Annotated in this window: 56 protein-coding genes and 1 tRNA gene (2 of these 57 only partly in view); 28 read left to right on the top strand and 29 right to left on the bottom strand. The window is 68.7% G+C overall.

Annotated elements, in window-relative coordinates; genetic code table 11:
• The 5 genes from MLE43_RS01500 to MLE43_RS01480 form a co-directional block, all read right to left on the bottom strand.
• A protein-coding gene (locus MLE43_RS01500; protein WP_243301017.1) for an acyl-CoA dehydrogenase family protein crosses the window boundary here: on the bottom strand, window positions 1-505 show its start. It extends 686 nt beyond the left edge of the window; only the first 505 of its 1,191 coding nucleotides appear in the window; its start codon is at window positions 503-505; the stop codon falls past the left edge of the window.
• A 167-nt stretch (window positions 506-672) separates the two neighbouring features.
• On the bottom strand, window positions 673-1,272 hold the full coding sequence (locus MLE43_RS01495) for a thymidine kinase (RefSeq protein WP_243301013.1): 600 nt from the start codon (window positions 1,270-1,272) through the stop codon (window positions 673-675).
• 9 nt (window positions 1,273-1,281) lie between these two features.
• Entirely contained in the window at window positions 1,282-2,442 is a 1,161-nt protein-coding gene (locus MLE43_RS01490; protein ID WP_243301012.1) for a DUF4388 domain-containing protein, read from the bottom strand.
• A 1-nt stretch (window position 2,443) separates the two neighbouring features.
• Window positions 2,444-4,312, bottom strand: coding sequence for a tetratricopeptide repeat protein (locus MLE43_RS01485; RefSeq protein ID WP_243301011.1), 1,869 nt, complete (start codon window positions 4,310-4,312; stop codon window positions 2,444-2,446).
• 11 nt (window positions 4,313-4,323) lie between these two features.
• A complete protein-coding gene (locus MLE43_RS01480; protein ID WP_275975984.1) occupies window positions 4,324-4,611 on the bottom strand; it encodes a DUF1844 domain-containing protein in 288 nt (95 codons plus the stop codon).
• 186 nt (window positions 4,612-4,797) lie between these two features.
• On the opposite strand from MLE43_RS01480, the gene MLE43_RS01475 reads away from it, so the two are divergent.
• Window positions 4,798-5,820, top strand: coding sequence for a carboxypeptidase-like regulatory domain-containing protein (locus MLE43_RS01475; RefSeq protein ID WP_243301010.1), 1,023 nt, complete (start codon window positions 4,798-4,800; stop codon window positions 5,818-5,820).
• Between the two features lie 65 nt (window positions 5,821-5,885).
• On the opposite strand, the gene MLE43_RS01470 is transcribed toward MLE43_RS01475, so the two are convergent.
• The 6 genes from MLE43_RS01470 to MLE43_RS01445 all read right to left on the bottom strand — a co-directional run bounded on the left by MLE43_RS01470 (window position 5,886) and on the right by MLE43_RS01445 (window position 10,380).
• Entirely contained in the window at window positions 5,886-6,662 is a 777-nt protein-coding gene (locus MLE43_RS01470; RefSeq protein WP_243301009.1) for an exodeoxyribonuclease III, read from the bottom strand.
• Between the two features lie 10 nt (window positions 6,663-6,672).
• Window positions 6,673-7,014, bottom strand: coding sequence for an arsenate reductase family protein (locus MLE43_RS01465; protein WP_243301008.1), 342 nt, complete (start codon window positions 7,012-7,014; stop codon window positions 6,673-6,675).
• Entirely contained in the window at window positions 7,011-7,352 is a 342-nt protein-coding gene (locus MLE43_RS01460) for a hypothetical protein (protein WP_243301007.1), read from the bottom strand. The genes MLE43_RS01465 and MLE43_RS01460 overlap by 4 nt, the downstream gene beginning before the upstream one ends.
• Entirely contained in the window at window positions 7,349-9,250 is a 1,902-nt protein-coding gene (gene metG, locus MLE43_RS01455; RefSeq protein ID WP_243301006.1) for a methionine--tRNA ligase, read from the bottom strand. Before metG ends, MLE43_RS01460 begins: the two co-directional genes overlap by 4 nt.
• Before the next feature lie 21 nt (window positions 9,251-9,271).
• Window positions 9,272-9,847 carry a DNA-3-methyladenine glycosylase I gene (locus MLE43_RS01450; RefSeq protein ID WP_243301004.1) on the bottom strand — a complete coding sequence of 192 codons (576 nt, stop codon included), beginning with the start codon at window positions 9,845-9,847 and terminating at the stop codon, window positions 9,272-9,274.
• Window positions 9,848-9,912: 65 nt separating this feature from the next.
• Window positions 9,913-10,380 (bottom strand): peptidylprolyl isomerase, encoded by a 468-nt coding sequence (locus tag MLE43_RS01445; protein WP_243301002.1) that lies wholly within the window; start codon window positions 10,378-10,380, stop codon window positions 9,913-9,915.
• A 129-nt stretch (window positions 10,381-10,509) separates the two neighbouring features.
• On the opposite strand from MLE43_RS01445, the gene MLE43_RS01440 reads away from it, so the two are divergent.
• From MLE43_RS01440 to MLE43_RS01430, 3 genes are read left to right on the top strand one after another with little or no spacing between them, the layout of a single operon-like run.
• Window positions 10,510-10,935 (top strand): hypothetical protein, encoded by a 426-nt coding sequence (locus tag MLE43_RS01440; protein ID WP_243301000.1) that lies wholly within the window; start codon window positions 10,510-10,512, stop codon window positions 10,933-10,935.
• A gap of 2 nt (window positions 10,936-10,937) precedes the next feature.
• Window positions 10,938-11,231: a 2Fe-2S iron-sulfur cluster-binding protein gene (locus MLE43_RS01435; protein WP_243300999.1), complete on the top strand. Its 294-nt coding sequence runs from the start codon at window positions 10,938-10,940 to the stop codon at window positions 11,229-11,231.
• Window positions 11,228-12,217: an alpha/beta hydrolase gene (locus MLE43_RS01430; protein WP_243300994.1), complete on the top strand. Its 990-nt coding sequence runs from the start codon at window positions 11,228-11,230 to the stop codon at window positions 12,215-12,217. The genes MLE43_RS01435 and MLE43_RS01430 overlap by 4 nt, the downstream gene beginning before the upstream one ends.
• Before the next feature lie 13 nt (window positions 12,218-12,230).
• Here the strand turns inward: MLE43_RS01430 and MLE43_RS01425 are convergent, their stop codons facing one another.
• The 3 genes from MLE43_RS01425 to MLE43_RS01415 all read right to left on the bottom strand — a co-directional run bounded on the left by MLE43_RS01425 (window position 12,231) and on the right by MLE43_RS01415 (window position 14,916).
• Entirely contained in the window at window positions 12,231-12,968 is a 738-nt protein-coding gene (locus MLE43_RS01425; protein WP_243300993.1) for a CsgG/HfaB family protein, read from the bottom strand.
• 30 nt (window positions 12,969-12,998) lie between these two features.
• Window positions 12,999-13,295, bottom strand: coding sequence for an HU family DNA-binding protein (locus tag MLE43_RS01420; RefSeq protein ID WP_026853675.1), 297 nt, complete (start codon window positions 13,293-13,295; stop codon window positions 12,999-13,001).
• 148 nt (window positions 13,296-13,443) lie between these two features.
• On the bottom strand, window positions 13,444-14,916 hold the full coding sequence (locus MLE43_RS01415) for a leucyl aminopeptidase (RefSeq protein WP_243300991.1): 1,473 nt from the start codon (window positions 14,914-14,916) through the stop codon (window positions 13,444-13,446).
• Window positions 14,917-15,073: 157 nt separating this feature from the next.
• On the opposite strand from MLE43_RS01415, the gene MLE43_RS01410 reads away from it, so the two are divergent.
• Window positions 15,074-16,363 carry a chorismate-binding protein gene (locus tag MLE43_RS01410; RefSeq protein WP_243300989.1) on the top strand — a complete coding sequence of 430 codons (1,290 nt, stop codon included), beginning with the start codon at window positions 15,074-15,076 and terminating at the stop codon, window positions 16,361-16,363.
• A gap of 11 nt (window positions 16,364-16,374) precedes the next feature.
• Here the strand turns inward: MLE43_RS01410 and MLE43_RS01405 are convergent, their stop codons facing one another.
• The 8 genes from MLE43_RS01405 to MLE43_RS01370 are packed head-to-tail and all read right to left on the bottom strand — an operon-like array spanning window position 16,375 to window position 23,366.
• Entirely contained in the window at window positions 16,375-16,881 is a 507-nt protein-coding gene (locus MLE43_RS01405; RefSeq protein ID WP_243300988.1) for an HNH endonuclease, read from the bottom strand.
• Window positions 16,882-16,935: 54 nt separating this feature from the next.
• Window positions 16,936-18,234: a DNA recombination protein RmuC gene (locus tag MLE43_RS01400; RefSeq protein ID WP_243300987.1), complete on the bottom strand. Its 1,299-nt coding sequence runs from the start codon at window positions 18,232-18,234 to the stop codon at window positions 16,936-16,938.
• 6 nt (window positions 18,235-18,240) lie between these two features.
• On the bottom strand, window positions 18,241-18,675 hold the full coding sequence (tsaE, locus tag MLE43_RS01395) for a tRNA (adenosine(37)-N6)-threonylcarbamoyltransferase complex ATPase subunit type 1 TsaE (RefSeq protein WP_243300984.1): 435 nt from the start codon (window positions 18,673-18,675) through the stop codon (window positions 18,241-18,243).
• Window positions 18,668-20,062, bottom strand: coding sequence for an NAD(P)H-hydrate dehydratase (locus MLE43_RS01390; RefSeq protein ID WP_243300982.1), 1,395 nt, complete (start codon window positions 20,060-20,062; stop codon window positions 18,668-18,670). The genes tsaE and MLE43_RS01390 overlap by 8 nt, the downstream gene beginning before the upstream one ends.
• A 9-nt stretch (window positions 20,063-20,071) precedes the next feature.
• Complete coding sequence (purN, locus tag MLE43_RS01385) at window positions 20,072-20,653, bottom strand: phosphoribosylglycinamide formyltransferase (protein ID WP_243300981.1); 582 nt, start codon at window positions 20,651-20,653, stop codon at window positions 20,072-20,074.
• A complete protein-coding gene (gene pta, locus MLE43_RS01380) occupies window positions 20,650-21,654 on the bottom strand; it encodes a phosphate acetyltransferase (protein ID WP_243300980.1) in 1,005 nt (334 codons plus the stop codon). The genes purN and pta overlap by 4 nt, the downstream gene beginning before the upstream one ends.
• The gene (locus MLE43_RS01375; RefSeq protein WP_243300979.1) at window positions 21,651-22,013 is read right to left on the bottom strand and encodes a hypothetical protein; all 363 of its coding nucleotides are present in this window, start codon (window positions 22,011-22,013) and stop codon (window positions 21,651-21,653) included. Before MLE43_RS01375 ends, pta begins: the two co-directional genes overlap by 4 nt.
• A gap of 21 nt (window positions 22,014-22,034) precedes the next feature.
• Window positions 22,035-23,366: an aldehyde dehydrogenase family protein gene (locus MLE43_RS01370; RefSeq protein ID WP_243300978.1), complete on the bottom strand. Its 1,332-nt coding sequence runs from the start codon at window positions 23,364-23,366 to the stop codon at window positions 22,035-22,037.
• 149 nt (window positions 23,367-23,515) lie between these two features.
• Between MLE43_RS01370 and MLE43_RS01365 the strand changes: the two genes are divergently transcribed.
• Window positions 23,516-23,701 (top strand): hypothetical protein, encoded by a 186-nt coding sequence (locus MLE43_RS01365; RefSeq protein WP_243300977.1) that lies wholly within the window; start codon window positions 23,516-23,518, stop codon window positions 23,699-23,701.
• A gap of 3 nt (window positions 23,702-23,704) precedes the next feature.
• Here MLE43_RS01365 and MLE43_RS01360 read toward each other — a convergent pair whose 3' ends face one another.
• Entirely contained in the window at window positions 23,705-25,018 is a 1,314-nt protein-coding gene (locus tag MLE43_RS01360; RefSeq protein ID WP_243300975.1) for an MgtC/SapB family protein, read from the bottom strand.
• A gap of 29 nt (window positions 25,019-25,047) precedes the next feature.
• The gene (locus MLE43_RS01355; protein WP_243300973.1) at window positions 25,048-25,521 is read right to left on the bottom strand and encodes a hypothetical protein; all 474 of its coding nucleotides are present in this window, start codon (window positions 25,519-25,521) and stop codon (window positions 25,048-25,050) included.
• Window positions 25,522-25,601: 80 nt separating this feature from the next.
• Between MLE43_RS01355 and bshC the strand changes: the two genes are divergently transcribed.
• The 7 genes from bshC to ftsW are packed head-to-tail and all read left to right on the top strand — an operon-like array spanning window position 25,602 to window position 33,716.
• Entirely contained in the window at window positions 25,602-26,777 is a 1,176-nt protein-coding gene (gene bshC, locus MLE43_RS01350) for a bacillithiol biosynthesis protein BshC (RefSeq protein ID WP_243300971.1), read from the top strand.
• Window positions 26,774-27,493, top strand: coding sequence for a bacillithiol biosynthesis deacetylase BshB1 (gene bshB1, locus MLE43_RS01345; protein ID WP_243300969.1), 720 nt, complete (start codon window positions 26,774-26,776; stop codon window positions 27,491-27,493). Before bshC ends, bshB1 begins: the two co-directional genes overlap by 4 nt.
• Window positions 27,490-28,509 carry a tRNA lysidine(34) synthetase TilS gene (gene tilS, locus MLE43_RS01340; protein ID WP_243300967.1) on the top strand — a complete coding sequence of 340 codons (1,020 nt, stop codon included), beginning with the start codon at window positions 27,490-27,492 and terminating at the stop codon, window positions 28,507-28,509. Before bshB1 ends, tilS begins: the two co-directional genes overlap by 4 nt.
• Before the next feature lie 4 nt (window positions 28,510-28,513).
• A complete protein-coding gene (ftsH, locus tag MLE43_RS01335) occupies window positions 28,514-30,445 on the top strand; it encodes an ATP-dependent zinc metalloprotease FtsH (protein ID WP_420843147.1) in 1,932 nt (643 codons plus the stop codon).
• A complete protein-coding gene (gene folP / locus MLE43_RS01330; protein ID WP_243300966.1) occupies window positions 30,442-31,260 on the top strand; it encodes a dihydropteroate synthase in 819 nt (272 codons plus the stop codon). Before ftsH ends, folP begins: the two co-directional genes overlap by 4 nt.
• A gap of 9 nt (window positions 31,261-31,269) precedes the next feature.
• Complete coding sequence (locus tag MLE43_RS01325) at window positions 31,270-32,589, top strand: phosphohexomutase domain-containing protein (RefSeq protein ID WP_243300965.1); 1,320 nt, start codon at window positions 31,270-31,272, stop codon at window positions 32,587-32,589.
• Window positions 32,590-32,597: 8 nt separating this feature from the next.
• Entirely contained in the window at window positions 32,598-33,716 is a 1,119-nt protein-coding gene (gene ftsW, locus MLE43_RS01320) for a putative lipid II flippase FtsW (protein ID WP_243300964.1), read from the top strand.
• Here ftsW and MLE43_RS01315 read toward each other — a convergent pair.
• Window positions 33,708-34,748: a TIGR03936 family radical SAM-associated protein gene (locus MLE43_RS01315; protein ID WP_243300957.1), complete on the bottom strand. Its 1,041-nt coding sequence runs from the start codon at window positions 34,746-34,748 to the stop codon at window positions 33,708-33,710. The genes ftsW and MLE43_RS01315 overlap by 9 nt on opposite strands.
• Window positions 34,749-35,134: 386 nt before the next feature.
• Here MLE43_RS01315 and MLE43_RS01310 point away from each other — a divergent pair, with 386 nt between their 5' ends.
• Window positions 35,135-35,845 (top strand): lipopolysaccharide kinase InaA family protein, encoded by a 711-nt coding sequence (locus MLE43_RS01310; protein WP_243300953.1) that lies wholly within the window; start codon window positions 35,135-35,137, stop codon window positions 35,843-35,845.
• Here MLE43_RS01310 and MLE43_RS01305 read toward each other — a convergent pair.
• A complete protein-coding gene (locus MLE43_RS01305) occupies window positions 35,820-36,398 on the bottom strand; it encodes a peptidylprolyl isomerase (RefSeq protein ID WP_243300952.1) in 579 nt (192 codons plus the stop codon). The genes MLE43_RS01310 and MLE43_RS01305 overlap by 26 nt on opposite strands.
• Window positions 36,399-36,537: 139 nt before the next feature.
• Here MLE43_RS01305 and MLE43_RS01300 point away from each other — a divergent pair, with 139 nt between their 5' ends.
• The 6 genes from MLE43_RS01300 to MLE43_RS01275 all read left to right on the top strand — a co-directional run bounded on the left by MLE43_RS01300 (window position 36,538) and on the right by MLE43_RS01275 (window position 43,372).
• Window positions 36,538-36,999, top strand: coding sequence for a (2Fe-2S)-binding protein (locus MLE43_RS01300; RefSeq protein ID WP_243300951.1), 462 nt, complete (start codon window positions 36,538-36,540; stop codon window positions 36,997-36,999).
• Window positions 36,996-39,143, top strand: a complete 2,148-nt coding sequence (locus MLE43_RS01295; RefSeq protein WP_243300949.1) for a xanthine dehydrogenase family protein molybdopterin-binding subunit — start codon at window positions 36,996-36,998, stop codon at window positions 39,141-39,143. The genes MLE43_RS01300 and MLE43_RS01295 overlap by 4 nt, the downstream gene beginning before the upstream one ends.
• 72 nt (window positions 39,144-39,215) lie before the next feature.
• The gene (locus MLE43_RS01290; RefSeq protein WP_243300946.1) at window positions 39,216-39,689 is read left to right on the top strand and encodes a (2Fe-2S)-binding protein; all 474 of its coding nucleotides are present in this window, start codon (window positions 39,216-39,218) and stop codon (window positions 39,687-39,689) included.
• On the top strand, window positions 39,686-41,836 hold the full coding sequence (locus tag MLE43_RS01285) for a xanthine dehydrogenase family protein molybdopterin-binding subunit (RefSeq protein ID WP_243300945.1): 2,151 nt from the start codon (window positions 39,686-39,688) through the stop codon (window positions 41,834-41,836). The genes MLE43_RS01290 and MLE43_RS01285 overlap by 4 nt, the downstream gene beginning before the upstream one ends.
• Before the next feature lie 7 nt (window positions 41,837-41,843).
• Window positions 41,844-42,821 carry an XdhC family protein gene (locus MLE43_RS01280; protein WP_243300943.1) on the top strand — a complete coding sequence of 326 codons (978 nt, stop codon included), beginning with the start codon at window positions 41,844-41,846 and terminating at the stop codon, window positions 42,819-42,821.
• Entirely contained in the window at window positions 42,818-43,372 is a 555-nt protein-coding gene (locus tag MLE43_RS01275; protein WP_243300942.1) for a nucleotidyltransferase family protein, read from the top strand. Before MLE43_RS01280 ends, MLE43_RS01275 begins: the two co-directional genes overlap by 4 nt.
• Before the next feature lie 71 nt (window positions 43,373-43,443).
• Here the strand turns inward: MLE43_RS01275 and MLE43_RS01270 are convergent, their stop codons facing one another.
• Window positions 43,444-43,842 (bottom strand): winged helix-turn-helix transcriptional regulator, encoded by a 399-nt coding sequence (locus MLE43_RS01270; RefSeq protein WP_243300941.1) that lies wholly within the window; start codon window positions 43,840-43,842, stop codon window positions 43,444-43,446.
• 105 nt (window positions 43,843-43,947) lie between these two features.
• Here MLE43_RS01270 and MLE43_RS01265 point away from each other — a divergent pair, with 105 nt between their 5' ends.
• The 8 genes from MLE43_RS01265 (at window position 43,948) to MLE43_RS01230 (ending at window position 52,403) form a co-directional block, all read left to right on the top strand.
• On the top strand, window positions 43,948-44,499 hold the full coding sequence (locus tag MLE43_RS01265) for a flavodoxin family protein (protein ID WP_243300940.1): 552 nt from the start codon (window positions 43,948-43,950) through the stop codon (window positions 44,497-44,499).
• 75 nt (window positions 44,500-44,574) lie between these two features.
• Entirely contained in the window at window positions 44,575-44,895 is a 321-nt protein-coding gene (trxA, locus tag MLE43_RS01260; protein ID WP_243300937.1) for a thioredoxin, read from the top strand.
• Between the two features lie 32 nt (window positions 44,896-44,927).
• Complete coding sequence (locus MLE43_RS01255) at window positions 44,928-45,578, top strand: NAD(P)H-dependent oxidoreductase (RefSeq protein WP_243300935.1); 651 nt, start codon at window positions 44,928-44,930, stop codon at window positions 45,576-45,578.
• A 31-nt stretch (window positions 45,579-45,609) separates the two neighbouring features.
• Window positions 45,610-46,599 carry an aldo/keto reductase gene (locus MLE43_RS01250; protein ID WP_243300933.1) on the top strand — a complete coding sequence of 330 codons (990 nt, stop codon included), beginning with the start codon at window positions 45,610-45,612 and terminating at the stop codon, window positions 46,597-46,599.
• A gap of 23 nt (window positions 46,600-46,622) precedes the next feature.
• Window positions 46,623-47,483 (top strand): MBL fold metallo-hydrolase, encoded by an 861-nt coding sequence (locus tag MLE43_RS01245; protein ID WP_243300931.1) that lies wholly within the window; start codon window positions 46,623-46,625, stop codon window positions 47,481-47,483.
• 51 nt (window positions 47,484-47,534) lie between these two features.
• A complete protein-coding gene (gene hutU / locus MLE43_RS01240; protein WP_243300929.1) occupies window positions 47,535-49,199 on the top strand; it encodes a urocanate hydratase in 1,665 nt (554 codons plus the stop codon).
• A gap of 65 nt (window positions 49,200-49,264) precedes the next feature.
• A complete protein-coding gene (locus MLE43_RS01235) occupies window positions 49,265-51,985 on the top strand; it encodes a WD40/YVTN/BNR-like repeat-containing protein (protein ID WP_243300928.1) in 2,721 nt (906 codons plus the stop codon).
• Window positions 51,986-52,004: 19 nt separating this feature from the next.
• The gene (locus MLE43_RS01230) at window positions 52,005-52,403 is read left to right on the top strand and encodes a YchJ family protein (protein ID WP_243300927.1); all 399 of its coding nucleotides are present in this window, start codon (window positions 52,005-52,007) and stop codon (window positions 52,401-52,403) included.
• Window positions 52,404-52,851: 448 nt separating this feature from the next.
• Here the strand turns inward: MLE43_RS01230 and MLE43_RS01225 are convergent.
• Together MLE43_RS01225 and MLE43_RS01220 are read right to left on the bottom strand one after the other, a co-directional pair.
• A tRNA-Thr gene (locus MLE43_RS01225) sits at window positions 52,852-52,927 on the bottom strand.
• A gap of 40 nt (window positions 52,928-52,967) precedes the next feature.
• Window positions 52,968-54,794: the 3' portion of a prolyl oligopeptidase family serine peptidase gene (locus MLE43_RS01220; protein WP_243300926.1), read on the bottom strand. Its footprint extends 315 nt past the window's final position; the window shows 1,827 of its 2,142 coding nt (coding positions 316-2,142); its start codon lies beyond the right edge, outside the window; the stop codon is at window positions 52,968-52,970.

Below are 54,794 nucleotides of genomic sequence, written 5' to 3'. Positions count from 1 at the left end.
CGTTGATGCGCCACTTGCCGCCGGGTTCGCGCACGGCCTTCGTGAGCATGCCGCCGGGGTTGGAACCGAAATCAGGCTCGGTGAGGCCGAAGCAGCCGATCTTCTCGCCTGCGGCCAGCTTGGGCAGCCAGTATTTCTTCTGCTCTTCGCTACCGTACGCGTAGATGGGCCACATCACGAGGCTGCCCTGCACGGAGGCGAAGGAACGCAGGCCAGAGTCGCCGCGCTCGAGTTCGTACATCAGCAGGCCGTAGGCGACGTTGGACACGCCCATGCAGCCATATTCCTCGGGCAGCGAAGGGCCGTAGAAGCCCAACTCGCCCATCTTGGGGATGAGGTGCTTGGGGAAGGTCTGGTCCTGGGCGTGCTTCTCGATGATGGGCAGCACCTCGGCATTGACGAACTTCCGCGCGGTCTCGCGGATCATCCGCTCTTCCTCGGTGAGCAGGCCCTCGAAGCCCATGTAGTCGGTGATGTGGGTGAAGGTGGCGTAGGCGCCGGCCATGGGGGATCTCCTGGTGTGCCCTGAAGCCTCGGGCGGTGGGGCTGAACGGCGCTGCAGCAGCGCGCCGGGGCCAGTCTACCGCCGCCCCGGAACCGGTCCGGAGTCACATTCCGCCCCACACCCGCCAATGGATGTCATGTCGGGAATCGGCTTGACGAAGTGGAAAATCAGGAGCCCTGGGCGGGGTCCTCCAGCAGCCGTCCCCCTGTGGCGTGGGGGGTCTCGTGGCAGTGGCGGCAGCGGGCCTCGTAGGCTTCCGCAGCCCCCACCAGCACCTGGCCGCCGGTCTGCACCATGCGCTGGGTGCGCCCGGCCAGCGCGCCGCACACCATGCAGATGGCCTGGAGCTTGGTGACGTATTCGGCCTTGGCCAGCAGGATGGGCATGATGCCGAAGGGCTCGCCGTTGGAGTCCTGGTCGAGCCCGCCCGCGATGACGCGAACGCCACGATCCGCCAGGTCCTCGATGATCGGGATGAGGCCCTCGTCCATGAACTGCACCTCGTCCAGGGCCACCACCTGGGCCTCCGGGTCCAGGTGCCGGGCGAGCTCCACGCTGTCCTTCACCGGGATGGCGTCATGCTTGCGCTGACTGTGGCTGGCGATGGCGGACACATCATAGCGGTCGTCCAGGGCCGGCTTGAAGACCTGGACCTTCTGCCGGGCGATGATGGCCCGCTTGATGCGCCGGATGAGCTCCTCCGACTTGCCGGAGAACATGGGGCCGCAGATCACCTCCAGGGAACCCTGGCGCTGGTGCACGAACATCGGGAATCCTTATCGCTTGGGCCGAAGAGGCGGTTCGGGGGCCTTGGCTGGAACCATGGGATCGGGGAGGGCAGCCAGATCGGGAACCGGGTTCTTCCCGTCCAGGAAGCCCCCAAGCCGCTTCGCCAACGCCACGCCCCCATCTTTCGGAGCGGCCATCCGCAGGGCCCACTCATGCCGGAGGCGGGTCGGTCCTTCCGGGATCACCTGGACATCCATCGGCTCCAGGCTCGCCAGTCCCAGGTTCATGGATCCGCGCGCGTGGGGCACATACATGGCCAGCGGAATCGCGAAGCCCATTACCACCAGGGGCCAGAACAGCGGGCTCGGCTCCCAGGTCTCCGGGGCCAGGTCGGGGTGGCCTTCCACCCAGGGCCGGGACACCTTGACGCTCCCGTCGTTCGACTTGGGCTCCAGCAGGCCGGCCTCCAGGAGGTCGGCGACGGCCTTGCAGGTATCCAGTTCCTCGTAGCGGCTGATCTGGATGATCTCCCGGGCGCTCTGGGGGTGATCGAAGTAGGAGAGGACCATCTCCTGCTCATGGGTGAGCCCCGAGGAGCCATGCACATGCCCCTTCCCGTCCAGCACGGAGGAGACCTCGCGGTCGATGTCCAGGTGCAGGGACTGGGCCCTGGGCGACTTGCCAAGGGCGGTGTCAAGGCCCGGCAGCCGGCGCTCCACCTCGGGCCATTCGTCCTGGATGCGGGCGGCCTCCATGAGCACCGTGTCGACCGGGATGGGAACGAAGTGCTCCCGGTCCAGGTCGGCCGGCAGGAAGGAGTCGAAGCGGTAATCCCCCTCCACCCAGCGGAAGGTCCGGTGCAGGATGGCGGTGGCCTGGCTGAAGAGCGCGTCCTGCAGATCGGCGGCCGTCACCTTGCCGCTGTCCAGCAGGAGCGTGCCCATGCGCTTGAGGGTCTGCCGCTGGACCTGCACCATGGCGAGCAGTTCCTCCCCCGTGAGCCGGCCCAGGCGCACGAGCATGGTGCCCAGCCGGTCCTCCATGCGGACCTGGTTGGAATCACAACCGACGATCTCGCCGTTCTCGAAGAAGACTTTGACGAACTCCTGCCCCTGGGACAGCACCAGGGTGCCGTTCTTCCCCTGGATCTTGATCATGTTGAACAGGGAGAAGAGGTCGAAGTCCCGGAGGGATCCTTCCAGCGCCATCTCAGGCCCTCCTCAAAAGCAGCTTCAGCCACGAACGGAGGTAGAGCAGGCCCAGGAAGACGGCCCCGAGGGCCAGCCAGGTGGAGGCTGGGTCCGGAAGGATCTCGCCCGGGTACCGCACCGATCGGCCCGTGGCCAGAACCATGCCCACAGCCAGGCTGAAGGGGAGGAACTCCAGCAGCCCCTCCCGGGTTTCGCCCAGGAAGGCCAGATCGCATCCGGGCAGGAGGAGGATGAGGGTCTTGTGGATCCAGCGGGTGTTGCGCTGGTGCACCGCCACCTCGTCGAGTTTCTTCTTGCGGCTTTCCGTGTGGAGTCCATCCCGCAGGACGAAGAGGTGGTGGCACTTCGAACAGACCTCGGGATCGGGGCTGTCCGTGGTGTGGTAGGGCTCGCCGCAGCGGATGCACTGGCCCGGATGGGCCCTTCGCATGCTCCTCCGCACCCTCAGGAGGAAGCCCCCGATTCCCAGGAGGGGCAAGAGCAGGGCCACCTGGAGAGCCGGTTCTGAGAGGGGGTGCCGATCATCCTTGTGCCCCCCGGCGGCTTCCGCGAGGGCCTCGGCCCGAGGCAGCGTGTCCGGAAGCGGCATGGGATAGGTCCGCGCCTCCTTCCGGGCATCGTTCAAGGCGATGAGGCGGGCATACGCCTCGGGAGCGACCGCCTTGGCTTCCTCCTGCTTGGACGCTCCCAGGGCCATGTCGAGCCGGTTGAAGGCCAGGATGCTCTGGTTGAGGAGGGCCTCCATCCGCACCCCTGCCTGCTGGGACTCCTGGAAGGTGCGCTCAGCTCCGGCGGCATCGCCCAGCTGGTAGCGGGCCACTCCGAGGTTGTTCAGCACCTCCGGCTGATCCGGATGCCGGCCGACCAGGCTCTGGAAGGTCTCCTCCGCGCCTTTCCATTGCTGGTTCTGAAGTTGTTCCCATCCCGCCAGGAAGGTCCGGTCGGTGGGAGGCAGCAAGCGCAGTGAATCCGCGGGAATCGGCTGGACCCGGGGTTGGAGTTGAAGGGTCTGGATGCTGGGCGCGGGTTCCCGTGCGGCCAGAGGTTCCATGACCGCCAGGATGGGATGGATCAGCTGGAACAGCATGATGAAGACCGTGATCCTCACCTCGGAAACCAGGAGGAACGGCGCCAGCAGGATGAGCCAGAGCAGCGCGGCCACCAGGGGATCCAGGCCCAGGAGCACGGGCCCGGCCAGGATCGCCGCCCCGATCAGCGCCGCCAGCACTGGGGCGATGCCCTTGTGCTGGAGGGGTTCCTCCCAGAGGTGCCGCAGCACGTTGCGGTAGCGCAGCCCCATGGTGAGGGCCCAGCCCCAGAGCAGGAGCGTCGCGGCCAGTCGCAGCATCCCCAGGTGCTGCAGCAACCAGAGCCAGCGATGGGCCGGCTGTTCGAGGCGCAGTCGCGTGAGCCGCAGGAGGTCCGGGAAGCTCCAGAACCATCCCCGCGGCCCCTCCTGCCGCATCAACACGATGCGGCTGCCGAGCAGGCTGGGATGATCGGGAGCCCATCGCTCCACGGCCTGGAGCGCCTCCAACCCGAGGGCCGGCCTTCCGACCTCGCCTTGCTGCCGTGCCCAGAGGGCCGTGGCCTCCACCAGGGGCATGACATCCATGGTGGAGTAGGTGCGCCGGAGGGCCTCGACTTCCAGCTGGGCGGCCCGCACCGCCTCCGGATCGCCCTTCGAAACAGCCTCGAACAGATGGTTGGCGCGATGACTGAGGGCGATGGCTGCTTCCGTCGCGGTGACCGGAGGGGCCGGGGGGGGCTTGGGTGCCTCGGGCTTGGGCGCGGCCTGCAGGGCTGTAAGCCCCACCAAGCCGGTCAGGGTGGCCGTGCGCACAAGGTGGATGAGACCCAGGGCCATCCTTCCGCGACTCATGGCTTGGGGCCTGCGGGAGCGCTCGCGGCCGGTTTGAGGTCCATCAGCCGCATGCGGAGGCCATAGAGGAGGTCCTCAAGCTGGCGCGTCTCCGCGTCATCCCGGGAGCCCTCGGTCTTCTCCTTGAGCACTCCGAGAAGGTCCACATAGAACCTCGCCACAGCCGGATTGGCAGGCGGGACTTCCTTCATCAGGGGATGCGGCACACCAAGGGCCATAAGCGCCTGTTCTGTCAGGAGATGCATCAGGGCGGTCAAGGAGGCTTCCGGCACCGCTTGATTCATGGACTACCTCGAACACTTTCAGGACTTGTCTGCCGGGAAGCCTACCACAGCCCGAATTTTCCTGCATCCGGCCCGAGTTGCCTCACCTCGCCGGGGAACGGGAGACCGGCAAAGCGCCTTTTTGACGAAAAGCACTCGGCGCAGAAGCGACCCTGTGGAACGATGGATGGGTTTGGAGGAAGCCCCATGCGACGCCTCGTTCTCGCCCTCATGCTCCCGGTCCTCTGCCTCTCTGTCCAGGCAGAGCAGACAGGCCGCATCTCCGGAAAGGTCCTCAACAAGGAGGGCAAGCCCGTCCCCGGTGCCAAGGTCAACCTCAAGCGGACCGACCGGGCCTGGACCAAGGACCTGTTCCCCGACAAGAGCGGCAACTTCCTCCAGGTGGGTCTCGAGCCCAAGGAATTCGAGATGACCGTCAGCGCGCCTGGCTACGTGGACTTCAAGGAAATCGTCAAGATCCCCCTCGCCGATGTCCTGGTGAAGAACATCACCCTCCTGACTCCGGCCGAGGCCCGGACGGCCGCCCCCGCGACCGGCGGGACCCAGGCCACGCCCGAGGACCCCGGCGCCGCCCTGGATGCCGAGGGCCGCGATGCCTTCAACGCCGCCATCCCCCTCTACAACGAAGGCAAGTACGAGGAGGCCCTCCCTCAGGTGGACAAGGCCTACAAGACCCTGACCGAGGCCATGACGAAGCTGAAGGATGAGACGACCAAGACGGAGCTTGCGCCCGAGCTCCTGAAGATCGAGCGTGTGCTGGGCATCTGCATCGCCCAGGCCGGCACCAAGAAGGAGGAGGCTGAGCCGTACCTCCTGAAGGCCCTCGAGCGGAACCCGAAGGACGAGCGCGTGATCGCCGGCCTCATCGAGACCAGCAAGGCCAAGGCCGACAAGGCGGCCGAGCAGAAGTACACCGCCATGCTGGAGGCCATCCAGGGGCCCAACCCGGACCTGATCTACAACAAGGGGGTCGAGGCCTTCAATGCCGGCAAGACCAGGGAGGCGAAGACCCAGCTGCTGAAGGTCCTGGAGGTCGATCCGAAGTACGCCGAGGCGCACTACCTGCTGGCCATGGTCGAATTCGGCGAAAACAATTTGCGGGGCACCAAGCAGCACCTCGAGAAGTACATCGAGCTCGCGCCCGCCGGCAAGAACGCCGCGACTGCCAGGGAGATGCTCAAGGATCCCTCCCTCAAGAAGATCCACTAGCCGTCGTTCGCGGCAAAAGGAGAGGGCCCCGGTCGGGGCCCTCTCCTTTTGCCGTCAGAACCAGATCAAAGCAATTCAAGGCTGATGGGGCAGTGGTCCGAACCCAGCACCTCGGCATGGATGCGGGTGTCCTTCACGCGGTCCAGCAGCGTCCGGCTGGCGAGGAACAGGTCGATCCTCCATCCCACATTCCGCTCCCGGGCGCCCCCCCGGGCCGTCCACCAGGTGTAGAGGCCGGGCACGTCGGGGTTACGCTCCCGCAGCACATCCGCGAGCCCGGCGCCCAGGTAGAGCTTGAAGTCCTCGCGCTCCTCAGGCGTAAAGCCCGGATTCTTGGTGTTGTCCTTGGGACGCGCCAGGTCGATCTCCTCCGGGGCCACATTCATGTCGCCGGTGAGGATCACCTGATCCCCGGCCTGGTGGTGTTTGGCCACGATGGCGGCGAGATCCCGGGCGAACTGGCGCTTGAAGGGGAGGCGCACCAGCCCCTGGGAGGCGTTCGGGAAGTAGCCGCCGATGAAGACGAGCTTGTCCTTCCGCGAGACGATCATGCGGCCTTCGGCGTCGTAGCCGTCGATGCCCAGACCCTTGGCGTGGGTGAAGCCCAGCTCCTTTTTCGAGAGGGTGGCCGAGCCCGCGTAGCCCTTCTTGCTCGTGGCGGGGAACCAGCACACGTCGTAGGCGCTCTCGATCTGGCGCCGCACGCCCAGGTCCGCCTCCTCCCACTCGCACCGGATCTCCTGGAGGGAGAGCACCTCGGGTTCCGTCTCTTCCAGCCAGTCCATGAAGCCCTTCTTCAGGACCGACCGGAAGCCGTTCACGTTCCAGCTGTAGAAGCGCATGCGTCCTCCTTCAGCGGACCAGTCTCGCATAAGCTTCCGCATCGAAACCAATGACTGTGCCCTTGGGGTGCACCAGGATGGGCCGCTTGAGCAGGTTGTTGTCCTGCACCATCAGGGAGATGGCCTCGGCCTTGGACAGATGGCGGTCCTTCAGGCCGAGTTCCTTGTACTTGGGACTTTTCGTCCCCAGCATGGGCGCGGGGTCCGCGGGGAGCAGATGCTCCAGTTCTCCAGCCTCCAGCGGCTTCTTGAAGTAGTCGCGGACCTCCACCTCGAGGCCCAGCTCCGCCAGCTTCGCCTTGGCGTTGCGGCAGGTGGTGCAGCTCGACTTCATCCAGAGCACGGGCTTCACAGTTCCTCCACGAACCGGTCCAGCAGACGATCCGTCCGCCAGCGCAGCAGGCCGAACAGCAGGAAGGCCGACCAGCCCTTCATGCGGCCCTCGAGCTGGAGGTGGGCGCCCTTGGGGTCCGGGGCGACGGTCAGTCGTCCGGATTCCACCGCGCCCGCCACCCGGCGCGTCCAGGTCAGCTCCAGGCGGCCCTCGCGCTCCTCGACCGGCGCCCAGCGCTTCAGGGAGCCCAGGCTCTTGAAGGCCTCTGGAGCCCTCTCCCGCAGCCGCCCGACGATGTGATCGTAGGGGGCATCGGTGAGGAGCTCGGCCTCGAAGCTGAAGACCGGCTGTTTCACTTCACCAGGAACCCGGGCAGGGCGTCGGCCGGCGGTGCCACCAGGTAAGGCTTGCTGGCACTGTCACTGGCGGCCAGCAGCATGCCGTGGCTCTCGATGCCCATGAGCTTGCGGGGCGCGAGGTTCGCCACCACGACCACAAGGCGGTTCAGCAGATCCGCCGGCTCGTAGGCCTTGCCGATGCCGCCCACGATGGTGCGCTGCTCGAGCCCGATGTCGACCCTCATCTTGATGAGCTTGTCGCTCTTGGGCACACGCTCAGCCTCGAGGACCTTCCCCACCCGCAGGTCCACCTTGAAGAAGGTGTCCGCATCCACGGTCTCGCGGATCTCCGGCACGTCCAGGGTGGGTTTCACCTCGGCCGATGCGGCGGAAGCTTCCAATTCGCTCATTTCCTTCTCCTTGTCGATGCGCTGGAACAGGGGCTTCGGATCGCCGATGGGGCCGCTGGCGGGGCCGTCCAGGGCGAAGCCGTGGAAGGTGCGGTCCGCGACCTTGGTGCCGTGGCCCAGGCTTTCCCACAGGGTCTGGGCCAGCTCGGGCATCACGGGGGCCACCAGCAGGGCCGTGGCGCGCAGGGCCCGGTAGAGGATGGCCAGCACGGCGTCCAGCTTGGGATCGTTGGCGGGGTCCTTGGCCAGCTTCCAGGGTTCGGCCTTCACGATGTAGCCGTCCAGGGTCCGCAGGTAGGTCCACAGGGTGTCCAGGGCGCCGTGGAAATTGTTCGCCCGCGCCTGCTCCAGGTACTCGGGGAACACAGCCAGCAGCTGCTGGGCCATCTCACGGTCGAGCTCGTCCATGACCGTGGGCGTGGGTACGACGCCGCCGCGATAGCGCTGGATCATGCTCAGGGTGCGGGAGGCCAGGTTGCCCAGGCCGTTGGCCAGATCGGCGTTGAGCCGATCCATGAATCCCTCGTAGCTGAAGCCGCGGTCATGGCCCACCTGCATGTCGCGCATGAAGTAGAAGCGGAGCGCGTCGTTGCCGAAGCGCAGCAGGGTGTCGGGGCGCACCACGTTGCCCTTGCTCTTGGACATCTTGTCCTCGCCCATGAGCCACCAGCCGTGGGCCAGGATGGTCGTGGGCTGGAACATGCCCGCCGCCATGAGGAAGGCCGGCCAGTACACGGCGTGGAAACGCAGGATGTCCTTGCCCACAAGCTGGAGGTCCGGGGGCCAGGTGTTGACCGGGCAGCCCGTGAGGTAGTTCAGGAGGGCATCGAACCACACGTAGATGACATGCTTCTCGTCGCCGGGCACGGGAATGCCCCAGCTGATGCTGGTGCGGCTGATGGAGAGGTCCTGCAGGCCGCCCTCCACGAAGCGCTTCACCTCGTTGAAGCGGAAGTCCGGCTGGACGAACTCCGGGTGCTCCTCGTAGTACTTCAGCAGGCGATCCTGATAGGCGCTCAGGCGGAAGAAGTAGGTCTCCTCCTCCAGCTCCACCAGCTGGTGGGCAAGACCCTGGGCCTGCAACTCCTTGGCCTGGGTCTCCGTGACATAGGCCTCGTCGCTGACCGAGTAGAGGCCCTTGTAGGTGGCCTTGTAGATGTCGCCCTTGTCCAGCAGGCGCTTGAAGAGGCGCTGCACCTGGGCCTTGTGGTCCTCGTCCGTGGTGCGGATGAAGCGGAAGTGCGTCATGCCCATGCGCTGCCAGAGGTCCGTGTAGTTGGCCACCACCTCGTCGGCCAGCTGCTTGGGCGTGATGCCCCGGGCCGCGGCGGCCTTCTCCACCTTCTGGCCGTGTTCGTCCGTGCCCGTCAGGAAGTAGACCTCCTCACCGCGCATGCGGTGGAACCGGGCGATCACATCCGCCAGCACCGTCGTGTAGGTGTGGCCGATGTGCGGGCGGTCGTTGACGTAGTAGATGGGCGTGGTGATGTAGAAGGGCTTGGACACGGGAACTCCGAGCCTTCCAGTCTACAGCGAGTCAGGCCCCTGGCGCTTCCAGCAGGTGGCCAGGTGGTCATTCACGAGGCCCAGGGACTGCAGGTAGGCGTACATGATCGTGGGCCCCACGAAGGTGAAGCCCCGCTTCTTGAGCGCCCGGCTCAGGGCCTCGGCCTCCGGGGACACGGCCGGAACCTCCGCCAGAGTGCGGGGATGGTTCACTTTCGGGGCTCCGCCCACGAAGGGCCACAGGAAGGTGTCGAAGCTGCCGAATTCCCGCTGCACCGCCAGGAAGGCATGAGCGTTCTTCCGGGCAGAGAGGACCTTCAGGCGGTTCCGCACAATGCCCGGGTCCTGGAGGGCGGTCTCCAGCTCGGCATCGGTCATCGCCGCGACCTTGACCGGGTCGAATCCGTGGAAGACCCGCCGGTAGGCCTCCCGCTTGCGCAGCACCGTGATCCAGCTGAGCCCGGCCTGGGCCCCTTCCAGCACCAGCTTCTCGAAGAGGCGCCGGTCGTCGTGCTGGGGGACGCCCCATTCCTCGTCGTGGTAGGCGATGTAGAGCGGATCCTCGCCACACCATCCGCAGCGGACCTTCTTGTCCATGCCCTTCCCCTCCATCATGGAAACAGGGCGGCCGGGCCGCCCTGTTTCCATGATCCAGATGAAACCTAAGCCTCGACCACCGTCGCCTTGAGGATGCGGTCGTTGGCCCTGATGGCCTGGACCACCTTGATGTCCGCATCGGACACGCACTGGCCGAAGACCGTGTGCACGCCGTCGAGGTGCTGGACGTTGCGGCGGTCGCCGTTCACCACGAAGAACTGGCTGCCGCCCGTGTCCTTTCCGGCGTGGGCCATGGAGAGGGCGCCCAGCTTGTGCTGGTGGGGGTTGCCCGCCGTCTCGCACTTGATCTTCCAGCCGGGGCCACCGGTCCCGGGCATGCCCGAGGCGCCGGGCTTGGTGTTGGGGCACCCACCCTGGATGACGAAATCGGGAATGACGCGGTGGAAGGCCAGGCCGTCGTAGAAACCGGCTTCGATGAGCTTCACGAAGTTCGCCACGGTACCCGGGGCCTCCTTCGGGAAGAGCTCCAGGTTGATATCGCCCTTGTCGGTCTGGAAGAGCACACGGGTCATGGTTCACCTCTCGGGTTCAATCCCCCAGAATAGAAGCCCCTCCCCCCGGAGTCAGCATGAACTTCTTCCGCGTCGGCTCCTGAGACCTCGAGGCCCCTCATCGCATATCATCAAGGATCCGGAGGTTTCATGAAGCTTCACCCCCTCGTTCCCGCCCTGGTGCTGCTGGGATCCATGTCCTACCTGGGGTGCCGCAAGGTTCCCCTGACTCCCAGGTCCCCGATCCCGGCGGGAACGGTCGTCTTCCGGTTCACCCACAAGGTGCAGGGCCCCGTGGAACTGAGCCTCGATGGCTCGCGCATCCCGGTCCAGCAGCTGCCGAAAGGCGCGACCAGCCTCGTGGTGAAGGGCCTCGCCTCCGGCAAGCACCGGTTCTTCCTCACCAGCCAGCGGGAAACCTTCAGCCCCGATCTGGGTGAGGTGGAGATGGGCGCCGATAAGGGGGTCTACCAGATCACCCTGGTCCAGAAACTGAACGCCGTGCTCTACGGCAAGCCCGACCCCCTGCCCACCGCTGAGGGCCTGCCGGGCGTGACCGCGACACTCGCCAAGTAGCGATGGCACTGGTGGCCCGCACCCGCCGGGCGGATCTCGTCATCGGCGGGCGGGGAACCCTGATGGGGCGCTGCGTGGCCGGAGGCCTGCCGGTGGCTTCGGCCTGCTCGGGCCAGGGCGCCTGCGCCAGGTGCCTGGTGACGGTTCTGGCCGGAGCGGCGCATCTGAGCCCGCCCCGCCCCCACGAGTCCCGGACGCTGGATCGCAACGAGGCCGCTTCAAACCAGCGGCTCAGCTGCCAGTGCCGGGTCACCGATCCTTCCGCCGACGTCCTGATCACCACGGGCTACTGGTGAAGCCGCGGACCTGGATCACCCTGTCCGCCCTGCCCTTGCTGGCGGTGGGGACCTTCGTGGCCTGGAAAGCCCGGATGGTCGCCCGGGAACTGGTGGACCCGCCCTTCTACCGCCCCCAACCCCTGATCCGCGTGGAGGGCACCTACCGCGACCTCGCCGCGGGCAGCGATGGGGACCCCGGCGGGATCTGGACCTCGGAGGAAGTGGAGGGCCTGCAGCTCTGGCGCCTCCAGCGCAAGGCCCCGTCTCCAGGCGTGGTGCTGCTGCTCCATGGTTTCGGCGACGACCGCTGGGGCACCAGCCCGGCCCTGAAATGGTTTCCGGGCCTGGATGCCGCGATCTTCACCTACCGGCGGCGGGACGATGCCCTCCGGGCCGGAGGGCCGGCCCCGGCCGTGACCTTCGGCGTGGCCGAATCCCGGGATGTGGTCCGCATCGTCCATCACCTGGAGGCCTCGGGGATCCCCCGCAGGAGGATCCTCCTGCTGGGCCGGAGCCTGGGTGCGTCCGTGGGCCTGATGGCCTTGGCCGACCTGGAGCGGGAAGGCCGTGGGCCCCTCGCGGGGCTCATCTGGGAAGGCGCCCCCGCCAGCAGCCGGAGCTTCGCCGAGCGGCTGGTGCGCGGACCCGAGGACCGCTGGTGGCATGGCCTCGCCCCACCGATCGGGGCCTTGGCCAGCTGGGCCGCAGGGCGCATGGGCGCCTACGATCCCGCGGCGACGGATCTCCTGCACCGCACCGGAGACCTTCGCTTCGCCACGCCCAGCGTGTGCTTCCTCGCCACCCAGGACCGGCTCGCGCCTCCGGCGGTCCAGCGGGCCGTGGCCGCGCGCTTCGCCTCGATCCGGGTGATCGAGGTGCCCACCTGGCACCTGCATTGCGCGGAGGTCCTGGGGCCGGCCTACGCCGGAACCATCCGGGAAGCCGTGGGCAGCTGGTTCCCGGACACAACTGGGGGACCCGGAAGGCCCCCCATGAATCCCTGAACCGGCTGAGGACTTAGTCCTCTTCGTGGGCCGCGACCGTGGCGCGCAGCAGCTTGGGGGTGATGCGCTGGACGATGGGCTCGAAGACCTTGTTCACCAGCTCCTCGTCGTACTGCACTTCGGCGCCGGTGCCGGCCACCTTCACGCTGGTGTCGGAGATCTTGTCCTCATCCTTCCAGGCGCCCAGGATCTCGCCCGTCTCCACCTCGATGAGGCGGATGTCCAGACGGCCCGTGAACGAGGCCTTCTTCACATTCACGCTCCCGGCCACCGCGCCGGCCATGCCGTCGCCCGTGACCTTGCTCACCAGGGCGCCCACGCCCCAGCCGGTGCCGAAGCCGCCCTCCTTGTAGGCGAAGCGCGTGATCTTGCCGGTCATCACGTATTTCACGCCCAGCAGCTTGCCGATCTTCTGCACCGTGGCGGTATCGACCTCGCCGCTCTGCTGGAAGTTCAGTTCCTCGCGGATCTCGGACAGCCGCTCACGCTCGATGACGCGGATCTTGTTCCGCCCCTTCTCCATGATCTCGGTGGTGAAGAGGTCGCGGAGCTGGTTGGAGATGGTGCTCATCTGGTTGCCCCAGCCGCCGAAGCGCCAGCCGTGCCACGCGTCGGGAGCGGCCTTGAATTCGAGGATCGCGATGCGGGGCAGCTTCGCCTTCTCCTCCTTGGACATCTTCTTCTGGGCCAGGGCGGGTGTCGCGACAGCCACGACGGCCAGCAGGGCGAGGAGCAGCTTGCGGAAACGCATGGGGACTCCCTGGAGGGTGGGTTGGACGGTCTACTCGTCGATCAACTTGCTGCGCAGTTCCTTGCCCAGCTTGAAATAGACCACGCGCTTGGGGGGAACCTGGATGCTCTCCCCACTGCGGGGGTTCCGGCCCTGGCGGGCCCGCCGGTCGCGCAGGCGGAAGCTCCCGAAGCCGCGCAGTTCCACGCCTTCGCCGGTCTTGAGGGATTCGATGATGCTCTCCAGGAAGGTGTTCACCAGGAGATCCGCATCCTTCTTCCCGAGTTCGAGCCGCTCCATCAGGTGCCGGGAGAGGTCAGCCTTGGTAAGGGTCTCCATCGCTTCCATGGGAACTCCGAGGGGGTTGGGCACTCAGGTAGGTTGAAGGCAGTCCTCAATAAATCCCCATCCGTGCCTCCCGGTCAAGAGGGATATCTTCACCCATTTGAAAAAAAGGGGGGCGATGCCCCCCTTGGCCCAGTCTCGCGCCCCGGGATCAATCCATGAGCCATTCCAGGAGGAACCGAGGGCCCTCCCCGCTGGCGCCGTGGGTGCGATAGTCCCGCTCCTTGCCCGACCAGCTGCCGGCCAGGTCGATGTGGGCCCAGGAGGCGCTGCCCACGAACTCCCGGAGGAAGAGCCCCGCCGTGATGGTCCCGCCCCAGCGGATGCCGGTGATGTTCTTCAGGTCAGCCAGCGGGCTCTTGAGCAGCTCGGTGTACTCCTCCACCAGGGGAAGCTGCCAGAGGTGCTCGCCCGCGGCGCTCCCGGCATCCAGGAGCCGGTCCACCAGCTTCTGGTCCGTGCCCATGACCGCGGAGACGCCATCGCCCATGGCGATGAGTGCGGCGCCCGTGAGCGTGGCCAGGTCCACCACATGGTCCGCGCCCAGCTCCCCGGCGTAGTGGAGCAGGTCCGCCAGCACCAGCCGGCCCTCGGCGTCGGTGTTGAGCACTTCGATGGTCTTGCCGCTCCGGCTGCGAAGGACATCACCGGGCTTGTAGCTGGAGCCCGACGGCATGTTCTCCACCAGGCCGAGGAGGCCGGTCACCTGCACCGGAACCTCCAGCTGGGCGCAGGCGGCGAGGGTGGCCAGGACGATGGCGGCCCCGGTCATGTCGTCCTTCATGGTCTCCATGCCGGAGGCATCCTTGAGGGACAGGCCGCCCGAGTCGAAGCAGACGCCCTTCCCCACCAGCACCACATGCTTCTTGGGTTTCTCCTTGGGCTTGTACTCAAGCTTCACCACGCGGGGGGGGCGCACGCTGCCCTGGCCGACGGCCAGTACCGAGCGGAATCCGCCCTTCTCCAGGGCCGGCACATCCAGCACCTCGCAGTGGAGCTTGTGCTGCTTGGCCAGCTTCACGGCCAAGTCGGCGAACACCTCGGGATAGAGATCGCCGGCAGGGGTGTTGGCCAGGTCACGGACCCGGTGGCAGGCGGTGACGCCAGCCTCGATGATGGGCAGCTTGCGGCGGGCCTTGCGCGTGTCATCCCCGTTGGTGAAGATCTCGATGGACGAGAACTGCTTGGCCTCCTGCTTGCCGCCCTTGAAGGTCACCAGATCGTAGTTCGCGAGCAGCGCGCCCTCTGCCACGGCGGCCTGCACCGCATCGTGGTCCATCGTGGAGGTGGACGGGGACAGCACGCCGATCTTCTTCCACTTCTTCTTCAGGCAGAAGCGGCCGGCCGTTCCCACGGCCTTGCGGATCTTGTTGAGAGTCACCTTCTCTTCATCGCCCAGGCCGACCAGCACCATCCAACGGCTCTCCTTGACACCATTGGGGTGATGCAGCGGCACAACTTCGAGATAGTCAGCCTTGAAATCCTCCTCGTCCATCACCTGGCGCGCAACCTTGCTGATGGCAAGCGGCAGACGATGGCGTTCGCGCCCGGAGAACACCGGAACGATCAACGCATCTCCGGCGAAATCTTTTCCGGTCTGAGAACTGATATCCACTGAAGGCATGGGAGTTCCTCCTGGTTCAAGAGCCTAAGTCCTGTTGAAAAAAAAGAAAAGCCTGTTTTGCATCGCTATTTGTCACGGCCAAGCAATTTATTAGTGACACCTTTTTCAACACTAGGGGATAGAGTCAGTTCCGGAAACCAATGGGAAGATGGTCTCCATGGATCTCGCCCCCCGGCACCGCCGACCCTTCCCCCTCCCGGGCCCCTGGCCCGCCTGCGCGCGAGATCTCCTCCGGCGGGGGGCCGCCTGGCTCCACACCGGCGGCACTGGAGACGGAATCCTGGGCCTTCCCGACAGCGTGACCCTCACCTCCCGTTGGTCCGGTTCAGCCTGGACCACCCACCTGGGCGGCCGGATCCGTCCCGGAACTCCCTGGGAAGCCCTGGCTTCCGCCCTTCCAGGGCATCCGGGACCCTGGATCGGCGCCGCCTCCTTCGAGCTGGCCTGCGATGAGGCCGCTCTGCCCCGCCAGGAGCTGGCTCCCGGCACCCTGGGGCAGCACTGGCGGGCCATCGGGCAGGCCCTGCGCGTGCAGGGGGATGAGGCCGAGTTGTGGTCCTGGGGCGAGCAGCCCCCGGATCCGCGGACCTGGGAGACCGGCCTCCGAACCGGAGCCTGCTCAGTTCCCGCCTCCACCCCCCTGGACCTGCTTCCCCGCTGGGCCGAATCCGACCATCGGGCCGCGGTCGAGACGCTCCGGGAGTGCATCCTCGAAGGCGGGTTCTACGTGGCCAACCTCTGTGTTCCTTTTGGTTCGACATTTCATGGAGATCCGGTGGAGCTGGCCTTGGGAGCCTTCGGCCGGGCCCGTCCTCCCTTCGGCGCCCTCCTGGACCTCGGCGACCTCCACCTCCTCTGCCTGAGCATGGAACGACTCCTGTCCCGCCGGGGGGACCGCCTCTGGTCCCAGCCCATCAAGGGCACCGTCCCTCTCACCGGGGACGCGGACCGGGACCGGCGGGCCGCGGAGGCCCTGACCGCGGACCCCAAAGAACGGGCCGAGCACACCATGATCCTGGATCTGGTGCGCAACGACCTGGGCCGCGTGGCCCGGACCGGCAGTGTGCGAGTCTCCCATCCCATGGCCGTGGAGCCCTACCCCACCGTGCAGCACCTCGTCAGCACCGTGGAGGCTGAGGCCCGCCCAGCGCTGGGCCTGGCGGACCTGTTGCGCTCGGTCCTCCCCGGCGGCAGCGTCACGGGCGCGCCCAAGCATGCGGTCTGCGGGCACCTGGCCCGCACCGAAGCCGCGCCCCGCGGCTTCTACTGCGGAGCCCTGGGCTGGATCGCTCCCAGCGGCGACCTGGATCTGGCCCTGCCCATCCGCACAGCCCAGATCGCCGGGGGAGCCCTCACCTACTGGGCCGGAGGGGGCATCACCCGGCGCAGCGACCCGGCCCGGGAGTGGGCAGAGCTGGTCCTGAAGACCCGCGCCATCACGGGATGATGAGTGGCTGATCAGGCCGCGCTGGCCCGTTTGAGCAGCTCTTCGAAACGCTCGAAGAGGTGCGCTCGGGGGCCCTTGGGCTGGCGCTTGAGGACCATACCGGCCTGATCGGGTGTGCGGCCGCCCTTCACCTGGTTGCAGGCCAGGCAACAGCCCACCAGGTTCTGCCAGGTGGTGGAACCGCCCTGGCAGAGGGGGATCACGTGATCCACAGTCGTGGCCTTCCGCTGGCAGCCCTCGTACTGGCAGAGGTAGTGGTCCCGACGCAGCACCCGGCGCTCCAGGCGGCCGATCAGGAGCTTGGAATCGCTGCAGGCCTGGGCATGCGGAAAGATGATGAGCTCCAGGCTCCCATCGAGGTTCCGGTGCCGTTCGAAGGTCGCCGGATTGAGCACATGGGCGCGTCCCGCCACCACGGCACAGAGGGCCCGCCTCCGGCTGACTTCCTGCATGGGGACATAGTTCCGGTCGACGGCAATCACCTCGCCTGCCCCGTGACGTTCACGTCCCTTCAGCATCACACCCCCGGATTGGCCCGTATCCTAAGGCAATCCGTCGATTTGTGAAGTGAATTATTCATTCAAATTGGACAAAACAGGCACGCTTTCATTGGAAGAATCGTCCAGCAGGCCCACAGAACCGACCTCCGGGGCTGCCTCCACTCCGGCCAACTTCTTTTCCATCTGGTCCCGCCGGGCGGCGACATCGCCCAGCTTGCCACTGGCCTCCTCCAGTTTCTTCTGGACCGCCGCCAGGGCCACCCCGAACCGGCCGAACTCGGCCTTCACCTGTCCGAGCACCTTCCAGATCTCGCTGGTCTGCCGGCTGATGGCCAGAGTCTTGAAGCCCACCTGGAGGCTGTTGAGGAAGGCGGTGAGCGTGGTGGGACCGACCAGGATGACCTTGCATTCCCGCTGCAGCCGCTCGAACAGGCCTGGTCGGCGGAGCACCTCCGCGTAGAGCCCCTCGAAGGGGAGGAAGAGCAGGCCGAAGTCCGTGCTCTGGGGCGGGACGATGTATTTGTCGCGAATGTCGCGGGCCTGGGAGAGCAGCCTCACCTCCAGGGCCCGTCCCGCGGCCTCCACAGCCACGAGGTCACCCACCTCGTAGGCTTCCATCAGGCGCTGGTAGTCCTCCAGGGGGAACTTGGCGTCGATGGGCAGCCACACCGGGCCATTCTCGTCAGGCCCCGGCAGCTTCACCGCGAATTCGACCACTTCGGGCGATCGCGGCCGGATGTGGACATTGGCCTGGTACTGGCCCGGAGAGAGGAACTGCTCCAGCAGCGCCCCCAGCTGGGCCTCGCCGAGGACGCCCCGGGCCTTCACGTTGGTCAGTGCCCGCTTCAGGCCGCCCACATCCTGGGCCAGCCCCTGCATTTCGCCCAGCCCCCGCTGGACCTGTTCCAGCCGCTGCGCCACCAGGTTGAAGCTCTCGCCCAGGCGCTTCTCCAGCGCCTCGTGCAGCTGCTCATCCACGGTACGGCGCATCTGCTCGAGTTTTGCCTCGTTGGATGCCTGGAGGGCCTCCAGCCGCTGCTGGACCTGCTGCTGGACCAGCCCCAGCTGGACCGCCTGCTCCGACCGTGAGGCCCGGAGCGCCTCCTGGATTGCGAGGGTGAACTGGCGGAAACCCTCCGCCAGCTTCTCGGCCTGGGCCGCCCGAAGTTCACCGAGCTCTGCCACCAGGGGGTGGATCTGCGCCGCGAGCGCCTGGTGGGATTCGGCGCGGTTTCTCGAGGCCAGTTCCTCGGCGTGGCGCCGCAGCGCCTCGAACAGCGCAGGGTCCGCCGGGGCCCGTCGCAGGGCGGCCCAGCTGGCGAGAAGGGCCGCAAGGCAGGCAAGCAGGGAGAGGACCAGAGGGAGGCTCATGCCCCATCATCCTCCGGTTGATTCGCCAGGCAGTGTCCATTCGGCCCGTCGGCCCTCCCCTTCGGGAGTCAGTGACAGCTCGGCCACCCAGTCCGAGGGCCAGGGGCCATCCGGGCCCGCCCATTCCACCACCAGGCGGTCCGCGGGGCCGATGCTCTCCTCCAGGCCCAGGGCCCAGGCACCTTCAGGGCCCGGGCGGTAGAGGTCGAGGTGGAAGAGACGCCCGGCCGGCAGCCCGTAGCGATGCAGCACGGCATAGGTGGGCGAGGCCACCTCGTCCGGGTCACCCCCCAGTCCGCGCAGAAACCCCCGGGTCCAGGTGGTCTTGCCGGCCCCCAACTCCCCGTGGAGCAGCCAGGTGCCGCCGGGCGGCGTGACCCGGGCCAGGGCTTCGCCCAGAGCCTCGGTGGCGGCGTCGTCGGCGAGGTATCTCTCAGCCACGCAGCAGCTCCGGAAGCTGATCCGCCAGATCCCGCGGCAGCAGGCCGGCGCCCGGAAGGCGGTCCGCCGCGGCGCCGTGCAGCCAGGCCGCGGCCGCCGCCGCTTCGCGCATGGGCAGGCCCTGGGCGCGGAGCCCGGCCACCATGCCCGCCAGCAGATCCCCGCTACCGCCGGTGGCGAGCCCCGGATGCCCTGTGGGATTGATCCACAGGTCGTCCCGGGCGCCCCCCGCCAGGACGCTCTGCGCCCCCTTGAGCAGCAGGACGCCGGGTTGCCCGGCGGACACCTGCCGGGCCTGGGCCAGGCGCTCATCCATCAGCAGCGGTCGCGGCAATCGGAACAGGCGGGCGAATTCCCCGGGATGGGGCGTGATGGCGGTGCCGGGCCGCTCCATCCACCGCTTCCCTTCGCCCTCCTTCAGGGCGGAGGCATCCAGGACCAGGGGGCCGTCCCAATCGGGTATCTGGGACACGCCGCCCGGCCCCACCAGAAGGACATCGGCTTCGACGGTCACTGCCCCCTGCCAGGGCCGCACCATGGCCTCGGGCACCTGGGCCGCCACCTCGGAGCGGACTTCGGGATCCGTCAGCACGGTGACCAGGCCCGCACCCACCCGCAGAGCGCCCAGGGCCGCCAGCACGGCGGCACCGCTCATGCCCACGCTGCCTGCGCGGATGGCCACGTGCCCGAAGCTGCCTTTGTGGGCGTTCCAGGCTCTCGGGGGGAGGACGGGGCGCTCCAGGAGCTGGATGATGGCCTGGGGCGTCCGGTCCAGCGGAATGGGAACCACCGTGATCCCGCCGCAGGCTTCCCGGGCGGGCATCAGGCCGTGGCAGACCTTGCGGTGCCCGAAACAGGCAGTCCGGGTGGCGGTGACCGCCTCACCGGGGATCTCCGCAGAGCTGGGGTCCAGGCCAGACGGCAAGTCCAGGGCCAGCACGGGCAGCCCCGAGGCGTTCAGGGCCCGCACCCAGGCCAGGGCGGCGCCTTCCAGCGGCCGCGTGGTCCCCAGTCCGAAGAGCCCGTCCACCACCCAGCCCCGCCAAGCCGCCATGACCTCCGCCGGAGCCACGGAGGTCCGGATCTCTCCGCCGAGCCCTTTCCACAGCCGGGCCTGATGGGCGGCGTCGCCCACCCACCCCGGCTGGGCGGAAGGCGACCAGACCGACACCTCGCGCCCATCCAGGCGGGCCAGACGGGCCAGGGCCAGGGCATCGCCCCCGTTGTTGCCGGGGCCGGCCAGGACATGGATCGGTTCGCCCGGCGGGACCAGGGCCAAGGCCCCCAGGGCCGCGTGCTCCTGAAGCACCAGGGACGGGATGCCCCAGCCCTCGATGGCCTGGCGCTCCGCGGCCCGCATCTCGTCGGCGGTGAGGAGGGGGATCATGGCGACAGTCTATGCCTGTTTGGCCAGGTAGGCGGCCAGGGCCTTCGGGTACAACTCCATCTCGGCGGCATAGACCCGCTTCTGCAGATCCTCCGGGGTATCGCCCGGAAGGACGGGAACCCGCAGCTGGTCCAGGATCCGCCCGTGGTCGTATTCGGTGTCCACCAGATGCACCGTGGCCCCTGATTCGGACTCGCCGGCCGCCAGGACGGCCCGGTGGACGTTCATGCCGTACATGCCGGGTCCGCCGAACCGGGGCAGCAGGCCCGGGTGGATGTTGAGGATGCGGCCTTCCCAGCGCCGGGGCACGGCCAGCTTCTTCAGCCAGCCGCACAGACAGATCACCTCCGCATCCGCAGCCTCGGCGGCCTGGTAGCAGGCCTCGGAGAAGGCTTCGTCCGAGGCGAAGTCCTGCCGGACGACCGCCACCACGGGCAGCCCCTCCCCCTCGAGCCGCGGGATGCCCCCGGCCTTGGCCGTGGAGGCGAGACCCAGGACGGGCACGGCCGGCACCCGGCCCTCGCGGCAGGCCCTGAGCAGGTTCAGGGCATTGCCGCCGGTGCCGGAGATGAAGAACGCGATTCGCTTCACTGGAGGGCCGTCAGCACCGCCACATCCGCGATGTCCTGGGCGCTGCAGCCGCGGCTCAGATCGTTGGCCGGGCGGGCCAGCCCCTGGAGCAGCGGACCCAGGGCCACGGCCCCGCCCAGGCGCTCGGTGAGCTTGTAGGAGATGTTGCCGGCGTCCAGGTCGGGGAAGACCAGCACGTTGGCCCGGCCCGCCACCGGAGAGCCCGGCGCCTTCCGCTGGCCCACGGAGGCCAGCAGGGCCGCATCGGCCTGCAGCTCCCCATCCACGGCCAGATTCGGCGCCCGCTCCTTGACGATGGCGAGGGCGGCCCGCACCTTGTCCACCCGGGCGTGTTCGGCGGAACCGCGGGTGGAGAAGCTGAGCAGGGCCACCCGGGGCTCCACATCCATGACCCGGCGGGCGTTCTCCGCCGAGGCCAGCGCGATGTCCGCCAGCTGCTCAGGCGTCGGATCCGGCACCACGGCGCAGTCCGCGAAGATCATGGCGCCCTGCTCACCGAAGGCGGTGTCGGGGTGGATCATGAGGAAGAAGCTCGACACGGTCTTGATGCCCGGGGCGGCGCCGATGGCCTGGAGGCAGGCCCGCACCGTCTCCGCCGTGGTGTTCAGGGCGCCCGCCACCATGCCGTTGCAGGAGCCGGCCTGCACCAGCATGGCGCCGAACCAGAGCGGATTGTTCACCGCCTCCAGGGCCTGCGCCTCGGTGATGCCCTTGGCCTTGCGTCGCTCATAGTAGGCACCGGCCAGCTCGGGAAGCAGGGGGCTGGTGGCGGGGTCCACCAGCGTCGCGCCTTTCAGGGACAGGCCCAGGGCCGAGCCGCGCTTCGCCATGTCGGCGGGATCGCCCAGCAGGGTGAGGCGGCAGAGCCCCTGGTCCAGCAGCAGCTGGGCGGCCTGGAGGGTGCGGTCATCCCGGCCCTCGGGCAGGACGATGTGGCGCTTCAGGGCCTTGGCGCGGTCGCGGAAGCGCGCCATCCAGCGGGCGTGATTGGCGTGACTCATGGGTTCCTCCGGTGTCGGGATGAGGGTTTGGGCGCAGGGGGATCGGCCAGGAACGCATGGGGATCCTGGCCCGTGCGGTCGAGGAACGTGTCCGCGAGGCTGGGGGCGCCGGAACTGGGTTCGTCGAGGTACAGGGTCTCGACCCGGTGCATGGGCAGGAAGCGGGTGCTCAGCGCCACCTGATCGGCCTGGCCCGTGCGGACCAGGCTCAGGACCTCGGTCCAGGGAGAGAGATCGACGCCCCGCACCGCGATGCCTGAGGCTTCCAGCCCGAGGATCCGCCCCCAGAGGCGTTCCCGCGGGGAATGGAGGACCACCACCACGAGGTCGCCGGGACGGAAGGGCATGGACAGGGGCATGGTTCGGCTCCAGGTCGATTCTTACAGGGCCGGGCCTTCGACGATGAGACGGCCTTCGGTGAAGCCCTCCATCGCCCACCGGGGTCCCTCGAAGCCGTTGCCACTGGCGCCGACTCCGCCGAAGGGCGCTGCATCCAGGCGGAAGGTGGGCGGCAGGTTCAGCAGCACACCGCCGGCCCGCAGCTTGGACTCCGCCAGGCGGAGGTGCCGCTGGTCCCGGCTGTAGGCGCTGGCCCGCAGGCCGAAGCGCGTGGCGGCCGCGCGCTCGAGGCCCTCCGCGAAGCTGGCCACCGGCGTCAGCACCGTGATGGGTGAGAAGACCTCCTCGCACTGGAAGGGGTCGTCTTCGGGCAGGCCCGCAAGAATGGCGGGCGGCAGCAGCGCCCCCTGGCGCGTCCCCCGCAGGAGCACCTCCGCGCCCGCCGCCACGGCGCGATCCAGGCCCGCATCCATCCGCCGGGCCGTGGCTTCGTCGATGAGCGGCCCGACCACCGTGGCGGGATCCATGGGGTCGCCCACCGGCAGGGTCTGCACGGCCGCCACGAAGGCCGCGGCGAAGGCGGGCCACAGATCCCGGTGCACATAGATCCGCTGGGCCTTGGAGCAGCTCTGCCCGGCCCCGGCGACAGCGGCCGGGGCCAGCTGCCGGGCTACGGCCCCGGCATCCACGCCTGCATCCACCACCACCGCGCCATTGCCGCCCAGCTCCAGCAGCAGCCGCCGACCGGCGAGGACCTTCTCGAGATGCCGTCCCACCCGCTCGGAACCGGTGAAACTCACCGCCGCGAGGCGGGGATCCTTCGCCAGCTCCTCGGCGGCGACGGGATCCGGGGCGGCCATCTGGAGCAGGCCCGCGGGCGCCTCCACCTGCCGGCGCGCGGCGTCGAAGGTCTCCCAGAGCCGCGCCGAGGTACGTGGCGCCTGGGGGCAGGGTTTCCAGATCACACTGCAGCCCGCGGCCAGGGCGGGTCCCAGCTTGTGGATCGCCAGGTTCACGGGGAAGTTGAAGGGCGTGATCGCCAGGACGGGGCCCACCGGGAACCGGCGGAGGACCGCCCGGCAGCCTTCGGCCCCCGCCATCAGGTCGTAGGGCACGGCCTCTTCGCCGAAACAGCCCACAGCCTCGGCCGTGGCCCGCAGGGTGGCCTCGCCCCGGCCCACCTCGCCCCGGGCCAGGGTGATGGGCTTGCCGGTCTCTTCGGTGAGGAGCCGGGCGAGGTCCTCCCGGGCCGCTCCGACCTGCTCCAGCCAGGCGTCGATGAGCCGCCGCCGCTGCATCCGGGTGGCCTCCCGCCAGGCCTCGAAAGATGCCAGGGCCGCCTCGACCAAGCCATTCTCACGCGCCGCCATCATGGTCCATCCTCCACGGAATGCTCGAGTCGCGCCCCGGCGCGGATCCAGCTTAACGCTGGCCTGCGGTGCCGGGCCTTGAGGGCGGTCACATCCGGACCGGCGGGGCCCCTGGCATGCTGCGTTAGAATCTGGGGGATAGGAGCACCACCATGACCAAGCCTCTCGTCCCCGCCGATCTGCTGAAGCAAGTCCAGGCCGCGGACAAGCCGGTTTCCGTGGCCAGCGCCGGAAAACCGAAGGCCGATTCCCATCCCAAGCCCATGGTGAAGGCCTCCGCCCGGCCCCAGGGCAAGAGCTCCGTGGCCCACACCCGCATGAGCAACCGGGGCAAATAGCCCCTACATCTTCAGGCTCACGGCCGCCACCGCCAGGGCCACCACCAGGGAGGCGGCCAGCATCGCCGTCAGGCGCTGGCCGAAGGCGCGCCCGCCTGAGATCCACGCAAAACCGGCCTTGGCGAGGGTGTTGGCGGCGATCGCCGTGACGATCGCGAGGACTGCCGTGCCCGCCGAGAGGCTGCTGGTGTGGATCTGACTGCTCACCGCAAGGGTGATGGGGTCCACGTCCGCCACACCGGAGAGGCCCGCCGTCACGATCAGCCCCCGGTCCCCGAACCAGGCCCGGGCGGCCGCGGAGACGAGCATCACGGTGGCCAGCGCGAGGCCCCAACCCAGGGCCCGTTTGAGGTGGAAGGGATTGCGGAGGGGCATTTCACCGGCGCCCGCGGTTCGGGCCGAGCCTGAGCGGAAGGTCCACCAGACCGCAGCCAGGAGCATGGCCACCATGGCGGCCATGGGCAGCAGCAGGGGACGCACCAGGTCCGGACCGCCGACCACGCCAGCCAGAATGACCACGCGCACGCCCATGACGGCGCAGGCCAGCATCACGGCCGCCTGCCCATGTTCACAGAAGGTCGGATCCTCCCTGGCCTGCCGCGACATGGTCACGGTGACCACGGTGGAACTGACCATGCCCCCCACCAGCCCCGTCATGAACGCCCCGCGCCGGGAGCCCAGCACGCGGTTGAGGGCGTACCCCAGGAAATCCACCGCCGCGATGAGCGCCACCATCCAGCCGACCTTTTGCGGGGAGAGGACGCCCCAAGGGTCCAGCGCCCGGGGGGGCAGCAGCGGAAGCATGATGGCGAAGACGATGAGGAGTTGCATGGCGGAGGTCAGATCCTCCCGGTGCAACCGAGGGATCCAGGCCCGGAACCAGGGCTTGGACAGCAGCAGCAGGGTCACGATCACGGCCAGGGCGACCGCGAGCAGCGCATCTCGCGTGAGGAGCATGCCCAGCAGGGGCGCGGCCAGGGCCGCGATCTCTGTGGTGAGGCCGCGGTCCGGCGAGCTGGTCTGGTGATAGAAGAGCCCGATCAGGAGCGCCGCGAAGGCCTGCACCGCGATGGGCATGGCCAGCCCCTCCCCGCCGACCTTCACGGAGATCCATCCGAGCAGCGTCAACAACGCGAACGTGCGGGCCCCCAGGCTGCCGTGGAGGGACTCCCCCCGATCCGATTCCCGGCGCTGGGGCTCGTCGTGGCTTTCCTGGGTACGTTCAAACCCGCTGCGCTCCCGCTCCAGACCCATCATCAGGCCCAGGGCCACGGCCATGGCCGCTTCCTTCAGGGTGGCAAAGTCGAGGCTCAACATGGCGCGCTCCCGAGGGTCCCGATCTGTCCCTAATCGGCCGGATGCCAGATCTGGATGTGACTGATGCGTTTCAGGACTTCGCCCACAAGGTCCGGCGCCGCGTGGCCGTAGGTGCGCGACCGGAAGGCCGCTCCACCGGGCAAGTGGATGACGTGGACCGAGGCCCCCCCCGGGAAATCCGGATGGCGGGCCAGCGGACGGGCGAGGGACTCCAGATCCAGGTGGTCAAGCCAGTCCTGGGGCAGCGGGTTGGTCCGGGCCCCCGGAACCAGGGCCCCGACCTCCCGGGCCTGCAGGAGGACCAGGTGCCAGCTTCCATCTCCCCATCCCCGCCAGCTCAGGAAGGGGGGCAAGGCCCCAAAGGAGATGCCCCCCTTGCGGAGCTCCGGCCAGACTCTCAAGGAGACGATGCCAGCCGCATCCGCGGCCGCCATGGCGAGGTGGGCCAGGTCCGGCTCACGGGGGGGAATCCAGGGTTCCACGCTCCACATGCCGACGAGCATGGCAGATCGGGTAGGCTTGGGCCCATGTGTACGATGCCCCAGCGCGGCTTGCAAACGGCCTGGCCCCCCGAGGGCCGGCCATGAACGCCCGGAAGCCCGTGGTCGCCACGGGACAGCAGATCGGGGCCGGCTGGAGCCCAGCCCTTTCCGTGGCCAAGGCCCTGGCCGCCCTGGCGGAGGCCCGCCGGACGGGGGCCGAGGCGGTCTACTGGCTGGCGGACGAGGACCACGACCGCGCCGAAGTGGCCTCCGTGGTGGGATGGCGGGCGGGCCGGCTGGCCGCGCATCGCTTCCGGTTCGACGCACGGGCCGGGACCGCCACCGGCTGGCTGCCGTGGCTGCCGGGCCACCAGGCCGAGGCCACCACCCTGTGGGGCACCCTGCCCGAACCCCAGGAGCCCACCCTTCGCGGCCATGCCCTGGCCCTGGGCCAGCCGCTCTGGGAGCGTGGCCTGCGTCCTTTCTCGCCCACCGATCCGGCGGTCCGGGAGCCCATCCAGGGCGAGCTGGAACGTTGGCGGGGCCTGGATCTCGAAGCGCTCATGATGCGGCAGGCAGACCGGCTGGAGGCCGAAGGCGCTCCGCTCCCCCTCGATCCACGGGTACAGGCGGCCTGGTTCTCACTCGATCCCCGCACCGGGCTCCGGCGGCGTCTGGACCGGGGGGCTCCGCTTCCCGCAGGCTGCTGGCTGAGCCCCGGCGCGGCCGTCCGGCCCCTGATGCAGTCCCTGCTGCTGCCCGTCGCCGCCGTGGTGCTGGGGCCCTCCGAACGGGCCTACTGGCGCCTCTGTGAACCGCTCTGGGACCAGGTGGGGCTCGCCGCACCGAAGCTCCTGCCGAGGCCCAGCGTCTATGTCGTGCCTCAGGGATTCCAGGTTTCCGCCGGACAGCTCGATGCGTTGCGCCTGGGGGCCTGGGACCGCCTGGCCGCATGGTCCGGCCCGCTGCCCACCACCCGCTTCCAGGCAGTGGTGCCGGATCCCGCCTGGCCGGAACCGCTGCAGCTGCGGTTCCAGCGGGAGCAGGCCCGCACCAGGCAACGGCTGGCCAAGCTGGACCATCGCCTGCACCGGGAGGCGGCGGCCAGGCTGGTGGGCAGCGACCCCGAACGGCTCCGCCAGCTGCTCTTCCCCTTCGGCCGGCCCCAGGAGCGTGTGGTGCCAGGCCTTCCCTGGCTCCGCAACGGCGCCCTGCTCGACCGCATCCTGGACCGCATGGACGGTGCCACCCCCGTGATCCTGGTGGAGGAACCATGAGCCACGACTTCGACCTCCTCGCCCTCGGAGCGCATCCGGATGATGTGGAAGTCCATGTCGGCGGCCTCCTCGCCCTGGCTTCGGACCGCGGGATGAAGGCCGGCATCCTGGACCTCACCAGCGGCGACCTCGGCACCCGCGGCACCGCGGAGACGCGCCGCACCGAGGCGCAAGCGGCTGCGCGCATCCTGGGCGTGCCCCGGCTCGTCCTCGATTTTCCCGATGGGCGCTTCACCGAGGAGGAGGCCTACCGACTGCGCCTGATGGCCGAGATCCGTCGGCTCAGGCCCCGGGTGCTGATCGTGCCAGCCCCGGACGACCGCCATCCCGACCACCGCCGTGCCCATCGCCTGGCCCGGGAGGCCGCCTACTACGCCGGCCTGAAGAACTACCCCTGCGAAGGGTCCCCCTGGCGCCCCGAAGCCACCGCCTGGGTCGGTGGCGAGAATCCCGGCCCGCCGGACTTGCTGGTGGATGTGAGCGCCGTGTGGGAGCGGCGCATGGCCGCCTTCGATGCCTTCGGCAGCCAGTTCAACCAGGATGCTGCCCAGCCCGTCACGCGCATCGCCCACCCGGCCTTCCGGCGCGGCGTCCTGGGCCGGGCCATGCATTGGGGTTCCCTCCACATGTGCGACTGGGCCGAGGCCCTGTGGTGCGAGCGGCCGGTCCCCCCGGCCCTGATCGAGCTCGTGGGCCGCCTGAACGCGCCGGCATGAACCGCTTCGAGTCCGACCTCCTCGCGCAGATCCAGCGCCGGGGCGATGGCGTCACGGGCCGCGTGCTGGTGGCCTGCTCGGGCGGGGGGGATTCCGTCGCCCTGCTGGCCCTGCTCTGGGCACTGCGGAAGAGCCTGGACCTGGAGCTGAGCGTCGCCCATGCGGACCACGGCCTGCGGCCGGAGGCCGCGGAAGATGCGGCCTTCGTGCGGCAGCTCTGCCGCGCGCTGGACCTGGATCTCGTGGAGGCGTCGCTGGGGGTGCGGGCCCATGCCGAAGCCAGCGCCCAGGGGCTGGAGATGGCGGCCCGGGAGCTGCGCTGGGACTGGCTCCGGCAGGAGGCCGAGCAGGCCGGCGCCGGCAGCGTGGCTACGGGGCACACCCTGGACGATCACACGGAGACGGTGTTCCTGCGGCTGGCCCGGGGCGGCGGCCTCGGCTGCCTCCACCCCCTCGCGCCCCGGCAGGGCCTGCGCTGGTCGCCCCTGGCAGAGATCCGCCGGGCGGACCTGCGCACCTACCTGGCGTCGCGGAACCTTCCCTGGCGGGAGGATGCCAGCAACGCTGAGCCCTTCACGGCGCGGAACCGGTGGCGGCCGATTCTCGAGACGCTCCGGCGGGAAGCCCCCGGCCTGGACCGCCACCTGTTCGAGACTCACCTCCAGGCGGGGGAGGCCGAACACCTGGCCAGGACACTGGTCGCCGGATGGGAAGGCACCCGTTGGTCCGTCGCGGAGGGGAAAATCCGCCTCCGGCGTGAATCCTGGCTGGAACCGGAGCTGCGCTGGACCCTGGAATCCGCCTTCCGCCGCCTTGGCTGGCCCCGGGAAGCCGCCCTGTTGCGGGACCTGGCACCCTGGCTCGCCAGGCGCCTCACGAGTGGCCGCAAACCATCTTCGTGGGGGAATTTCCACCTGGAGCCTGAACCAGATGGCGGGTATCTGCATCTAAGGTTCAGCTGCCTTCCCGGGCCTAGTACACTGGAGGGCCACCTGGGCAAGTGCCCCAAGGAGTGACCCTTTGAATTCCATGATGAAGAGCGTGCTGGTCTGGCTGGGCATCATCGCCCTCTTGGTGCTGGCCTTCCGCCAGATCCCCCAGAACAGCCGCCAGATCGAGATCCCCTTCTCGACCTTCTATACCGAAGGTGTGGGAGGCAAGTACAAATCCGTGACCCTGTCGGGCTTCGATGTCGAAGGCACCTACAAGCAGCCCGAGAAGAACGGCAAGACCGGCGAGGTCATCGAGAAGTTCCGCACCGTGGCCCCGCCCATGCAGGACCTGGGCAAGGTCATCCTCAGCTGGAAGACCGAGGGCCAGCTCGATGAGTTCAAGGCCGCGAAGCCCAGCGAGAACAACTTCGCCTATGTGCTGATGTTCTGGGCGCCCCTGCTCGTCTTCGTGGTGCTCTGGTTCGTGTTCATGCGCCAGGCCCAGATGGGCGGCAACAAGGCCCTGAGCTTCGGCAAGGCCCGGGCCAAGGGCCTGTCCAGCAGCGCCAAGCGCGTCACCTTCGCGGATGTCGCCGGCTGCGACGAGGCCAAGGAGGAACTGAAGGAGATCGTGGAGTTCCTGAAGGATCCCGCCAAGTTCGTGAAGCTGGGTGGCAAGATCCCCAAGGGCGTGCTGCTCATGGGCCCTCCGGGGACCGGCAAGACCCTGCTGGCCCGCGCCATCGCCGGCGAGGCAAAGGTGCAGTTCTTCTCCATCTCCGGTTCCGACTTCGTGGAGATGTTCGTGGGCGTGGGCGCCAGCCGCGTGCGTGACCTCTTCGAACAGGCCAAGAAGAGCGCCCCCTGCATCGTGTTCATCGATGAAATCGACGCTGTCGGCCGCCACCGCGGCGCCGGCCTGGGCGGCGGCCACGACGAGCGCGAACAGACCCTGAACCAGCTGCTGGTGGAAATGGACGGCTTCGAGGGCAACGAGGGCGTCATCCTCATCGCCGCCACGAACCGTCCCGATGTGCTCGATCCCGCCCTGCTCCGCCCCGGCCGCTTCGACCGGCGCGTGGTGGTGGACCGCCCCGACGTGAAGGGCCGACACGAGATCCTGAAGGTCCACACCACCGACAAGATCCCCCTCAGCCCCGATGTCGATCTGGAAGTCATCGCCCGCGGCACGCCCGGCTTTGCCGGTGCCGATCTAGCCAATCTCTGCAACGAGGCAGCCCTCACCGCCGCCCGCGGCAGCAAGAAGTGGGTCGAGATGGCCGACTTCGAGAACGCCAAGGACAAGGTCTACATGGGCGCCGAGCGCCGCAGCCTGGTGATGACCGAGGCGGACAAGCGCATCACCGCCTACCACGAGGCCGGCCACACGGTCGTGGCCCACGTGGTGCCGGACAGCGACCCCCTCCACAAGGTCACCATCATCCCCCGCGGCCGGGCCCTGGGCGTCACCTGGCAGCTGCCCGTCACGGACCGCTACAACACCACGCGGGACTACATGGAGAGCCGGATCGCCATCGCCATGGGCGGCCGCATCGCCGAGGAGATCTTCTTCAACCAGCTCAGCACCGGCGCCGCCAACGACATTCAGCAGGCCACCGAGATGGCCCGGTCGATGGTCACGGAGTTCGGCATGAGCGACAAGCTGGGCCCGCTGAACTTCGGCGGGGGCGGCAACCACGAGGTCTTCCTCGGCCGCGACTTCGCCCAGCACCGCGAGATCTCCGAGGACACCGCCCGCCTCATCGACGTCGAGGTGCAGGAGTTCGTCCTCCGGAACTACCGCCGCGCCAAGGCCGCCATCGAGTCCCACCGCGACCAGCTGGTGACCATCGCCGAGGCCCTGCTGGTGCGTGAGACTCTCGATGGCAACGACATCGACATCCTCATGAAGGGTGGCACCCTGCCCCCGCCCAAGGGCGGCGGCTCCCCCACGGCCCCCGCCACGGTGGAGGGACCTTCCACGGATCCCGGCCTGAATCCGGCCCTGAAGCCCGCGTGACCGGAAAGACCTTCGACTGGGGGCCACTCCTGACGGGTGGTCCCCTTTTTCTGGGCATCCTGAACCTGACGCCGGACTCATTCAGTGATGGCGGCCAGTTCGCGGAACCTGCGGCGGCGCTGGTGCAGGCCCGCCAGCTGGTGGCATCCGGCGCCCGGATGCTGGACCTCGGCGCCGAGAGCACCCGCCCCGGGGCCGCCATGGTGGACGCCGCCACGGAGTGGCGCCGCCTCGAGCCGGTCCTGGCGGCGCTGACCGAGGCCCTGCCGCACATTCCGCTCAGCCTGGATACCCGCCACGCGGCGGTGGCGGCGAAGGGTCTCGCAGCCGGCGCCTCCGTCATCAACGATGTGGATGGCTTCACCGAGCCGGCCATGCTGGAGCTCGCCGGGACCTCCTCCTGCGGGCTCATCGCCATGCGCAGCCGCCGGCTGGGTGAGGGCTTCCTCATGCCCACCTATGACGACCCCACGCCGAAGGAAGCGAACTCCGCCCTTGGCGAACTGCTCACCGTGCGGGACCGACTGCGCACCGCCGGCCTCGCCGATGGCCGGGTGCTGCTGGATCCCGGCTTCGGCTTCGGCACCACGTTCCTGGAGGATCTCGCCCTCTGGGAGGCCCTGCCCCGGCTGCCGGAGGCCCTGGCCTGGCCGGCAGACCGCATCTGCATCGGCATCTCCCGCAAGCGGTTCCTGGCCACCCGGGCCGGCACACCGGGTCTCGCCCCGGGCCGGAGGGACGCTCTCACGGCCGCGGCCCATGCGGAAGCGCTGGAATGGGGCTACAGGGTCTTCAGGACGCACGCCATCGGTTAATCTGGCGGCATGAGTCTGCGCTATTTCGGAACCGACGGCATTCGCGGGGTGGCCCTCCGCACTCCCCTCACCCTCGAGGAGGTCTCGCGCTGGGGCGCCGCCTGGGCCCAGGTGGCCCGGGCCGCAGGTGTGAAGCGGCTCGTGATGGGCTGGGATCCGCGCTCCAGTTCCGGTCCCATGTCCGAAGCCTTCATCATGGGCGTGGGGCTGGGTCTCAAAGTGCTGATCCTCGGCATGGCACCCACTCCTGCGGTGGCCTGGACGGTCGCCAAGCTGAGCGCCGAGGGCGAGAAGACCTGGGGCCTCATGATCTCCGCCAGCCACAATCCGCCCGAGGATAACGGCCTCAAGGGCTTCAACGAACTGGGCGAGAAGCTGGAAGAGGATCAGGAACGCGCCATCGAGACCGCCTTCGACGCCCTTCCCGAACCCACCACCATTTCGGTACCGGCCGCCCATCTGGACCTTCAGCCCTACCTGGCCCACCTCGGCGGCATCGACCTGCCTGCGGATTTCGGCGTGGTGATCGACTGCGCCCACGGCGCCACGGCCGAGACCGCCCAGGAACTCTTCCGAGGTGCCGGCATCCACTGGATCGGCGTCCCTCCCGATGGCCCCTCCATCAACGTGGGTGTGGGCTCCACCCACCTCAATGCCCTGTCCGCGGCCGTGGTTGCGCGAGGGGCCCAGCTGGGCATCGCCTTCGACGGCGACGGGGATCGCTGCCTGCTGGTGGATGGCCAGGGCGATCTCGTGGATGGCGACCAGATGATGTGGCTCCTGGCCCAGGACCGCCAGGCCTGCGGAGACGCCCCTCCGGGCGTCGTGGGCACCGTGATGACCAACGGCGGCCTGGCTCAGGCCCTGGCTCAGGCGGGCATCCCCTTCGTCCGCACGCCTGTGGGCGACAAGTTCCTGCTGAGGGAGATGGCGCGCCGTGGCTGGGACCTCGCCGCCGAGGCCTCGGGGCATCTCATCCAGAAGCGGGTGGGCCCGAGCGGTGATGGCATGGCCGCCGCGCTCGGCATCCTGCGTGCCCTCCTGCACCGGCCAGCCAACCGGCGCTGGGCCTGGACCTTCCGGCCCTGGCCCCAGCGTCTGGTGAACGTGGTCGCCCGCGACCGCCGGCCCGTGGAAGCCTGCCTGGACCTGGTCTCCGCCATGGCCGCCATCGATGCCCGCTGGGGCGATGGGGTACGCCAGGTCATCCGCTGGTCCGGCACGGAACCCAAGCTCCGCCTCATGGTGGAGGCCCAGGAGTCTGCCTGGGTGGACCAGGCGCTCCTCGAGCTTGAAGCGGCCGCCCGCCGCGACCTGGCCCTGGCCTAGGATCAGACATGGCGCCCGATGTCCGCCGCCCCGTGGATCGCTGGCTGGTGTTTTTCGCACTGGCCCTGGTCGCCGTCGGCATGGTGTGGATCTACTCTGCCTCCGCCATCAAGGCCTCCCAGAACCACGCGGCCGCCACGGCCTTCCTGACCCGCCAGCTCCTGGGCGGCGCCATCGGCATCGCCTGCATGCTGGCGCTCTCCCAGGTGGATCTGGCGCCCCTCCAGGACCACTCGCGCCCCATCCAGATCACCTACGGGGTCCTGGTGGTGCTCCTGGCGGCGGTCCTCCTGTTCGGGCCCAAGGTCAACGGCGCCCACCGCTGGATCCGCCTGGGCGCCATGAGCCTCCAGCCCTCGGAGCTGTTCAAGCCCCTGTCCGTCCTCATCGCCGCCGGGTGGATGGTGCGCTACCGCGAAGCCTGGACCAGCCATCGCGATGCCCTGCCCAAGCTGCTGGGCCTGGCCGGCCTCATGTCGGTGCCCCTGGCCCTCATCCTGCGGGAGCCTGATTTCGGAACCTCCTTCCTCATCGTCTTCGTGACGCTGATGGTGGTGTTCCTCGGCGGCGCGCCCAAATGGATCTTCGCAGTGGCGATTCCCGTGCTGGGCGCTCTGGGGACGGCCTTCGTGGTGCTCTCGCCCTACCGCCTGGCCCGGGTGACCAGCTTCCTGAACCCCGCCGCGGATCCCCTCGGCAAGGGCCACCAGGCCCTCCAGAGCCTTGTGGCCGTGGGCAACGGCGGCTTCATGGGCGTCGGCCTGGGAGGCGGCAAGCAGAAGCTCTTCTTCCTGCCCGAGGCGCACACGGATTTCATCTATGCGGTGATCGCCGAGGAGGCCGGCCTGATCGGGACCGTGGCGATCCTCGCGCTCTTCATCGCGATCCTGTGGCGGGGCTACCGCATCGCCCGCCGCGTGAGCGATACCTATCTCAAGCTCTGCGCCATGGGCTTCGTGCTGCTCCTGGTGGTGCAGGCCCTGATGAACATGAGCGTGGTGCTGTCCCTGGCGCCCAACAAGGGCATCCCCCTGCCCTTCATCTCCTTCGGCCCCAACAGCCTCATTGCGAGCCTGATCTGCCTGGGCCTGCTGCTGGCCATCAGCAAGGAAGCGGGCTCAGCCTAGGCGCAGGGGTTCCTCGTCATCCTCATCGACCAGGGTGATGTTCGAGCCGCCGCTGAGCAGCACCGCATCCTCGTACATGTTCCGGAGCTTGGGTTCGAAGCGCTCCGCCTGGGCGAGGCGCGGGTCGGCCCGCAGGTCCAGGGACAGGCGCAGGAGCCCTCTGAGGTCCGCCGGCTCGAGGCCCAGGATGGCGGCATGGATTTTCAGGGGGTTGCCCGGTTCGGAGCTCCCTGTCCGCGTCGTGCTGAAGAGGGTGGCCCCATCCCAGCGCAGCTCCGTCACCAGGGGCCGCAGGTCCACCTGCTTGATCTCCTTGCGCCCCTCGACCCGGCCGCCCTTCTCCCAGAGCCATTCCGCGGAAGCCAGAAAAGCCGCGGTGCGGCGGGCGGCTTCCGGGACCTGGGCTTCGGGACAGATCCAGCGCCAATGGGAGGCTTCCGCCAGTTCCCCGAGGGGTGAGGCGTAGGGCGCCAGGACATCCCAGCTCTGAATCCGCAGCCCGGCCGGAAGGCGCTCGTTCAGCCGGGTCATCACCGCTCCGGGCGTCTCGACCGGCTCCACCCGGAACACTGCCTCCGCCCATTCCGCCAGACCCCCGGCTCCTGCGGGCAGCGGCAGTTCCAGGCGGAGCAAGGGCCTGGGGCGCTTGCCGAAATCCAGGGCCAGCCTCAACCCCTCGAGGCGGAAGGCCTGGAGCAGGATCGCGTGCACATCCCCTTCGTCGAGGTCCAGGGCCTCCCCCTCTTTCGCATAGCCCAGCCGTACGGTGGCCCGTCGGCTGTCCAGCTGCCAGGACGCCTCGCGCCGGGCCATCGCCTTGGCCGCAAGCGGTGCCAGGAGGGCAGCCGTCTGTTTCGCGACAGTCGCTTCCGCAGCCCGGCGTTCGGCACGGATCAGGCTGGCCCCCTCCTCCACAAGCCCCTCCGAGGCCAGCGACTGAACGAGCTCGGCAGGCTCCGCCTGCGCCCCCGCGAGGGCACGGCGGAGCCTCTGGAGCGAAGCAGGTTCGCGGCTTTCGGCTCCCTGTTCCATGGCCGCCAGAAGGCCCGCAAGCCGGGCTTGCCGGGCCAGGGCTTCAGCGGGAATCAAGGAATGACGAGCGGGTGCGTCCACTCTCCCAGGATAGTGAGGCTGGCTCGCGCGTGCCGATGAAACCCCACTGGGTAGGCGTGCAGAAATCGAGAAAAAATTTTCCGCTTTACCGAAACACCGCCGGGGGATTTCCACATCCGCTGTGGGAAGCGGGTGTGCAATCCGGGAGAATTCCTTCCAGCGCAAGCCACTTGGGTCCGTGCTGATTTTTGGTGGCAGGTTCCCCTCACGAAACGACAGTTGACAGGTGTCGCCGGGCTCGTTCCGGCAGCGCGCCGGATACAGCCTTTGCCTTCCTGGGCCGGACCCGCCAAGCTGGAAGCCACATGATCCATGACCCCTACATCGTTCCTCCGCTGCCCGCATCCTGGCCTTACGAGCCGGGCAGGCCGCTCCGGCCGCTGGGCTGTCGCGTGAACCTCGACCTGCCGGGCTTCGGCTCGGGCTGGCGGGTCTGTACGCCCGGAGGTCAGCTCATCGCAGGTGAGGCCGTTCCCCTGGAAGGAGCCTTCGGTCGCGGCGGCATCCTCCGGGTCGGCGACCTGGTGCTGCGCCCCTATCGCCGAGGCGGGTTGCTGCGCCACCTCAATGAGCGGACCTACCGGACCCACCTCCGCTTCGCCGCGGAACATGCGGTCCATCGCGGCCTCTGGGAGGCCGGGTTCCCCACCGTGGAACCCCTCGGCTACGCCTGGCGCCCCAACGGGCTGGGCGTGGAGGGGGTGCTGTTCACCCGGCTCGCCGAAGGCGAAGCCTGGCCACGCCGCTGGGACCTCAGCAGGGAGCGTGCCACGGACATCCGCCAGGCCATCACCTCGCTCTGCGACTGGGGCCTGTGGTCGCCCGACCTGAACGCCACCAACATCCTGCTGCCGCCCCAGGGCGGTGCCCTGATCCTCGATTGGGACCGGGCCCGCTTCATGCTCAACGGAACGGATCTCTGGCCCCGCTACCGCCAGCGCCTTGAACGCAGCCTCCGCAAGCTGGGTGCGCCAACGGAGGCCATGGCCGTCACTGGATCTGCACCGCTTCCCTGATGATCACCGCCTTCACGGGCAGGTTGAGGAAGTCGCTCCGCTTGTTGCTGGTCTTGACGGCCTTGATGCGGTCCACCACATCCATGCCTTTCACGACCCGGCCGAACACGCAGTAGCCCCAGGTCTTGTCATTGGCCTTGCTCTTGAAGTCCAGCGCGGGATTGTCGACCACATTGATGAAGAACTCCGCGGCCGCACTGTGGGGGTCGGGGGTCCGCGCCATGGCCACCGTGCCGCGCTTGTTCCTCAGGCCTGCGGCCAGCGCACGGTCCGCCTCGTTGGGGATGGAGCCATCCGTGCGCTTCTTCCCGAGGTAGTCCACATACCCGCCGCCCTGGATCATGAAGCCGGGGATGACCCGATGGAAGATGGTGCCGTTGTACTGCCCCTTCTTCACATACTTCAGGAAGTTCTCCACCGTCCGCGGAGCCGCCTGGGGCTCCAACTCCATCACGATGACACCCATCGAGGTCGTGAGCTTCACCTGGGGCTTGGTCCCGGCGCCCAGGGCGACGGCGGCGAAGGACATAAGGAGGGCGATCAGAGGTCGCATCAGAAGCTCCAGGGGGGTCCTCCCAGGATAGCGCCTCGGCGCCCTCCTGGGCGCGCTGGCCCCTGGCCCGGGCATTGTGGAAGCAGCCGGGAGAGGCGTAGGGTGGAACCCTCGTCACACGATATTTGCGAGGGTCGTCATGCCCACCTACCAGCTCACCGTGAACGGCCGCGGCCGCACCGTGGAGGCCGACGCCGACACGCCGCTTCTCTGGGTCCTCCGCGACACCCTGGGGCTCACCGGTACCAAGTTCGGCTGCGGCCAGGGCGTCTGCGGTGCCTGCACCATCCACCTCGATGGCCAGGCTGTGAAGTCCTGCCAGACCAGCCTCAAAGAGGCTGCGGGACATGCCGTCGTCACGGTCGAGGGCCTGTCCAGGGACGGCTCCCACCCGGTGCAGAAGGCCTGGATCGCCGAGGATGTGGCCCAGTGCGGCTACTGCCAGCCCGGAATGATCATGAGCGCGGCGGCTCTGTTGAAGCACAAGGCGCATCCCACGGACCACGACATCGATGAGGCCTTCGCTGACCATGTCTGCCGCTGCGGCACCTATCCCCGCATCCGCAAAGCCGTGAAACGTGCCGCCGGGGGTGTGAAATGACCAGCCGTCGCGAGTTCCTGAAAGTCACCGGCGCCGCCGGGACAGGCCTGATGCTGGGCCTGTATCTGGAGGCCAAGCCCCGTCCCGGTGAGATGCCCCCGGCCGCCTTCCAGCCCAATGCCTTCCTGGCCATCCGGCCCGATGGCACCGCCCGGATCACCGTGCCCAAGGCCGAGATGGGCCAGGGCGTGCGCACGGCCCTGCCCCTGGCGCTGGCCGAGGAGCTGGACCTGGACTGGGCCAAGATCGAGGTGGTGAACGCCCAGCCCGGGCCCGACTTCAAGGCCATGCAGACCGGCGGCAGCACCAGCGTAAGCACCACCTGGGATGCGCTCCGCCGCGCCGGGGCCACGGCCCGGGAGATGCTCAAGGCCGCCGCCGCCGCGCAGTGGAAGGTGAGCCCCGCGCAGTGCCGCACGGAACAGGGCTTCGTCCTGGGCCCGGACGGCAGGAAGCTCGGCTATGGCGCTCTGGCGGAAGCCGCCGCCAAACAGCCTGTACCCAAGGAGGCGCCCCTCAAGAAGCCTGCGGACTACCGCCTGGTCGGCAAGCGGACCCCCCGTTTCGACGGCCCCGCCATCGTCACGGGCAAGGCGATCTTCGGTCTCGACGTGCGCCGGCCCGGCCAGCGCTTTGCCGCCGTGCTGCGCTGCGCCGTGGTCGGAGGGCAGCCGAAGGCCTGGGACGAAGCCAAGGCCAAAGCCGTGAAGGGCGTGAAGGCCGTGGTGAAGGTGCCCACCGGCCTGGCCGTCATCGCCGACAGCACCTGGGCCGCCTTCAAGGGCCGGGACGCCCTCGCCGCCACCACGGCCTGGGAAGAGGGGGCCGCGCGGGCATTCAACTCTGCGGGACTCGAGGCGAAGATGCGGACCGCCCTCACCGGACCCGCCGACGACGCCCGGCGTGAAGGGGATGCCGGCAAGGCCCTGAAGGCCGCAGCCAAGGTCCTCGAGGCGGAATACAGCTTCCCGTACCAGGCTCACGCCACCGTGGAACCCATGAACGCGACGGCCGCGGTGAGTGCAACGGGCGCCGAGATGTGGGTGGGCAGCCAGTCCGCGAACCGGGCCCACGAGCGGGCCGCCGCAGCCCTGGGGCTCAAACCCGAGCAGCTCAAGGTGACGGTGCCGCTGATCGGCGGCGGCTTCGGCCGCCGGCTCGGCACGGACTTCAGCACCGAGGCCGCCCAGGTGGCCAAGGCCGCCGGTGGCGGGCCCGTTCAGGTGGTGTGGGACCGGGAGGATGACCTCCGCCACGACCTCCATCACCCGGCCACCTTGCACCACCTGCGGGCCGGCCTCGACGCCGCCGGCACCCTGACGGCCTGGGCCCACCGCATCGCGGGCCCGGCCGTCCTCCGATCCTGGATCGGCGGGCAGAAGGCACCGTCCCAGGCGGCCACGGAAACCAACGGCGCCTACGACATCCCCTACGCCATCCCCGCCATCGCCGTGGACTTCGCGGAGGTGGACGCTCCCACACCGCTGGGCTGGTGGCGCGGCATCCAGGTCGTGCCCAATGTCTTCGCCCGGGAATGCTTCCTCGACGAGGTGGCCCACACCCTGGGCCGGGATCCCCTCCAGTTCCGCCTCGACCTTCTGAGCGATCGGGGCAAGGTCAAGTTCGGCCGCGACGAGGCCGACATCCGGCGCCTGAAGAAGGTGCTGGAGGTGGCCGCCGCCAAGGCCGGCTGGGGCCGGAAGCTGCCCGCGGGCCATGGCCTTGGCCTTGCCTGCCACGCCTATGACGGCCGCACCTACGCCGCCGAGGTGGCCGAGGTCTCCGTCCTGAAGGGCCAGCTCAAGATCCACAAGGTGACCTGCGCCGTGGACTGCGGCCTGGCCGTGAACCCGGCGGGACTCGAGGCGCAGGTGGAAGGCGGCATCGCCTTCGGCCTGTCGGCCCTCTTCAGTCAGATCACCTGGGAGAAGGGAAGCACCGTGCAGACCGGCTACCACGACTTCCCGGTGCTCCGGATGGCGGACATGCCCCTCATCGAGACCCACGTGATCCCCAGCCCGGAGGCGCCCTCCGGCATGGGCGAGCCGCCCGTTCCCGTCGCCATCCCCGCGGTCCTCAACGCGGTCTTCGCGGCCACGGGCAAGCGGATCCGCAAACTTCCTCTTGATCAACAATTGGCCTGATTTTTCTAGCCAGCACCCAGTCTTCACATCGAGCGTAGGATGATGGGGCCCATCCATAACGGGAGGTGCCCCATGGCGGCGTTCACCCTATCGGTCAATGGCCAGTCCCACACGGTCGAAGCCCCCCCGGACATGCCCCTGCTGTGGGTCCTGCGGGACCGGCTCCAGCTGACCGGCACCAAGTTCGGGTGCGGGCAGGGCCTCTGCGGAGCCTGCACCGTTCACTTGGCCGGCGCGCCCACACGGTCCTGCGTGACGCCGGTGAGCGCCGTCGGCACTCAGCGCATCACCACCATCGAGGGCCTGGACCCCCACGGCGCCCATCCCCTGCAGCGGGCCTGGATCGAGACGGACGTCGCCCAGTGCGGGTACTGCCAGACGGGCCAGATCATGACGGCGGCGGCCCTGCTGGCCAAGCATCCCAAGCCCACGGATCGCGACATCGATGCGGCCATGGGCGAGAACGTCTGCCGCTGCGGGACCTACCTCCGAATCCGGGAGGCCATCCACCGGGCGGCGGGCCAGCGGAAGGGGGTGACGCCATGAGCACCACCCGGCGCGATTTCCTCAAGACCACCGGCAGCCTCACCTTGGCCTTCTGCCTGCCCCTGGAACTGAAGGGGGCTGCGGCCCAGGCCCCTGAACCGGCATTCCAGCCCAACGGCATGCTGCGCATCGACCCCGACGGCTCCGTCACCATCTGGGCCACGCGCACGGAGATGGGCCAGGGCGTCCGCACCAGCATGTCCATGGTCGTCGCGGAAGAGCTCGAAGCGGACTGGTCCAAGGTGAAGGTCCTCCAGGCCTCCACCGCGCCGAGATTCGGCGACCTCGGCGTCACCGGCGGCAGCCAGACCACCCTGTCCACGACCATGGCCCTGCGGAAAGTGGGCGCCCAGGCCCGGGAGATGCTCCTCCAGGCGGCTGCCGACACCTGGGGCGTGGCCAAGGCCGAGTGCGTCGCGCGCGAGGGCCAGATCCGGCATGCCTCCACGAAGCGGAATCTCGCCTATGGCGACCTGGTGGCCCGGGCGGGCCGGCTCACCCCTCCGCCGGAGCCGCCCCTGAAGGCGCCCAAGGACTTCCGGATCCTCGGCAAGGATGCTCGGCGTGTGGATGGGCCCGACCTCGTCACCGGCCGCGCCCAGTTCGCCACGGACCTCCACCTGCCGGGCATGCTGGTGGCCAGCATCGAGCGCTGCCCGGTGTTCGGCGGGAAGGTGAAGTCCTTCGACGCCTCGGCCGCCCTGAAGGTGCCCGGCGTGAAGCAGGTGCTGGAGGTGTCCAGCGGCGTGGCGGTGTTCGCCGAGGACACCTGGGCGGCCTTCGCCGGCCGCGAGGCGCTGAAGGTGCAGTGGGATGAGGGACCGGCCGCCAAGGTGGACAGCGCCGCCCTCCGCCGGCAGTTCGAAGCGCGGCTCAAGACGCCGGGCAAGGTGGTGCGGCAGGAGGGCGATGCCGCCCAGGCCCTGCCCAAGGCAGCCAAGCGGATCAAGGCCACCTATGACGCGCCCTTTCTCGCCCACGCCACCATGGAGCCCATGGTGGCCGTGGCGGACGTGAAGCCGGGCCGCTGCATGATCTGGGCGCCCACCCAGGCTCCGGGCATGGCCCTGCCCGCCGTCGAGAAGATCACGGGCCTGAAGGCCGATCAGATCGAGATCCAGGTCACCCTGGCGGGAGGCGGTTTCGGCCGCCGGGCCATGGCGGATTTCATCGCGGATGCTGTCGAGTGCTCGAAGGCGGTTGGAGCACCTGTGAAGGCGCAGTGGACACGGCCCGACGATTTCCAGCACGACGGCTATCGCCCGGCGACGCTCCACGAGCTGGAGGCGGGCCTGGACGCCCAGGGCCGCCCCGTGGCCTGGAGGCACCGGTTCGTGGGGCCCTCCATCGCCGCATCCAACCACTTCCCATGGCCCCCTGAGGCCACGGAGCTGGCGGGCGCCGCCGATCTCGCCTACGCCATCCCGAACCTGCACGTGGAGTGGGGGCAGAGCGACACGCCGGTGCCCATCTGGTTCTGGCGTGCCGTCCCCGCGAGCTTCAACCCCTTCGTCACCGAGTCGTTCCTGGACGAGCTGGCCCACGCGGCTGGAAAGGATCCCCTCGACTTCCGCCTCGCGAACCTCCCCAAGGGCCCGAAGAAGCTGGGCAAGGACACCTTCGATCCCGCCCGCTATCGCGCCGTGCTCAAGCTGGCCGCGGCCAAGGCCGGGTGGCGGACCCGCAAGCTGCCCAAGGGCTGGGGCCGGGGCATCGCGGCCCACGCCTACCTGGACTGTGGTACCTACGTGGCGCAAGTCGCAGAAGTGGAGGCCAAGGCCGGCGGCGGCATCCGTGTCCACCGCGTGGTCTGCGCGGTGGACTGCGGCATGGTGCTCAATCCGGGAAACGTGAAGGCCCAGATGGAGGGTGGCATCGCCTTCGGCCTCAGCGCCGCCCTCTACGACGAGATCACGCTCAAGGATGGCCGCGTGACCGCCGACAGTTTCTCGGACCACCCGATCCTCCTGCTCCCGTCCATGCCCAAGGTGGAGGTCCATATCGTGCCCAGCGATCTGCCGCCCGGCGGCGTGGGCGAGCCGGGCCTGCCGCCCCTGGCCCCCGCCGTGGCCAACGCGGTCTTCGCCGCCACCGGCAAGCGCCTGCGCAGCCTGCCGCTCCTCCCGCCAGCGCTGCGCAAGGCATAATCTCCTCATGCACAAGGAACTCCAGGACATCCTCGGCCTGCTCCGGGGTCATGAAGCTCGTCTGGCCCTGGCCACACTGCTACGCGTCGAAGGCTCCAGCTACCGCCGGCCCGGCTCCCGCCTGCTCACCGATGGGGAGCAGGTGCTCCGCGGTTCCCTCAGCGGCGGCTGCCTCGAAGGCGAGGTGCTTGGAAGGGCCAAGGAGGTGCTGGCCGATGGCCTTCCGCGTCTGCTCCGGTACGACCTCCGGGGCGAGGCTGATCTGGTCTGGGGCAGCGGCAGCGGCTGCGAGGGCGTCCTCGACATTCTGGTGGAGCGGCTGGATCCCGCCGCACCCCCGGCCTGGGTGGCCTGGTCCGAGGAGGTGCTGCGCGATCGCCACCCCCTGCGCCTGGCGACCTCGCTGAAAGACGGCTTCCCCTGCCGCCGCCTGCGGGAGAGTGAAGCTCCAGGCGATGAGGAGATCCTGGAGATCATCCCCCCACCGATCTCCCTGTGGATCCTGGGCGCCAGCGACGACAGCCGCCCCCTGGTCCACCTGGCCAAGGGGCTCGGATGGAAGGTGGGCCTGCTGGACCACCGGCCCGCCTTCGCCCGGGCGGAGCGCTTCCCCGAGGCGGACCGCGTCCTCTCGGGCCATCCCGTCCAGCGGGTGCCTGAGCTGGGGCTGGACCGCCGCAGCGCGGTGGTGCTCATGACCCACAACTACCTGAAGGACCTTGAGGCTCTGCGCCTGCTGGGAGAATCCGGGGCCGGGTATTTCGGCCTCATGGGCAGCCGGGCCCGGAGCGCGAAGATGGTGGCGGAGCTGGCCGTGGAAGGCATCCACTTGGGAGACCGCCTGCACAGCCCCGTGGGGCTGGACCTGGGCGCCGAGGACCCCGAGACCATCGCCCTGGCCGTGCTGGCGGAGATCCAGGCCAGCTTCCAGGACCGGGCGGGAGGTCCTCTGCGGGCGGCCCGCACACCGGTGTCCGCCCCGTGATCGCGGCCGTCATCCTGGCGGCGGGGGCGGGGCGTCGCATGGGCGGCCCCAAAGCCCTCCTGCGCCTGGACGGCGAGACCCTGCTGCGCCGCGCCGCCCGGGCGGCCCTGGGTGCCGGCTGCAGCCCCGTGGTCGCCGTGATCGGGACCTGGGACCCCGGCCTTGCCGGCCTGGAGGTCCAGACGGTGTTCAACCCCGAAGCCCAGGAGGGCATGGCCAGCTCCATCCGCCTGGGCGTCGCGGCCCTGGGGCCGGCCGTGGAAGCGGCCCTGCTTCTGACGGTGGACCAGCCCGCCGTGGATGCCACCCTGCTCGGAGGCCTGCTGGCCCTGGCCGCGGTCGATCCCGAGCGCCCCGCAGCCTGCGCCTATGCGGACACCCTCGGCATTCCCGCCGTGCTGCCACGGCGCCTCTTCCCGGAACTGCTGACGCTGCGCGGGGACCGCGGCGCCAAGGGCCTCCTCCTGCGCGAGGGGGCCGCGGCCCTGCCCTTCCCGGCCGGTGCCGACGACCTGGACGCGCCTGGGGACCTGGACGCCATCAGGCGCTGAGGGCGGGCTCGCCCGGCCGAAGCGCGGGGGCCCAGGGGGACATCGCGAGCAGGCGGTCCCCCCGGACCCTATCAGGCGCTGAGAGGGGGCTTCTTCTGCAGGTGGTCGTAGCGCTTGCGGGCCTGCTCCAGCTCTGACAAGTGCGTGCCCGCCCATTCGCAGAGCGCGCCCAGGGGCCCGATGAGCGTGTGGCCCAGCTTGGTCAGTTCGTATTCCGTGCGGGGCGGCACCTCGGGATAGACGTGGCGGGTGACCAGGCCGTCCCGCTCCAGCTTGCGCAGGGTCTGCGTGAGCATCTTCTGGCTGATGCCGCCCACCTGGCGGTGGAGGTCGCCGTAGCGCTGCTTCCCTTTCGACAACAGGTAGATCAGCAGGGTCGTCCACTTGTCGGCGATGAGATCCAGCGCCTGGCGGGTTGGACACTGGGCGCTGAGGACATTGGGAGCCAGCGTGCAGGCTTTACGAACCATTGGGTGCCTACCTTCCAAAATAGTGCCTACTTTCTTTTTGATCGTAAGCACCTAAAGTTTGGACCACGGGCGAAACGAATGCAAGCCCCCGAAAAGGAGTCAAGGATGACCCAGATTTCCATCGTGTTCCACAGCGGCTACGGCCACACCAAGGTGGTCGCCGAAAGCGTGAAGGCCGGCGCCGAGACCATCCCCGGGGTCAAGGCCCTGCTCATTCCCGTCGAGGAGATTGACGCCCATTGGGGGGACCTCGAGGCCTCGGATGCCATCGTCTTCGGCAGCCCCACCTACATGGGCAACGTCAGCGGCCCCTTCAAGACCTTCATGGATGCCAGCTCCAAGCCCTGGTTCGAGCGGAAGTGGAAGGACAAGCTGGCGGCCGGCTTCACGATCAGCGGCAGCCCCAGCGGCGACAAGCTGAACACCCTCCAGTCCCTGATGATCTTCGCCATGCAGCACGGCATGGTCTGGATCGGCAATGCCGAGATGCCTGGCAATGAGGAGGGCATCAACCGCCTCGGCAGTTTCACCGGCCTCATGGCCCAGGCGGGCCAGGTGGCCCCGGATGTCGAGCCCAACCTGGCCGACCGCAGGAGCGCCGAGCTGCTGGGCGAACGCATCGCCTCCGCCACGACCCGGTGGGCCAAGGGGGCCTGAGGCCCTGTTGAGATTGTCATGACCGGAAACCCTTCCAGATCCGTTAACCTGGAAGGGTTTCGCAGGAGCCACCGAATGTCCGACCTCATCTCGCACCTCACCGACCAGACCTTCGCCCAGGCTGTGGCCCATGGCTACACCGTGGTGGATTTCTGGGCTCCCTGGTGCGCGCCCTGCCGCGAATTGGCTCCCATCACCGAGACCCTGGCTGCGGAGTTCAAGGGGAAGATCAGCTTCGCGAAGTTGAACGTGGATGATTTCACCCCGCTGTCCGAGCAGTACGACGTCCTCAGCATGCCGACCCTGGTGATCTTCAAGGATGGCGAGCCCCTGGACCGCATCGTGGGTTCCATGCCCATCGACCAGCTGCGGACCCGCATCCAGCAGGCCATCTGAACCCCGTCTTCCATCCGAATTCCGAGGCACTCATGAGCACCATCTCTGGCGAAAGCCTGCTTCAACAACTCCACTGGCGCTACGCCACCAAGAAGTTCGACCCCACGAAGAAGATCTCCGCTGCCGACTGGTCCGTGATCGAGGAGGCCCTCGTCCTCACGCCCTCCAGCTACGGGCTGCAGCCCTGGAAGTTCATCGTCGTCACCGATCCGGCCCTCAAGGCCAAGCTGCGCCCCGCGTCCTGGAACCAGTCCCAGGTGGAGGACTGCAGCCATCTGATCGTCCTCACGGCCAAGCAGGACATCACCGAAGCCGACGTGGACCGCTTTGTGGCCCGCATCGCCGAAGTGCGTGGCGTAGCCATCGACAGCCTGGCCGGCTACAAGGGCTACATGGTGGGCGATCTGGTCAAGGGCGCTCGCCATGCGGTCATTCAGGAATGGGCCGCCCGCCAGACCTACATCGCCCTGGGCAACCTCATGACTTCCGCCGCCCTGCTCGGTGTGGACGCCTGCCCCTTCGAAGGCATCGAGCCCGCGAAATACGATGAGATCCTGGGCCTCAAGGGCACCGGGTACACCACCATCAGCGCCTGCCCCCTGGGCTATCGCGCGGCGGACGACAAGTACGCCGCCACCCCCAAGGTCCGGTTCGAGGCCAAGGACGTCGTCGAGCACCGGTGACCGGAGTTCATACTGAAGCCAGGAGGTCCCCATGCTGACCCGTACGCTCGGAACCCAGGGGCTCACCGTGTCCGCCCTCGGCCTCGGCTGCATGGGCATGTCGGACTTCTACGGCCACCGGGATGATGCCGAATCCACGGCCACGATCCGCCATGCCGTGGATCGTGGCATCAGCTTCTTCGACACGGCCGACATGTACGGCCCTCATGACAACGAGATCCTGCTCGGGAAGGCCCTGGCCGGCGTACGGGACCGTGTGGTGATCGCCACCAAGTTCGGCATCCTGCGGGATCCCAGCAACCCGGCCCTGCGCGGCGTCTGTGGTCGGCCCGACTATGTGCGCAGCGCCTGCGACGGGAGCCTGAAGCGCCTGGGCGTGGACACCATCGACCTCTACTACCAGCACCGCGTGGACCTGGACGTGCCCATCGAGGAGACCGTGGGCGCCATGGCCGACCTCGTGAAAGCGGGCAAGGTCCGGTTCCTGGGCCTCTCCGAAGTCAGTCCCGCCACCCTGCGACGGGCCTTCAAGGTGCATCCCATCAGTGCCGTGCAGTCCGAATATTCGCTCTGGACCCGCGATCCCGAGAACGGACTGCTTCAGGCCTGCCGGGACCTGGGCGTGGGCTTCGTACCCTACAGCCCCCTGGGCCGGGGTTTCCTCACGGGCCAGATCCAGACGTTCGAGGATTTCGAGCCTGGTGACTACCGCCGGAACTCGCCGCGCTTCCAGGGCGAGAACTTCCAGAAGAACCTGGACCTGGTGGCGCGCCTCGGGGACATGGCGGCCGCCCGCGGCTGTGCCCCCGCCCAGCTCGCCCTGGCCTGGGTGCTGGGCCAGGGCGGGGACGTGGTTCCCATCCCCGGCACCAAGCGCCGGGACCGCCTGGACGAGAACCTGGGCGCCCTGGAGCAGGTGCTGTGCCCCGGCGAACTCCAGGAGCTCAGCGGCCTGTTCCCGCCCGGGGCCGCCGCCGGGACGCGCTACCCGGAGTCCGCCATGCACATGGTGAACCGCTGAAGCATCCAAGAGACGGAGGGTTCATGGCCCGCCGAACGGATGCCCACGCCGACAATGCCCCCGGTCCCCTCTTCGTGGACCGGACCTGCATCGACTGTGGAACCTGCTATCAGTTCGCCCCGGGGACCTTCGCGGATGGCGGCGACCATGCGAAGATCCACACCCAGCCTGGCGATCCGGAGTCGAGACGGCTGGCCGCCATGGCCCTGGTGGCCTGCCCCGTGGGCTCCATCGGCACCGACGACAAGGCCGGCCTCCCGGCCGCCGCCCGGGCCTTCCCCCATCCGCTGGCCGAGGATGTCTTCTTCTGCGGCTACACCAGCGAGAAGAGCTTCGGCGCATGGAGCTACCTGATCCGCCGCCCTGGGGGCAATGTGCTGATGGATTCCCCGCGGGCCGCGGAACCGCTCATGAAGAACCTGGAGGCCCTGGGCGGCGTGTCGATGCTGGTGCTCAGCCACCAGGACGACGTGGCGGATCATGTGGCCTACCATGCGCGGTTCGGCTGTGAGCGGATCATGCACCGGGCCGATGGCTTCACGGCCCTGGAGCACCTCGTGGCGGGCGACGCACCCATCCAGCTGGCGGAGGACCTGCTCCTCATCCCCACCCCGGGCCACACGGCCGGGAGCGTCTGCCTGCTCTACCGGGACTTCCTGTTCACCGGCGATCACCTGTGGTGGAACCCGGACCAGGGGCACCTCTCCGCCTCCCGCACCTACAACTGGCACTCCTGGGAGCGGCAGCTTGACAGTCTGGAAAGGCTCCTGGCCTTCGAGTTCACCTGGGTGCTGCCGGGGCATGGGAGCATCCATCACGCGGCTTCCCCGGCCGCCATGCGGGCCGAACTGGAACGGGCCCTGAGGGTGCTCCGGCGTTCTTGATCGCGGTCGATTGGAAGCCGTGGGAAACTAAGGGGTTCCGTCGGAGCCCCCATGACCACCGCATCCGAAGCCCCCATCGTCACTGCGCCCCGTGGCACCCACCTGCACTGCAAGGGCTGGGTCCAGGAGGCGGCGCTGCGCATGCTGATGAACAACCTCGATCCCGAGGTGGCCGAACGGCCCGAGGACCTGGTGGTCTATGGCGGCCTGGGCAAGGCGGCCCGGAACTGGGACTGCTTCCACGCCATCGTGAAAGAGCTGAAGCACCTGAACGATGACGAGACGCTGCTGGTGCAGAGCGGAAAGCCCGTGGGCGTGGTGAAGACCCACCCCGACGCGCCCCGCGTCCTCATCGCCAACTCGAACCTGGTGCCCAAGTGGGCCACATGGGAGCACTTCCGCGAGCTGGATCAGAAGGGCCTGATGATGTACGGCCAGATGACCGCCGGCAGCTGGATCTACATCGGCAGCCAGGGGATCGTGCAGGGCACCTACGAGACCTTCGCCGAGGCCGCCCGCCAGCATTTCAACGGAACGCTGGCCGGCACCTGGACCCTCACGGCGGGCCTCGGCGGCATGGGCGGCGCCCAGCCCCTGTCCGTCACCATGAACGGCGGCGTAGCCCTCTGTGTCGAGGTGGACCAGACCCGCATCCAGAAGCGCCTGGACACCCGCTACCTCGATGAATGGACCGACAACCTGGACACGGCTCTGGCCCTGGTGCAGCAGTATGTGGATGCCCACGAGGCCCGGAGCATCGGCCTGCTGGGCAACGCCGCGGAGATCCTGCCCGAGATCCTCAAGCGCGGCTTCCAGCCCGACCTCGTGACCGACCAGACCAGCGCCCACGACGAGTACAACGGCTACATCCCGACCGGCCTCACCCTCGAGCAGGCTGCGGTGATGCGGAAGGAGCAGCCCGAGGCCTACGTGCAGCGGGCCCTGGCCTCCATGCGGACCCACGTCGAGGCCATGGTCGAGTTCCAGCGCCGCGGAGCCGTCACCTTCGACTACGGCAACAACATCCGGGCCCAGGCCAAGCGCGCGGGCTTCGAGAACGCCTTCGCCTTCCCCGGCTTCGTGCCCGCCTTCATCCGGCCCCTCTTCTGCAAGGGCATCGGCCCCTTCCGCTGGGCGGCCCTCTCCGGCGACCCCGAGGACATCGCAGTGACCGACGCCGCCATGATGGAGCTGTTCCCCCAGAACGAGGGCATGATCCGCTGGCTGAAGGCCGCCAAGGAGAAGATCGCCTTCCAGGGTCTGCCCGCCCGCATCTGCTGGATCGGCGCCGGTGAGCGCCACCTGGCGGGCCTCAAGTTCAACGAGCTGGTCCGCACCGGCAAGGTCAAGGCCCCCATCGTCATCGGCCGCGACCACCTGGACAGCGGCAGCGTGGCCAGCCCCAACCGCGAGACCGAAGCCATGAAGGACGGCTCCGATGCCGTCTCTGACTGGCCGCTGCTGAATGCCATGACCGCCGTGGGTGGCGGTGCCTCCTGGGTGAGCTTCCACCACGGCGGCGGTGTGGGCATGGGCTTCAGCCAGCACAGCGGCGTCGTCATCGTGGCCGACGGCACTGAGCGCGCCGACCGCTGCATCGCCCGGGTGCTCTGGAACGATCCCGCCATGGGCGTCTTCCGCCACGCCGACGCGGGCTACGAATCCGCCCGCGAGCACGCCGAGGCCATCGGCCTGCACATCCCCATGAAGGGCTGACGCCACTGGATCAGCGGGTGCCTCACATCCTGCGGTAAGCTGGCGGATCTCCCGCCGAGGTCCCGATGTCCATCCGCCTGCTGTCCGGCCTCCTGCTTTGCGCCTCGCTGATCGCCAGCCCGAGGGACAAGCGGGCGGCGCCCCCGCCGAAGGCCCCCGCCCCCCAAGTGGATGCCGCGCGCCTCGTGGCCCTGAAGGCCCGCAGCATCGGACCCGCCATCATGGGTGGCCGGGTGTCCGACCTCGCCGTGGATCCCGTGAATCCCGACACCTTCTACGTGGGCCTCGCCACGGGCGGGGTCTGGAAGACGGCGAATGCGGGGGCCACCTTCGCCCCTCTGTTCGACAAGCAGCCCGTGGCCTCCATCGGCGCCGTGGCCGTGGCCCCCTCTGATCCCAGGGTGCTCTGGGTCGGAACGGGCGAGGCCAACGACCGCAACAGCTCGGGCTGGGGCCATGGCGTCTACCGTTCCACCGACGGCGGCGCCACCTGGGCCTGTGTGGGCCTGGAAAACAGCAGGGCCATCCCCCGGATCGTGGTGCACCCCAAGGACCCCGCCACCGCCTGGGTGGCCGTGATGGGTGACCTGTGGAGCCCCGGCGGTGAGCGGGGCCTCTTCAAGACCACCGATGCGGGGAAGACCTGGAAGGCCGTCCTGAAGGCCCCCGGGAAGCTGGACACCCGGGTGGGCTGTGGAGATGTGGCCCTGGACCCCTCGGCCCCGGACACCCTCTACGCCACCCTCTATGCGCGGCAGCGCACCCCCTGGTCCTTCAGCTACGGCATCGCCGCTTCGGAGGGGCAGGATGTCGGCGGCATCTACCGGAGCATCGACGGCGGAACCACCTGGCGCAAGCTCGAAAAGGGTCTGCCCACGCAGACCGGGCGCATCGGCCTGGATGTCTCCCGCAGCCACCCGGGCATCGTGATGGCCGTGGTCCAAAGCGACCAGGGCGGCACCGTCGGCATCGACGAGCTCCTGAGCCGCGCCGGCGGCGTGTTCCGGTCCGAGGACGGCGGAGAGAGCTGGACCCGCGTGAACGCGCTGGACCCCCGTCCCTTCTACTTCAGCCAGATCCGCATCGACCCGGTGAATCCCCAGCGGGTCTACGTGGCGGGCTACATGCTGCACGTCTCGGATAACGGGGGCCGCAGCTTCCGGGAGGATCTCTTCGGCAAAGTCCATTCGGACTGCCATGCCCTGGCCTTCCCGAAAGCCGATCCCCCGAAGGTGGAGCCGCCCGCGCCCGGCGAGCCGGCATTGCCGCCCGTCACCTCCCGGCTGCTGCTCGGCACGGACGGCGGCGTCTACCAGAGCTACGAAGCAGGCCAGGCCTGGCTCCACCTGAACAACATCCCCGCCGGCCAGTTCTACCGCATTGCCCTCGATGACAGCCTGCCCTACCGCATCGCCGGCGGCCTTCAGGACAACCTCAACTGGGTGGGACCCAGCCGCACCCGCTCCAAGGACGGGATCCTCAACTCGGACTGGACCAACATCGGTGGCGGTGACGGCTTCTCCTGCGCCTTCGATCCCCAGGACCGCGACCTGGTCTACGCCGAGAGCCAGGAGGGCATGCTGCACCGCTTCAACCTCCGCACGGGCGAGTTCAAGGCGCTGCGGCCCAACCCCGCCGAGGGCCAGCCCGCTTTCCGCTTCAACTGGAACGCCCCGCTCTTCGGCAGCCGCCACGACAAGGGCGCCCTCTACCTGGGCGGCAACCAGGTCTTCCGCCTGACGCACCGCGGAGAGACCTGGAAGGCCATCAGCCCCGACCTCTCGACCCGGGATCCGCTGAAGACGACGGCCACGGGCAGTGGCGCGGAAACCTACGGGGTGGTGTACACCCTGGCCGAATCGCCCGTGAAGGCTGGGCTGCTGTGGGCCGGCACCGATGACGGCAAGCTCTGGATCACCGAGGATGACGGCGGCCACTGGACGGATCTCAGCACCTTCGTCCCCGCGCCGGCCCGCGGGCAGTGGATGAGCCGCATCGAACCCGGCGGGCGCGATCCCAAGGTGGCCTACCTGGCCGTGGACGCTCATCGGGCGGGACTCTACGCCCCCCTGGTCTACCGCACTGCCGACGGCGGGCGTACCTGGCAGAGCCTGGCGGCCGGCCTGCCGCCGGATGGGCCCGTGAAGGTGGTCCGGGAGGATCCATTCAACCCGGACCTGCTCTACGCCGGCACCGAAGCCGGTCTGTACGCGAGCCTGGACCGGGGTGCGACCTGGGTGAAGCTCGGCGGCCTGCCCGCCGTGGCCGTGGACGACCTGCAGGTCCACCCCCGGGACCACGACCTGGTCATCGCCACCCACGGGCGCAGCCTGTATGTGCTGGACGACCTCACCCCCCTCGAGGCCCTCACCGCCGAGGTCGCCGCCAAGCCGCTGGAGCTCTTCCCCGTGCGGCCCGCGGAAGGGGCCTATCTGCTGCCCGGCTGGGAGGACTCGGCCGGCAAGGGGATCTATCGCGGCGAGAACCCGCCCGAGGGCGCGCTGCTCACCTATTGGATCCGCGACCTGGGCGACGAGGCCCCCAGCCTCTCGATCACCAATGCCGAAGGCCAGCCCGTGGCCACCTTCCCCCTGCCCCGCACGCCGGGCCTGGGACGGGTGGCCTGGAACCTGCGCCCCTCCAAGACCCTGCTCACCGAGTACGGTGGCCTGGGACCCGACAAGTTCGTGCGCCCCGGCACCTACACCGCCACCCTGACCCTGGGCGCCGCCAAGGTGCAGCAGAAGATCCAGGTCACCATCGCCCAGGGCATCGAAACCCGCTGACCGCACCAGGAGAAGCCCCATGTCCCGCCCCTGCCCCTGCACCTCCAAGAAGCCCTATGACCGCTGCTGCGGCCCGTACCATGCGGGCACGGCCCAGCCCGAGGCCGCCGAACAGCTCATGCGGTCCCGTTTCTCGGCCTATGCGCTCGGCAAAGTGGAGTATCTGATCACCACCCGCCCTGAAGCCAAGCGCGGCGAGGAGAACCGGGAGGAGCTCGCCACTTACTGCAAGTCCGTCAGCTGCGTGGGGCTGAAGATCGTCAGCAAGGAGGGGGGCGGCAAGGCCGACGATACTGGCATCGTCACCTTCCACGCCAGCCTCCAGACCAACGGCCGGCGCACCCTCCACATCGAGACGAGCACCTTCGCACGGGAAAACGGCCGCTGGGTCTATGTCGACGGCGTGGTGAAGTCCTAGCGGGCCCGGCCCCTCAGAACACGACCAAGGTGCGGGTGCGCAGCTTATGCACCAACATGTCCAGGGGAATGAAGAAGATGCGGAGAGCCCGACCGTGGCGACGGCGATCCCCCCGGGAACGCAACGCGCGGCGCTCGGTCCCAGCTTCGCGGTCGTAGTTCAAGGGGGTCTGACTGATCCGTCGGTTCATCTTCGGTCCCCTCCCGGCTAGAAATATAGGGCAAGAAGGCAGGGACCGCCCCAAATGGATTTTATTGCGCAGGTTTTTAGTGCTTGGGATGTTGGAAGAGGCGCCTACCACTCCGGCGGGATTCGAACCGCACCCGGCTTTGCCGTGTGCCGGCCTTCTGCGGCGCTACATCTAGTCGCGCCTCGAAGTCCACTCGCAGGTTCGAACCCCGCAGGGATCCACTCCAGTGAAAAGGCCCCGCGAGCGGGGCCTTTTCACTGGAGCCAACTACAGGATTCGAACCTGCGACCTGCTGATTACGAATCAGCTGCTCTACCAGCTGAGCTAAGTTGGCGCTGGCCTCCCAGTTTGCCCTGGGAAGGCCCTGGAATCAACTACTGGCCGAGCCCGGCGGGCAGCTTCATGTGGAGGTTCTTGACGAGGAAGGCCCACAGGTCGGCACGCTCGGCGATCAGTTTGGCGGTGGGCTTGCCGGCGCCGTGGCCCGCGTTGGTCTCGATGCGGGTCAACACGGGGGCGGGGCCGGCCTGGTCGGCCTGGAGGGTGGCGATGAACTTGTGGCTGTGGGCGGGCACCACGCGGTCGTCGTGGTCGCCAGTGGTCACCAGCGTCGGAGGGTATTTCACGCCGGGCTTCAGGTTGTGGAGCGGCGAATACCGGATGAGGTTGGCAAAGCCTTCCGGCGTGTCGCTGGACATGTAGTCGCTCTTCCACATCCACCCGATGGTGAAGGTGTGGTAGCGCAGCATGTCCATGACGCCGACCGCGGGCAGGGCCGCACCGAAGAGGTCCGGGCGCTGGGTCATGCAGGCGCCCACCAGCAGGCCGCCGTTGGAGCCACCCTGGATGGCGAGGCGGGGGGTGCTGGTGTATTTCTCCTTGATGAGCCACTCGGCGGCCGCGATGAAGTCGTCGAAGACGTTCTGCTTCTTCTCGCGCTTGCCGGCCTCCCACCAGTCCTTGCCGTACTCGCTGCCGCCCCGCAGGCAGGCCACGGCATAGACACCACCCATCTCCATCCACACCTGGGAAATGGGGGAATAGCCGGGCGACTGGGCGATGTTGAAGCCGCCGTAGGCATAGAGCAGCGTGGGATTGGTGCCATCCAGCTTCAGGCCCTTCCTGTAGGCCAGGAACATAGGCACCTTCGTGCCGTCCTTGCTGGGATAGAAGACTTCCTTCACCTCGTACTCGGTGGGCTTGATGTCCACCTTGGGCTGCCGGAACACGGAGCTCTTGCCGGTCTTCAGGTCGTAGCGGTAGAGCGTGGGCGGCTGGTTGTAGGAGGTGAAGGTGTAGAAGGTCTCGGTATCCTGGCGGCGGCCGTTGAAGCCGCTGAGGTTGCCGAGGCCCTCGGGCTTGATCTCCTTGAGGAAGCGGCCCTTCAGGTCATAGAGCTTCACGACGTTGAGCGCATCCACCTTCCAGGTGATGGCCAGGGTGTTGCCGAAGAGATCGGCTCCCGCCAGGACGTCACGCCCCTTCCCCTCGGGAATGAGATCCTTCCAGGCCTTGGCCTCCGGGTGTGCGAGTTCCACGGCCACGACCCGGTGGCGCGGGGCACCGAAGTCGGTATGCACGTAGAAGGTGTCGCCGTCGTTGCCGAGGATGGAATAGGAGCCGTCGTACCGGTCGAAGAGGGGCACCACGGGACTGCCGGCCTTGCGGAGGTCCTTCAGGAAGACCCGGTTCTTCCGCTCGGTGCCCTGCCGCTGGGAGATGATCAGCCAGTGGCCATCGTCGGTGACATCGGCCCCGAAACCCCAGTCGGGCTGGTCGGGACGCTCGTAGATCACGGCGTCCTTCCCGGCGGGGTCTCCCAGCTTGTGGAAGAAGAGCTTCTGGTTCTTGTAGACCGCCGTCAGGGCCTTGCCGGCTTCGACCTTGGGGTAGTCGGTGTAGTAGAAGCCGCTGCCATCCTTGGCCCAGCTGTTGACCCCCATGCGGCCGGCCGGGAAGGCATCCGGCAGGTCGACGCCAGTGGCCACGTTCCGGACCTTCCAGGTGCTCACGTCAGACCCGCCCTTGGACAGGCTGTAGGCCACGAAGGCCCCATCCTCGCTGAAGCGCATCCCCCCCAGCGCCACGGTGCCGTCCTTGCTGAGGCTGTTGGGGTCGAAGAGCACGCGCCCCTTGTCCTCGAGGCGTTCGGTCAGGTAGATCACCGCCTGGTTCTGGAGGCCGGAGTTGTAGGAGTAGAT

Origin of the sequence: Geothrix oryzisoli (assembly GCF_022808865.1) — a bacterium.
Lineage (GTDB): Bacteria > Acidobacteriota > Holophagae > Holophagales > Holophagaceae > Geothrix > Geothrix oryzisoli.
This window is presented reverse-complemented; position numbering and strand designations above follow the sequence as displayed.

Excerpts from the sequence above, each read along its gene's own strand:
- MLE43_RS01495 (WP_243301013.1), bottom strand. The coding sequence starts at position 1,272 with ATGTTCGTGCACCAGCGCCAGGGTTCCCTGGAGGTGATCTGCGGCCCC.
- MLE43_RS01490 (WP_243301012.1), bottom strand. The coding sequence starts at position 2,442 with ATGGCGCTGGAAGGATCCCTCCGGGACTTCGACCTCTTCTCCCTGTTC.
- MLE43_RS01485 (WP_243301011.1), bottom strand. The coding sequence starts at position 4,312 with ATGGCCCTGGGTCTCATCCACCTTGTGCGCACGGCCACCCTGACCGGC.
- MLE43_RS01480 (WP_275975984.1), bottom strand. The coding sequence starts at position 4,611 with ATGAATCAAGCGGTGCCGGAAGCCTCCTTGACCGCCCTGATGCATCTC.
- MLE43_RS01475 (WP_243301010.1), top strand. The coding sequence starts at position 4,798 with ATGCGACGCCTCGTTCTCGCCCTCATGCTCCCGGTCCTCTGCCTCTCT.
- MLE43_RS01470 (WP_243301009.1), bottom strand. The coding sequence starts at position 6,662 with ATGCGCTTCTACAGCTGGAACGTGAACGGCTTCCGGTCGGTCCTGAAG.
- MLE43_RS01450 (WP_243301004.1), bottom strand. The coding sequence starts at position 9,847 with ATGGACAAGAAGGTCCGCTGCGGATGGTGTGGCGAGGATCCGCTCTAC.
- MLE43_RS01445 (WP_243301002.1), bottom strand. The coding sequence starts at position 10,380 with ATGACCCGTGTGCTCTTCCAGACCGACAAGGGCGATATCAACCTGGAG.
- MLE43_RS01440 (WP_243301000.1), top strand. The coding sequence starts at position 10,510 with ATGAAGCTTCACCCCCTCGTTCCCGCCCTGGTGCTGCTGGGATCCATG.
- MLE43_RS01435 (WP_243300999.1), top strand. The coding sequence starts at position 10,938 with ATGGCACTGGTGGCCCGCACCCGCCGGGCGGATCTCGTCATCGGCGGG.
- MLE43_RS01425 (WP_243300993.1), bottom strand. The coding sequence starts at position 12,968 with ATGCGTTTCCGCAAGCTGCTCCTCGCCCTGCTGGCCGTCGTGGCTGTC.
- MLE43_RS01420 (WP_026853675.1), bottom strand. The coding sequence starts at position 13,295 with ATGGAAGCGATGGAGACCCTTACCAAGGCTGACCTCTCCCGGCACCTG.
- MLE43_RS01415 (WP_243300991.1), bottom strand. The coding sequence starts at position 14,916 with ATGCCTTCAGTGGATATCAGTTCTCAGACCGGAAAAGATTTCGCCGGA.
- MLE43_RS01410 (WP_243300989.1), top strand. The coding sequence starts at position 15,074 with ATGGATCTCGCCCCCCGGCACCGCCGACCCTTCCCCCTCCCGGGCCCC.
- MLE43_RS01405 (WP_243300988.1), bottom strand. The coding sequence starts at position 16,881 with ATGCTGAAGGGACGTGAACGTCACGGGGCAGGCGAGGTGATTGCCGTC.
- MLE43_RS01400 (WP_243300987.1), bottom strand. The coding sequence starts at position 18,234 with ATGAGCCTCCCTCTGGTCCTCTCCCTGCTTGCCTGCCTTGCGGCCCTT.
- MLE43_RS01390 (WP_243300982.1), bottom strand. The coding sequence starts at position 20,062 with ATGATCCCCCTCCTCACCGCCGACGAGATGCGGGCCGCGGAGCGCCAG.
- pta (WP_243300980.1), bottom strand. The coding sequence starts at position 21,654 with ATGAGTCACGCCAATCACGCCCGCTGGATGGCGCGCTTCCGCGACCGC.
- MLE43_RS01375 (WP_243300979.1), bottom strand. The coding sequence starts at position 22,013 with ATGCCCCTGTCCATGCCCTTCCGTCCCGGCGACCTCGTGGTGGTGGTC.
- MLE43_RS01370 (WP_243300978.1), bottom strand. The coding sequence starts at position 23,366 with ATGATGGCGGCGCGTGAGAATGGCTTGGTCGAGGCGGCCCTGGCATCT.
- MLE43_RS01365 (WP_243300977.1), top strand. The coding sequence starts at position 23,516 with ATGACCAAGCCTCTCGTCCCCGCCGATCTGCTGAAGCAAGTCCAGGCC.
- MLE43_RS01360 (WP_243300975.1), bottom strand. The coding sequence starts at position 25,018 with ATGTTGAGCCTCGACTTTGCCACCCTGAAGGAAGCGGCCATGGCCGTG.
- MLE43_RS01355 (WP_243300973.1), bottom strand. The coding sequence starts at position 25,521 with ATGCTCGTCGGCATGTGGAGCGTGGAACCCTGGATTCCCCCCCGTGAG.
- bshC (WP_243300971.1), top strand. The coding sequence starts at position 25,602 with ATGAACGCCCGGAAGCCCGTGGTCGCCACGGGACAGCAGATCGGGGCC.
- bshB1 (WP_243300969.1), top strand. The coding sequence starts at position 26,774 with ATGAGCCACGACTTCGACCTCCTCGCCCTCGGAGCGCATCCGGATGAT.
- tilS (WP_243300967.1), top strand. The coding sequence starts at position 27,490 with ATGAACCGCTTCGAGTCCGACCTCCTCGCGCAGATCCAGCGCCGGGGC.
- MLE43_RS01325 (WP_243300965.1), top strand. The coding sequence starts at position 31,270 with ATGAGTCTGCGCTATTTCGGAACCGACGGCATTCGCGGGGTGGCCCTC.
- ftsW (WP_243300964.1), top strand. The coding sequence starts at position 32,598 with ATGGCGCCCGATGTCCGCCGCCCCGTGGATCGCTGGCTGGTGTTTTTC.
- MLE43_RS01315 (WP_243300957.1), bottom strand. The coding sequence starts at position 34,748 with ATGGAACAGGGAGCCGAAAGCCGCGAACCTGCTTCGCTCCAGAGGCTC.
- MLE43_RS01310 (WP_243300953.1), top strand. The coding sequence starts at position 35,135 with ATGATCCATGACCCCTACATCGTTCCTCCGCTGCCCGCATCCTGGCCT.
- MLE43_RS01305 (WP_243300952.1), bottom strand. The coding sequence starts at position 36,398 with ATGCGACCTCTGATCGCCCTCCTTATGTCCTTCGCCGCCGTCGCCCTG.
- MLE43_RS01300 (WP_243300951.1), top strand. The coding sequence starts at position 36,538 with ATGCCCACCTACCAGCTCACCGTGAACGGCCGCGGCCGCACCGTGGAG.
- MLE43_RS01295 (WP_243300949.1), top strand. The coding sequence starts at position 36,996 with ATGACCAGCCGTCGCGAGTTCCTGAAAGTCACCGGCGCCGCCGGGACA.
- MLE43_RS01290 (WP_243300946.1), top strand. The coding sequence starts at position 39,216 with ATGGCGGCGTTCACCCTATCGGTCAATGGCCAGTCCCACACGGTCGAA.
- MLE43_RS01285 (WP_243300945.1), top strand. The coding sequence starts at position 39,686 with ATGAGCACCACCCGGCGCGATTTCCTCAAGACCACCGGCAGCCTCACC.
- MLE43_RS01280 (WP_243300943.1), top strand. The coding sequence starts at position 41,844 with ATGCACAAGGAACTCCAGGACATCCTCGGCCTGCTCCGGGGTCATGAA.
- MLE43_RS01270 (WP_243300941.1), bottom strand. The coding sequence starts at position 43,842 with ATGGTTCGTAAAGCCTGCACGCTGGCTCCCAATGTCCTCAGCGCCCAG.
- MLE43_RS01265 (WP_243300940.1), top strand. The coding sequence starts at position 43,948 with ATGACCCAGATTTCCATCGTGTTCCACAGCGGCTACGGCCACACCAAG.
- trxA (WP_243300937.1), top strand. The coding sequence starts at position 44,575 with ATGTCCGACCTCATCTCGCACCTCACCGACCAGACCTTCGCCCAGGCT.
- MLE43_RS01255 (WP_243300935.1), top strand. The coding sequence starts at position 44,928 with ATGAGCACCATCTCTGGCGAAAGCCTGCTTCAACAACTCCACTGGCGC.
- MLE43_RS01250 (WP_243300933.1), top strand. The coding sequence starts at position 45,610 with ATGCTGACCCGTACGCTCGGAACCCAGGGGCTCACCGTGTCCGCCCTC.
- MLE43_RS01245 (WP_243300931.1), top strand. The coding sequence starts at position 46,623 with ATGGCCCGCCGAACGGATGCCCACGCCGACAATGCCCCCGGTCCCCTC.
- hutU (WP_243300929.1), top strand. The coding sequence starts at position 47,535 with ATGACCACCGCATCCGAAGCCCCCATCGTCACTGCGCCCCGTGGCACC.
- MLE43_RS01235 (WP_243300928.1), top strand. The coding sequence starts at position 49,265 with ATGTCCATCCGCCTGCTGTCCGGCCTCCTGCTTTGCGCCTCGCTGATC.
- MLE43_RS01230 (WP_243300927.1), top strand. The coding sequence starts at position 52,005 with ATGTCCCGCCCCTGCCCCTGCACCTCCAAGAAGCCCTATGACCGCTGC.